Here is a 56,071-nt window from a genome sequence, read left to right as displayed (position 1 = left end):
ATCGGCCGGATTCACCTTGCGGTACGAGGGCAGCTGCGTGAGCTCTTGCGGCAGCTGGCGCTGGGCGCGCAGCAGCGCGGCCTGCACGTCAACGGCGGCGGCGTCGATGTCGCGGCTGCTCACGAACTCGAGCGTGAGCGAGGTCACGCCCTGCGTGTTCACCGAGCTGATGGTCTGCAGGCCCGGGATGGTCGAGAACTGCTTTTCGAGCGGCAGCGCCACCGACGATGCCATGGTGTCCGGGCTCGCGCCCGGCAGTTGCGCGTTGACGTTGATGACCGGCGTGTTGTAGCTGGGCAGCGCGGCCACGGGGATGCTGAAGTACGCAAAGATGCCGATGACCACCACGGCCGCAGACAGCAGCACCGTCATCGCAGGACGACGGATGCAGAGCTCCGAAATGTTCATGCGCGTTCCTGCTTCGGCGGCTTGATGTCGGCGCCGTCGGAAGACGCTGCACTGCCCGGCGTGACGCCGGTAGTGCCGTTGGCGGGCGCTGCAGGCTCGGCGGGCGCACCCGGCGCCTTGACGTCAACGCGAACCTTGCCGCCCGGGCGCACGTTCTGGCTGCCTTCGATCACCACCTGCTCGCCTGGCTCCACGCCGCTGACCGCGACCTTGGTGCCGAAGGTGTGCAGCGTCTTCACCTTGCGGCGCGTGGCGGTCTTGCCCTCGTCAACCACATAGAGCGAAGTGCCCTCGGACAGCATCATCAGCGCCGCGGCCGGCACAACGGTGACGCCATTGAGCGTGCGCACCGTGATGCGCGTGCCGACGAACTGGCCCGGCCACAGGCTCTGGTCGGCGTTGGCGAACACGGCCTTGGCGCGCACAGTGCCGATCTGAGGATCGACGGTGTTGTCGACGAAGTCGAGCGTGCCGCTCAGCGGCGCCTTGCCGCCGGTGACGACGGCTTCGACCTTCGAACGCGAGCGCGCGGCCTCCAGCAGGTCTTGCAGGTTGCCTTCGGGCACCGGGAAGCTCACGGCGATCGGGTCGAGCTGCGTGATGGTGACCAGCGACAGCGTCGGCTGCACCAGCGTGCCCGGATAGATGTTGACGGCGCCGATACGCCCCGCAATGGGCGCGCGCAGCGTGGCATAGCCCAGCGCCACCTGCGCCGACTGCACGGCCGCGCGGTCGGCGGCCACGGCGGCGCGCTGTGCCTCGAGCTGCGAGAGCGTGGCGTCGGCAGCGCTCTTAGCGATGAAGTTCTGCGCCACCAGGTCCTGGCTGCGCTTGTACTGGCGCTCGAGGTCGGCCATGGTGGCCTCGTCTTTTTGCTGCTGTGCGCGGGCGCGCGCGAGATTGGCCTGGTCGTTGCGGTCGTCGAGCGTGAACAGCAGCTGGCCGGACTTGACGAACTGGCCTTCCTTCACGTGCACCGCGCTCACCGTGTTGGTCACCTGCGGGCGCAGGTCGACGCTGTTGAGGGACACCACGCTGCCGTTGACCTGCACGGTCACCGGCACGTCCTGCTTCTGCGCCGTGGCCAGCGTCACGAGCGCAGGAGCACCGCCGCCGGAAGCTGCGCCGCCGTTGGCTGTCGGGGCCTTGGCACTCTTTGTGGCGGACTTGTCGCCGGACATGCTCCACCACCCGCCTGCGACGGCTACGATCAACACGCCCGCAAGGGCGACCGCGACATTTTTCTTCATGGGTTCTTTGTGCACTTTGGGCTGACAGCGACTATTGGAGCAGCGGCTGACTCTCGGTGTTCATGGGGCCTGTAAAGAAATGTAAAGCAGGTCAACCCAAAGCCCCGCATAACTGACTGTGGCCGGTGCGAGAGAACCACACCCCCTCGCTAAAATCGCCGCTCCACAGCCTCTGGATAAACCCCATGAACCGCTGCAAGACAATCACGAATGCTCTCACTTTCATAGCAGTTTGCACAGCAGCCATTGCTGCTGCAGGCCTTTTCCCGCTCACCGCCAGCGCCCAGGACGAAGTGCCCCGGCCGCAGACCCAGAACGAATCGCTCGTTGGAGGTCGCACTTTCCCTATCGGCACTTTGCGCGGCAAATTCATGGTCACCAACGCGCCCGAGGTCGAACTCGACGGCAAGTCCGACCGCCTGGGCGCCGGCGCGCGCATCCGCAGCGGCCAGAACATGCTGGTGATGCCCGGTGCCATCGTCGGCCAGAAGTACCTCGTCAACTACACGCGCGACGCCGCCGGACTGCTGCGCGAGGTGTGGATCCTCACGCCCGACGAAGCCATGGCCAGCCGCGAGTCGCTGGACAAGCCGCTCCTGAACATCTGGCCGTTCACCTCGAACGACACCGTCAACACGCAATAACGCAGCGGCGCGCCGCGCGCACCTGCAGCCCTCCACCCTCGGAGGGCAGAGAGAGTTCCCCATGAAAAAAGTATTCATCAAGACCTTCGGCTGCCAAATGAACGAGTACGACTCGGACAAGATGGCCGACGTGCTCAACGCAGCCCAGGGCTACGAGCCCACGCAGAACGTGGACGAGGCCGACCTCATCCTGTTCAACACCTGCTCGGTGCGCGAGAAGGCGCAGGAGAAGGTGTTCTCCGACCTCGGCCGCGTGAAGCACCTGAAGGCCAAGGGCGTGAAGATCGGCGTGGGGGGCTGCGTGGCGAGCCAGGAGGGCGAGGCCATCATCGCGCGCGCTCCCTACGTCGACATCGTGTTCGGACCGCAGACGCTGCACCGCCTGCCCGAGATGCTGAACGACCGCGAGCGCCTGAACCGCCCGCAGGTGGACATCAGCTTCCCCGAGATCGAGAAGTTCGACCACCTTCCGCCCGCGCGCGTCGAGGGCGCGACGGCCTTCGTGTCGATCATGGAAGGCTGCTCCAAGTACTGCAGCTACTGCGTGGTGCCCTACACCCGCGGCGAGGAAGTGAACCGCCCCCTCGACGACGTGCTGGTCGAGATCGCCGGCCTGGCCGACCAGGGCGTGCGCGAGATCACGCTGCTGGGCCAGAACGTGAATGCCTACCGCGGCAAGATGGGCGACACCGCCGAAATTGCCGACTTCGCGCTGCTGATCGAATACGTCGCAGAAATTCCCGGCATCGAGCGCATCCGCTACACCACGAGCCACCCGAACGAGTTCACGCCGCGGCTGATCGAGGCCTACGCGAAGGTGCCCCAGCTCGTGAGCCACCTGCACCTGCCGGTGCAGCACGGCAGCGACCGCATCCTGATGGCAATGAAGCGCGGCTACACCGCCATGGAATACAAGAGCACGGTGCGCAAGCTGCGCGCCATCCGCCCCGAGCTCGCATTGAGCAGCGACTTCATCGTCGGCTTCCCCGGCGAGACCGACGACGACTTCAACAAGATGATGAAGCTGATCGACGACTGCCAGTTCGACGCCAGCTTCAGCTTCATCTTCAGCCCGCGCCCCGGCACGCCCGCCGCCGCGCTGCATGACGACACGCCGCACGAGGTGAAGCTCGCGCGCCTGCACACGCTGCAGGCCGTGATCGACACCAACGTGAAGCGCTTCGGCCAGGCGCTGGTCGGCACCACGCAGCGCGTGCTGGTGGAAGGCGCCTCGCGCAAGGACGCGAACGAGCTCATGGGCCGCACCGCCTGCAATCGAGTCGTCAACTTCGAGGGCGACGCAAGGCTCGTTGGCCAGATGACCGATCTGCGCATCACCCGCTCGCTGGCCTACACGCTGCGCGGCGAGGTGGTCACGAGCGAATCGTCGATGCCGGCGCTCGCCCACTGATGGCGAAGCGACCTTCCATACGGGGCTCGTTCCAGCAGCTCCTGCTGTTCGCCTTTTTGCTGATCACCGCGCTGCTGGTTGGCGTGGCGCTGCGCTCGGTGCTGCAGTACGACGTACTGATGACGCAAAGCCGCGACGCGGCCGCGCGTGCGCTGCGCCTGTCGGGCGCGTCCCAGTCGCTGGCCGAACGCAGCGCGGCCATGGAGCGCGCGGGGCGCCAGTCGCTGGTGCTCAACGACGCGGTGCTGCGCCGCCGTTTCGACGACGCGGCGCGCGAGGCGCACCAGGTGCTGGAGCGGCTGGAAAAGAACGGCCTCGCACCCGCCGGCATCGAGATGTGGCGCACCCAGCTCGGCGTGATCGAGGGCCTGATGAGCGGCAACGCCGACAGCGCCCTCGCCCGCGAAAGCACGATGGCCATGCAGTTCCGCGAGCTCGACGCGCTCAACACCAACCTCGCGCAGCAGGCGCAGTTCTTGATCGAAACGCAGAACGACGCGCTGGCCAAGCGCATCGAGAACGCGCGCCGCCGGCTGATGCGCGAAGTGGTGGCCGCCAGCGTGCTGGCCGTGTCGCTGGCGCTGGCCTTCGGCATCTGGCTGGCGCGGCCGTTCAAGCGGCTGGAGCACGCCATCGTCGGCCTCGGCCAGAACCGGCTCGACGAGCCCATCGACATCCGCGGCCCGGCCGACGTGCGGCGCGTGTCGCAGCAGCTCGAATGGCTGCGGCTGCGCCTGACCGAGCTCGACGCCGACAAGGCGCGCTTCCTGCGCCACGTATCGCACGAGCTGAAGACGCCGCTGGCCGCGCTGCGCGAGGGCGTCTCGCTGCTCGAAGACGGCGTGACCGGGCCGCTGAACCCGGCGCAGCTCGAAGTCGCGCAGATCCTGCAGCAGAACACCGTGGCGCTGCAGGGCCAGATCGAGGCGCTGCTGCGCTTCAACGCCGCCGCCTTCGAGGCGCGCGAATTGCGCCGCGAACGCACCGAGCTGCTGCCGCTGATCGAGGAACAGATCGAGGCGCAGCGCCTGCAGTGGCAGTCGCACGGACTGCGCGTGCGCGCCGAGGGCGAGCCCATCGCAATGACGGTCGACCGCACCAAGCTCGGCACCGCAATCGCCAATCTGTTGAGCAACGCCATTCGCTTTTCGGTAACGGGCGGTGTCATCACCCTGGCGGTGTCGGGGACGCCCGAGGCGGTGCACATCGACGTGAACGACGCCGGGCCCGGCATTGCCGAGGGCGACCGCGACCGGATCTTCGAACCCTTCTTTCGCGGCGAACGCCAGCCCGAGCACACTGTGAAAGGTACGGGCATCGGACTTTCCATCGTGCAGGAGTACATTGCAGCCCACGGGGGCCGCATCACTCTGCAGCCCGGCGGTCCCGGTGCTCGCTTTCGCATCGAACTGCCGCGCACGGCCTGACCACCCCGGCTTCCCCTCTCCAACACTGCCTGACCGCCTCGCGTCCTTTCTTCGACCCATGTCTTTTTCGTTCGTCCGCCGTTCCTCCTTCGCCGGGGCGATGACCGTGCCTTTCGTCCTGCTGCTGGCCGCCTGCGCCACGCAGCCCAAGCCGCCCGCGGAGGCCGATGCGCTGCCGCCGCCCCCGGTCGTGCCGCGCGTGATGCCGGTCGAGGCCGAGCCCAAGGCCCCGGCCACGCAGCCGGCCTCGTCGCTCTTCACATTGATGACGCAGGGGCCGCAGGCGGCCATGCTGTCGTATGCCGACAGGGTGCGCCCGCTGAACGGCGCCGACCTGAACACGGAAATCACGCGCATCGGCGACCCCGGCGATGCGCCCACGGCGCAGATGCAACTGGCGCTGCTGCTCTCGCAAACCCGCGTGCCAGCCGACCTGGCGCGCGCGCTGGGCCTGCTGCAACGCGTGATCGCCAACCCCGCGCCCGAGGCGCAGGCCCTGCATCCGCTGGCACGCGCCCTGGCCGCGCGCTATGTAGAGCAGCGCCGCGTGGAAGACGACCGTGACAGGCAGGTGCAGCAGCTGCGCGACAGCCAGCGCCGCATCGACCAGCTGAACGACCGCATCGAAGCCCTGCGCGCCATCGAGCGCAGCTTTGCGCGGCCCAACACCACCCCGGCCGCAGCCACACCTGCGGCGCCGCCTACCGGAAGCAAGCCGAACCAATGAGCACCTCTGGCGCCCGTCTTCTCGTGGTCGACGACGACCCGGACATGCTGCGGCTGCTCTCGATGCGGCTGAGCTCGGCGGGCTACCAGGTCACGGCCGTCACCTCTGCAGAGACGGCGCTCACGCAGCTCGAGATCGAACATCCGCAGCTCGTGCTGAGCGACGTGCGCCTGCCCGGGCGCGACGGCCTCCAGCTGTTCGACGAGATCCGCAAGCGCCACCCTTCGCTGCCGGTGATTCTGCTCACCGCGCACGGCACCATTCCCGACGCGGTCGAGGCTACGGCGCGGGGCGTGTTCACCTACCTCACCAAGCCCTACGACGGCCGCGAGCTGCTCGACAAGATCGCGCAGGCACTGGCGCTCGGCGCCCCCGCCACCACGCCGAGCAAGGCCGGCGACGACAGCTGGCGCGCCGAGATCGTGAGCCGCAGCAACCGCATGGCCGAGCTGCTGGCCGAGGCGCGCATGGTCGCCAAGTCAGATGCTTCCGTGCTGCTGCGCGGCGACTCCGGCGCCGGCAAGGAGCTGCTGGCGCGCGCCATCCACAAGGCCAGCGCGCGCGCCGACAAGCCCTTCGTGGCCGTCAATTGCGGCGCCATTCCGGAAGCGCTGCTCGAGTCGGAACTGTTCGGCCACATGAAGGGCGCCTTCACCGACGCCCACGCGAATCACAAGGGCCTGTTCCAGCAGGCCGACGGCGGCACGCTGCTGCTCGACGAAATCGGGGACATGCCGCCTGCCCTGCAGGTCAAACTGCTGCGCGTGCTGCAGGAGCGCGCGGTGCGGCCACTGGGCGCGAGCCAGTCGATCGAGGTCGACGTGCGCATCGTCTCGGCCACCCACCGCGACCTCGACGCCGCGATGGAAGCCGGCCAGTTCCGCGAAGACCTGTATTACCGCCTGAACGTGGTGACGCTCACGCTGCCGCCGCTGTCGGCACGGCGCGAAGACATTCCGCTTTTGGCCAATCACTTCCTGCAGCGCCTGTCGACCAAGTACGGCAAGCGGCTGTCGGGCTTTGCGCCCGAGGCGCTGAAGGCGCTGACAACGGCAGCCTGGCCGGGCAATGTGCGCCAGCTGTTCAACGTGGTCGAGCAGGTCTGTGCGCTGTCGAGCTCGCCGCTGATTCCGCTGGCGCTGGTGCAGCGGGCGCTGCGTGTGCCGACGGTCGAGGTCCAGACCTACGCCGAAGCCAAGCAGCGTTTCGAGCGCGATTACCTCGTCGGCCTGCTGAAACTGACGGACGGCAACGTGGCCGACGCGGCCCGCCTGGCCGACCGCAACCGCACGGAGTTCTACCGGCTTTTGCAGAAGCACGAACTCACGCCGGGCCACTTCAAGGCCGACGCTGTCGCTCCGGGTGGGGACCCTGTCGCCGAGTAGCGACGCACCTAAGTCGTTGATTTATATGGCCTATCCCCACCAGCCCAGAAGGCTTGTCGGGATTCGGCGACAAAAACAGGGGTTTTGAGGCCTTCCAGCAGCCTCTTCCCGCGAAAAACACCGTCAGATCGCTCCAAGTCGTTGATCTGAAAGCGTTTTTCCAGCCTGGCACAGGGTTTGCCCCTGTACAGGCATGACAGCACTCACCAGCCCATCTTTCGCACTGCGTCAGCAGCGCGACGGCCTGCGTCAAAAGCAGTTTTCCCCCTCGCGGCCCCGTGCCGCGGGTCATTCGCTGGCCGCGCTCGCAAGCGCTGGCGGCGCTGAGCCGGATTGCGTGATCAAGCGCTTTCCTGCCATTGGCGACACCCCTTCCCTCGACAAGCAACGTTGGTAAATCACATGAAGCCGAACGACTTCTCCCAACTGAATGTGCTGGCCGATACCGATTTTTCGCACCGCAGCCCGGTTCGCGAAGAACGCCATCCCAACTCGGTCACCGCTCCCCCCGTCAACCGCGGTTCCATGGCACCCCGCCCCTGGCGCGGTTTCTGGAACAGCCTCGGCACCGCCGCGCTGGTCAAGCTCGGCGCGGGCCGTGACGCCGAAGCCGGCGTCCACGACGCCCGGCAGGCCAAGCAACCCTGGCAGCGCGCCGCCGCACAGCGCCGCTTCGCTTTCATGATGCTCACGCTGCTGAGCACCGTGATCGCGTCGTCGCTGTTCGCCAGCGTGCAACCCGACTACGACAACCTCTGGCTCGAATACGGCCAGATCGGTCTCTACGGCCTGCTTTCGGGCTGGGTCGTGACCGGCTTCGTGACCGCGCTCATGGGCTTCTACGTTTCCGTGCGCGGTGACAAGCACGCCCTCTCGGCGAAACAGGTGGTCAACCACCCGATGAATCCCGAGGCACGCACCGCGATCATCATGCCGATCTGCAACGAGGACGTGGCCACGGTGTTCGCCGGCCTGCGCGCCACCTGCGAATCGGTCGCGGCCACCGGCCACGCCAAGCAATTCGACGTGTTCGTGCTGTCCGACAGCTACAACCCCGAGACCGCCGCCGCCGAGCGCGCCGCCTGGGAAGACCTGCGCGCCGCCCTGGCCGAGAGCCCGAACCAGCCGCAGGTCGAGGTGTACTACCGCCTGCGCACCCGCCGCACGCACCGCAAGGCCGGCAACGTGGCCGACTTCTGCCGCCGCTGGGGCAAGGACTACCGCTACATGGTCGTGCTCGACGCCGACTCGGTGATGAGCGGCGACTGCCTGACCTCGATGGTCAAGCTGATGGAAGCCAACCCCACCGCCGGCATCATCCAGACCGCGACGCAGGCCATCGGCCACGTCACGCTGCACGCCCGCGCACAGCAATTCGCTTCCCGCGTGACGGGCCGCCTGTTCACGCTGGGCATGCAGTTCTGGCAACTGGGCGAATCGCATTACTGGGGCCACAACGCCATCATCCGCGTCGAACCCTTCATGAAGCATTGCGCGCTGGCCCCGATCAAGGGCACCGGCGGCATGTCGGGCGGCATCATGTCGCACGACTTCGTCGAAGCTGCGCTGATGCGCCGTGCCGGCTACAACGTATGGCTGGTGTCCGACCTGGTCGGCAGCTACGAACAACAACCGCCGGACCTGCTGGCCGAACTGCAGCGTGACCGCCGCTGGTGCCAGGGCAACCTGCAGAACGCCCGCCTGATGGCCGAGCCCGGCATCCACCCGGTGCACCGCGCGATGTTCGTGACCGGCACCATGGCCTATGTCTCGGCTCCGCTGTGGCTCGCGTTCCTGACGCTGGGCACCGCCCTGTGGCTGAGCGGCTCGAGCCTCGTGTCGAGCTGGAGCGTGCTGCCCGCCGAACTGGCCGGCCTGTGGGTCTGGACCCTGTGCCTGCTGTTCCTGCCGCGCGTGCTGGGCATCGCTGCCGTGCTGATGCGCGGTGAGCAACGCCAGTACGGCGGTGCGTGGGGCCTGGTGAAGAGCTCGGTGATGGAAAGCGGCCTTGCCATCGTGCAAGCCCCGGTCCGCATGCTGGCCCACTCGCTGTTCGTGCTGGTCGCCCTCACCGGCATCAAGCTCGACTGGAAGTCGCCCCCGCGTGAAGCCGCTGCCGTGCCGTGGAAGGTCGCTGCCTCGCAGCTGGCCCCCATGACGCTGGTGATCGCCATGCTGGCCGTCGGCGTCGCGATGATCGACCCGAGCGCTCTGATCTGGCTCATGCCCGTTGGCCTGCCGCTGCTGCTGGCGATCCCGCTGACCGTGCTGACCAGCCAGATCGCGCTGGGCACCACGCTGCGTGACCGCGGCTACCTGCTGATTCCCGAGGAATCGCGCTCGCCGGCCGTGCTGCGCCGCGCATGGATGCATGCAGTGCGCCTGGCGCGCCCCGCACTGGCAACCGCCTGATGCGCTGAAGACACAGCACCTCGAAAAGCCGGCCTCAGGGTCGGCTTTTTTCATGGCGCGTGGCTAGAATCGCGCCTTCCTTTTTTCAACCCACGGATCCCTCGATCCCCTGGAGCGCCAAGTGCCCCGATTCGCCGTCATCACCCTCTGACGCCGACACAACGCCACTTCATTGCTGGTCAAGTCGGGCGCCTGGCTGCGCTTTCCGCTGACCGCACTCTTTACAGCTTCGCTCCCGCACGTTGTCGGTTCTTCCTGATTTCCATCTGGAGAACAACGTGTTCCCTCTCTCTTCTTCTCTTTCATCGATTCCGCTGCTCAAGTACCCGCGTACTGCGCATCTGGAAGGCTCGCGCCTGCAGGCCGGCGACAGCGACGACGGCCAGACGCCGCTGTCGGCGCTGCATGGCCAGCACGTGGTCATCGAGGAAAAACTCGATGGCGCCAATGCGGCCGTTTCATTCACGTCGGCAGGCGAACTGCTGCTGCAATCGCGCGGCCACTACCTCGCAGGCGGCGCCGGCGAGCGGCAGTTCAACCTGTTCAAGCACTGGGCCGCCGCCCATGAAGCAGCGCTGCTGGAGCGACTCGAAGACCGCTACGTGATGTACGGCGAATGGTGCTTTGCCAAGCACAGCTGCTGGTACGACCGGCTGCCGGCCTTCTTCCTGGAGTTCGACATCTACGATCGGCAGGCGCAGCGCTTTCTCTCGACACCGGCGCGGCATGCGTTGCTCGCGGGCAGCCCCGTGCTGCCGGTGCCCGTGCTCTACGAAGGCGAGATGCCGCGCCATGCCAAAGCACTGCGAGCGCTCGTGCGGCCTTCGCTGGCGCGCAGCGCGGACTGGAAGACGGCCTTCGAGGACGCGGTGGCGAACGAAGGCCAGCCGCTCGATCGCGTGCGCCAGCAGACCGACCTGTCCGATCTGGCCGAGGGCCTGTACCTCAAGACCGAATCGGATGGGCAGGTGACGGGCCGCTACAAGTGGGTGCGCCCGGACTTCGTCCAGACCATCCTCGACTCGGGCTCGCACCACAGCCGCCGGCCGGTGCTGCCCAACCGGCTCGCGCCCGGCGTAGACCTCTACGCACCGACGCCGCCGGTCACCTGGCAAGACCTGGGGCTGCGCACCTTGCGCGACCCCGCCGAACTCGCAACCCAAGGGAGGCCGCGATGACATACGACGATCTGCGCGCCCTGGTGCCCGCGCCCGACAAAGGCACCGACTGGGCGCAATGCTGCGACCTGCTGCCGGCCTTGCTGCGCCTCGAAGAGACGCCGCAAGACCCGTACTACCACGCCGAAGGCAACGTCGGCATCCACACACGCATGGTGCTCGACGCGCTGATGCAGGACGCGCACTACCAGCGTGCCGATGCCGACGGCCGCTTCGTGCTGTTCATGGCCTGCCTGCTGCACGACATCGCCAAGCCCGACACCACGGTGATCGACGAAGCCAACGGCCGCATCGGCCAGCCCGGCCACTCGCGCCGCGGCGCGGTCGACGTGCGGGTGCTGATGTGGAAGGCCCGCGTGCCTTTCGCGCTGCGCGAGGCCGTCTGCCGGATCATCGCCGTGCACCAGGTGCCGTTCCACGCCTTCGCCTCGCGCAAGGGCGTGCGGCCGGAGTGGCTGGTGCACAAGCTCTCCTGGGAGTTGAGCCTGCCCGACCTGTGTTGCGTGGCGCGCTGCGACATGCTCGGCCGCCACTACGAGAAGCGCGCGGACAGCATGGCCGACATCGCGCTCTTCGAGGAGCTGGCACAGGAAGAAGGCTGCTGGGAAGGCCCTCGCCAGATGGTCGACGCCCACACGCGCCTGGCCTACTTCCGCGGAGCCGACACCAGCCCCGACTACCCGCTGTTCCAGACGCCGGGCTCACGGGTAACGGTGATGTGCGGCCTGCCGGCCAGCGGCAAGAACCACTGGGTGGCACGGCACCGCAAGGGCTGGCCGGTTGTGTCCTTCGACGATGCGCGCGCCGAGCTGGGCCTGAAGCACGGCGAGAACGACGGGCTCGCGGCACATCACGCGGTCGATCAGGCGAAGGCGTTGCTGCGCAAGCAGCAGCGCTTCGTCTGGAACGCCACGCACCTGAGCCAGCAGATGCGCACCAAGACGCTCGACCTGCTATGGGCCTACCACGCGCAGATCGAGCTGGTGTACCTGGAAGCGCCGCACGCAGAGCTGATGCGCCGCAACCGCGAGCGCGACACGACGCTGTCGAACGCGGGCATCGAGCGGATGCTGCACCGCTGGGAGTTGCCTGCGCCAACCGAGGCGCACGAAACGGTCTACGAAGTGCAGACCTGAAGACAGAAGGCCCGCCAGTGCGAACCGGCGGGCCTTCTTATATATATGGAGGGGCGAAGCGTTCGCCTAGAACGGCAGCTTCGGGCCGCCGGGCCCACCCATTCCGCCCATGCCCTTCATGCCGCCCATCTTCTTCATCATCTTCATGAGGCCGGCGCCCTTCATCTTCTTCATCATCCCCTGCATCTGCTCGAACTCGTTGAGCAGGCGGTTCACTTCCTGAACCTGCACGCCGGCACCGGCCGCGATGCGGCGCTTGCGCGTGGCCTTCAGCAGTTCGGGCTTGCGGCGCTCCAGCGGCGTCATGCTGTTGATGATGCCTTCCTTGCGGCGGATGTCGCGCTCGGCGCGGGTCATGTCGGCTTCGGTGGCCTTGGCGGCCATCTGCGCGGGCAGCTTGTCCATCAGGCTGGAGAGGCCGCCCATCTGCTTCATCTGCTGCAGCTGGCCGAGGAAGTCGTTGAGGTCGAAGCCCGCGCCGCTCTTGACCTTGGCCGCGAGCTTCTGCGCCGCCGCCACGTCGACACCGGCCGTGACCTGCTCGACCAGCGCGACGATGTCGCCCATGCCCAGGATGCGGCCCGCATGGCGCTCGGCGTCGAACACTTCCAGGCCGTCGATCTTCTCGCTGGTGCCCGCGAACTTGATCGGCACGCCCGTGACCTGGCGCACCGACAGCGCCGCGCCGCCGCGCGAGTCGCCATCGGTCTTGGTCAGGATGATGCCGGTGAGCGGCAGCGCTTCCTTGAAGGCCTTGGCGGTGTTGATCGCGTCCTGGCCCTGCATGGCATCGACCACGAACAGGGTTTCGACCGGGTCGAGCGCCGCATGCAGCTGCTTGATTTCGGTCATCAGCACTTCGTCGATGGCAAGGCGGCCGGCCGTGTCGACCAGCAGCACGTCGAAGTAATGGCGCTTGGCGTGGTCGAGCGCGGCGCGCGCGATGTCCAGCGGCTTCTGGTCGGGCGTGCTCGGGAACCACTCGGCGCCGGCCTGCTTGGTAACGGTCTTGAGCTGCTCGATGGCGGCAGGGCGATACACGTCGCCCGACACGGTGAGCACCTTCTTCTTGCGCTTCTCGATCAGGTGCTTGGCGAGCTTGGCGGTGGTGGTGGTCTTGCCGGCGCCTTGCAGGCCGGCCATCAGGATCACTGCCGGCGGCTGGGCCGCGAGGTTGATGTCGGACACGCCCTCGCCCATGGTTGCGGCGAGTTCCCGATTGACGATGCCGACCAGCGCCTGGCCCGGCTTGAGCGAGCCCAGCACTTCCTGGCCGAGCGACTTCTCTTTCACGCGGGCGACGAAGTCGCGCACCACGGGCAGCGCCACGTCGGCCTCCAGCAGCGCCATGCGCACTTCGCGCAGCATGTCCTGCACGTTGCTTTCGGTGATGCGGGCCTGGCCGCTCATCGTCTTGACGAGGCGGGAGAACTTTTCTGTGAGGGCGGTGGCCATGAGCGGAATGCCTTGCTGCCCGCTGCTGCGGGCCGGATGGAAAGTCTTGGAGACGAGGAGAGAACTTGAAGTCGGGCGCGGGGAACGCAAGGGCGAGCCGGTACACTCCGGCCGATGATTTTAGCGATCCCCTCCCCGCTCGGCGTGGCGCTGGGCATCGCCACTGCGGTTGCCTACGGTTTCGTTGCCGGTGCCGGTGCCAAACTGAGCCGTCAATCGACCCAGTGGGCCCTCGGAATTGCGTGGATTCTGCATGCCGCCGTGCTGGCCCACGGCCTCATCGGCAGCGAGCCGCGCTTCGGTTTCGCACCCGCCCTGTCGGTCACCGCCTGGCTGGTGCTCACCGTCTACGCGGTCGAAAGCCGCATGTATCCCCAATTGAAGGTGCGGCGTGCGCTCGCCTGGCTGGGCGCGGCCGCGGTGCTGCTGGCCATCCTGTTTCCCGGCACGCCGCTGCACGTCACGGCTTCGCCGTGGCTGCCGCTGCATCTGGCGCTGGGCATTGCCTCGTACGGCCTGTTCGGCGCCGCTGTCGTGCACGCCTGGCTGATCACCCGTGCCGAAAAGCAGATCCGCCTGGCCACCGCCGAGCCGCAGGGCGGCGTGCCGCTGCTCACGCTCGAACGGCTCACCTTCCGATTCGTCACCGCCGGCTTCGTGCTGCTGTCGGCCACGCTGCTGGCCGGCCTGCTGTTCAGCGAGCAGCTGTACGGCGCCGCCGGCCGCGTCTGGAAGTGGGACCACAAGACCATCTTCTCGGTGCTCGCCTGGATCACCTTCGCGATCCTTTTGATCGGCCGGGCCCGCTTCGGCTGGCGCGGCCGCACTGCGCGCCGCGTGCTGTACGCCGGCTCGGCCCTGTTGCTGCTGGCCTACGTGGGTTCACGCTTCGTGCTCGAAGTGGTGCTTGCGCGTCCTCCCGTCTGAAATGAAATACCTCCTCGTCCTCGCGGTGCTCTGGGTCGCGATCTGGCTCTGGCGCAAGAACCGCCGCGAAGAAATGCGCGACGCCATGCGCGAGCGCGCGGCCAAGGCGCAGCAGCGCCCCGCCGCACCAGCCGGCCCGCCGCAGGCCATGGTGCGCTGCGCCCATTGCGGCCTGCACCTGCCGGCGACCGATGCCATCGCCGGCCCCGGCGGCGCGGTCTATTGCAGCACCGCGCACCGCGAAGCCGCAACGCCCCAATGAGCGCCCCCCTCTGGTCGCGCGGCGAGCCGGTCACCGACTGGGACGTGCTCGACCAGGGCACGGGCGAAAGCTCGGCGCTGATCCGGCTCTGGCGTGGCTTCATGGCCGCGCGCTGCTTCATCGCGCTGGTGCTGATGCTGCTGCAGGGCGTGGCCTTTGTCATCGGGCAGACGATGCAGCCGGTGGCCATCACCATCTCGGCGCTCTACCTCGCCGCGACCTGGCTGGGCATGCGCTACACGCGCGTGCAGCCGCCGATCCGCGGTTTTGCCGCGCTCTGGCTGCTGACCATCGGCATCGATCTGGCCGCCTTCACCGCCTTGCAGGTGCTGCAGGGCGGCAACGTCAACTACACGCCGCTGTTCGCGCTGCCGGTGCTCATGAGCGCGGTGCTGGGCACCATGATCGTGAGCCTGGGCACCACCGCCACGGTCACGCTGCTGCTGCTGGCCGACGCGGGCTGGCACTGGCTGCAGCAGCCGGGCGATTCTTCGCCGCGCTTCGTGCAGGCGGCGCTCACCGGCACGGGTCTCTTCGTGGTGGCGCTGCTCGCGCACGAAATGGCCCGCCGGCTGGCGCGCGAGGAAGCCGTGGCGCAGCGCAGCCGCAGCAGCGCGCAGATGCAGGCGCAGGTCAACGACCTGGTGATCGAGACGCTGAGCGAAGGCGTGCTGGTGATCGACGCCGAAGGCCTGGTACATGCGGCCAACCCAGCAGCCGATGCCATCCTCGGCCAGGGCCTGGCGAAGCTGACGCTGCCGTTCCCGCTGCATGCCCAGCCTGCCTGGCATGCGCTGGCCGCGCTGGCGCGCCAGACCTTCGCGCGGCGGGCGCCGCAGACGGAAGAAATCCCGGTGGCGCAGGTGCGCGGCGCGGCGCGCGAGGTGCGCGTGCGCACGCGGCTCACACCCACCAGCGAAAAACGCATCGACAGCCTGTGCGTGATGTTCCTGCAGGACCTGCGCGAGCTCGAAGCCCGCATCCGCACCGAGAAGCTGGCCGCAATGGGCCGCATGTCGGCGGCCGTGGCGCATGAAATCCGCAACCCGCTGGCCGCCATCACCCAGGCCAGCGCGCTGCTCAACGAAGACCTGACAGACCCGGCGCACCGTAAGCTCACGAGCATGGTGCAGCACAACGCGCAGCGGCTCGCGCGCATCGTGGACGACGTGCTCGACGTCTCGCGCGCCCGCCAGCAGCGCGTGCTGTCGCTCGGCGAGCAGGTCGTGCTCGACCCTGCGGTGCAGGTGCTGGCCGAGGAATGGGTGCGCCAGACCCAGCGCAAGGGCGTGCTGGTGTCGCTCGATGCGCCCAGCAGCGAGGTGCGCTTCGACGCCGAGCACCTGCGCCGCCTGATCGTGAACCTGCTGGACAACGCCTCGCGCTACGCCGGCAAGCGCGAAGACTCGATCCAGGTGCTGACCGCGCTGCAGCGCAGCGGCACCAACCGCCCCAGCCTGATGGTGTGGAGCGACGGCGCGCCGCTGGAGCCGGCGGTGCAGCGGCACCTGTTCGAGCCTTTCTTTTCTTCCGAGAGCCGCTCCAGCGGGCTCGGCCTGTTCCTGTGCCGCGAGCTGTGCCGGCGGCATGGCGCCACCATCGGCTACGAGCGGCGCGCGCTGGTGCCGGGCGGGCCCGAGGGCAACGAATTCTTCGTCAGCTTCGCCCCCAGCGAAAACCGGCTGACACAATAGCGCCGTGAGCACTCCCCCCCCTTCCGCCCAACGACCGGCGCAGATCCTGGTCATCGACGACGAACCCGACCTGCGCACGCTCTATGAATTGACGCTGCTGCGCGAGGGCTATCGCGTCGAGGCCGCGGGCAGCGTGTCGGAAGCCTGGCAGCACCTGGAGGCCGGCCGCTTCGACGCCGTGATCACCGACATGCGGCTGCCCGACGGGCAGGGCATGGAGATCATCCACCGCATCCAGAAGGCCCAGCGCAGCGAGCGCTGCGTGGTGATGACGGCCTACGGTTCGGCCGAGAACGCGGTGGAAGCGCTGAAGGCCGGCGCCTTCGACTACCTCACGAAGCCGGTCGACCTGAAGCAGTTCCGCGCCGTCGTGGCTTCCGCCGTGCAGGCGCGGCTGGCGCCGCAGCCGGTGGCCAAGCCCGTGCAAGCGGTACCCGCGAGCAACAACAGCGCCGACGCAACGGTGGTCACCTCCGGCACCGGCATCGCCGCGCTCGACCGTCTCGTGGGCGAATCGGAGCCCATGCGCCTCGTCAAGTCGCGCATCGCCAAGGTGGCGCGCGGCATGGCGCCGGTGCTGGTGCGTGGCGAATCGGGCACCGGCAAGGAGCTGGTTGCGCGCGCGGTGCATGCCTGCAGCCAGCGCAGCGAAGGCCCATTCGTCGCAGTGAACTGCGGCGCGATTCCCGAGAACCTGCTCGAAGCCGAGTTCTTCGGCGCGCGCAAGGGCTCGTACACCGGCTCCTCGCAAGACCGTGACGGCTACTTCCAGGCCGCGCGCGGCGGCACGCTGTTTCTCGACGAGATCGGCGACCTGCCGCTGGCCATGCAGTCGAAGCTGCTGCGCGCGATCCAGGAGCGCAGCGTGCGCTCGATCGGCTCGACCCAGGAAGAAGCTGTCGACGTGCGCATCGTCAGCGCCACCCACAAAGACCTGCATGCCGAAGTGCAGGCCGGCCGCTTCCGCCAGGATCTTTTCTACCGCCTCAACGTGATCGAGATCGCCGTGCCCGCACTGCGCGACCGGCGCGAGGACCTGCCCGCGCTGTGCGCCGCGCTGCTCTCGCGCATCGCACAGGACGGCGGCCTGCCCGTGCCGCATCTGTCGAACGAACTGCTGCGCCGCCTCGCGCAGCATCCGCTGAACGGCAACGTGCGCGAGCTCGAAAACCTGTTGCACCGCGCAGTGGCGCTGAACGATGGCGACGAACTTCATCTCGACCTGATGGGCGGCTTCACTGCTGCGGCCGAAGCCGCGGCGTCCGCGCCGGCCCCGCTGTCGCCCGTCACCGACGCGCCTGTCGCGCTGGCTCCGCTTCCGAGCGTGCCGGTGGCGCCGCCCAAGGTCGCGCCGCCGCCGCTGCCCTCCGACCTGCAGGCCTATCTCGATCAGCAGGAGCGCGAGATCCTCGTGCGTGCGCTGCACGAGAGCGGCTTCAACCGCACCGCGGCCGCCGCGCGGCTCGGCATGAGCCTGCGCCAGATCCGCTACCGCATCGCGCGGCTGGGTATCACCACGCCCAACGGCGACGATGGCGCGAGCAGCCATGTCGACGACTGAAGCCAACGACAGCGGGCTCTGGCAAGCCGGCTGGTATCGCTTCGCGAAGGCGCTGCGCTCGCCGAACTTCGGGCCCCGCCCCACGGGCGCGCAGACCGACCTCATCGTGCTGCATTCAATCAGCCTGCCGCCCGGCGAATATGGCGGCGACGCGGTGCAGCAACTGTTCACCAACCAGCTCGACTGGGACGCACACCCCTACTTCCAGTCGATCCGCGGCCTCGAGGTGTCTTCGCATTTCTACGTGCGCCGCAACGGCGAACTCTGGCAGTTCGTGAGCTGCGACGACCGTGCCTGGCATGCCGGCGTGTCGTCGTGGCGCGGCCGCGGCAACTGCAACGACGACTCAGTCGGCATCGAGCTCGAAGGCCTCGAAGGCCAGCCCTTCGAAGAGCCGCAATACGAGACGCTCGCGAGCCTGTGCGCCGCCATCGCGCAGCACTACGCGATCGCGCACATCGCCGGCCACGAGCACATCGCGCCGGGCCGCAAACAGGATCCGGGCGCGGGCTTCGACTGGCGCCTGCTGCGCGAACAGCTCGGCTGGAATCCACAGATGTTTCCGCCGCAGGTGGTGTAGCGCTAATTTTTTCAATCGTGCGGCGTCTCGTGATGCGTCGTTCTTGCAGCGCAGCAATGCGAAAATAGCAACCGCGCGATTCAGCAACCATGCGGCCTGCAGGCCCAAATCGGCTTGCAAGCCAAGCCCCATGCGGGTTGAGAGACCATAGGCCAGTATTCAAGCGGCATCGCTGGCCGTGTCCTATGGCGGAAGTAATACCGGCAATCCTTGTATCCATAGGAAAACGCTACATCTAGTGGGTTGTACACCCCCCGCACCCTAGATATAGTGTCCCCTGTCCGGTCATCCACACCGGCGCAGCGCCCGGCCCAGGCGCCGCCATCCAACAAGAATTGCCAACCGAGAGGAAGCGAATGCAAACTGCCCTGAACCCCCAATCGACCCCGCGTGCCGTTCCCTCGACGCCACCGCAGCAGCAGCGAGACACTGCTGGCTCCCCCACCGGCCAGAACCTGGCCCACTACCAGATCATCCGCCGCAACGGCGCTGTCGTGCCCTTCGAGCCGAACAAGATCGCCATCGCGATGATGAAAGCCTTCCTGGCCGTGCACGGCACCCAGGGCGCGGCTTCGGCCAGCGTGCGCGAAACGGTCGACGTGCTCACTCAGGGCGTGATCCGCGCGCTGGTGCGCTCGCGTCCGGGCGGCGGCACCTTCCACATCGAAGACGTGCAAGACCAGGTCGAACTCGGCCTGATGCGCGGCGGCCATCACGAAATTGCCCGCGCCTACGTGCTGTACCGCGAACGCCGCACGCAGGAGCGCTCGAAGCAGGGCGAGCAAGACGTGCCGGCCACGCCTGCACTGCACGTGCTGGACAACGGCGAGCTCGTCACCCTTGACCTGAACGAACTCAAAGGCCTGATCGAGTCGGCCTGCGAAAACCTGGGCGACAGCATCACGTCCGCACCGATCGTCGCCGAGACGATGCGCAACCTGTACGACGGCGTGCCGCTCGACGAGGTCTACAAGGCTTCGATCCTGGCGGCCCGCACGCTGATCGAGAAAGACCCCGACTACACCTTCGCCACCGCGCGCCTGCTGCTGCACACGATCTTCAAGGAGATCATCGGCCGCGAAGTGATGCCGGCCGAGCGCGCCACTGCCTACGCCGACTACTTCCCGCAGTTCATCAAGAAGGGCGTGGACAACGACCTGCTCGACGAAAAGCTGCTGCAGTACGACCTGCCCCGCCTGGGCGCGGCGCTGAAGGCCGAGCGTGACAACCAGTTCGACTACCTCGGCCTGCAGACCCTGTACGACCGCTACTTCCTGCACGTGCGCAAGACCCGCATCGAGCTGCCGCAGGCCTTCTTCATGCGCGTGGCCATGGGCCTGTCGCTGAACGAAATCGACCGCGAAGCCCGCGCCATCGAGTTCTACGAAGTGCTGTCGTCGTTCGACTTCATGTCGAGCACGCCCACGCTGTTCAACGCCGGCACGCTGCGCTCGCAGCTGTCGAGCTGCTACCTGACCACGGTGCCCGACGACCTCGACGGCATCTACGAGTCGATCAAGGAAAACGCGCTGCTGTCGAAGTTCGCCGGCGGCCTGGGCAACGACTGGACCCGCGTGCGCGCGCTCGGCAGCCACATCAAGGGCACGAACGGCGAATCGCAGGGCGTGGTGCCGTTCCTGAAGGTGGTGAACGACACGGCAGTGGCCGTGAACCAGGGCGGCAAGCGCAAGGGCGCTGTCTGCACGTACCTCGAAACCTGGCACCTCGACATCGAGGAGTTCCTGGAGCTGCGCAAGAACACCGGCGACGACCGCCGCCGCACGCACGACATGAACACCGCCAACTGGATCCCCGACCTGTTCATGCGCCGCGTGATGGAAAAGGGCACCTGGACGCTGTTCTCGCCCTCCAACGTGCCCGACCTGCACGACCTGTTCGGCGCCGACTTCGAGAAGGCCTACGTGGCCTACGAAGAGAAGGCTGCCCGCGGCGACATCAAGCCCGCGCGCACCATCCAGGCGACCGACCTGTGGCGCAAGATGCTCACGATGCTGTTCGAGACCGGCCACCCCTGGATCACGTTCAAGGACGCCTGCAACGTGCGCTCGCCGCAGCAGCACGCCGGCGTGGTGCACTCGTCGAACCTCTGCACCGAGATCACGCTGAACACCAGCGACACCGAAACCGCCGTCTGCAACCTGGGTTCCGTGAACCTGCTGCAGCACCTGAAGGACGGCAAGGTCGACCAGGAAAAGCTGAAGAAGACGATCTCCACGGCGATGCGCATGCTCGACAACGTGATCGACATCAACTACTACGCCGTGAAGAAGGCGCGCGACTCGAACCTGCGCCACCGTCCAGTCGGCCTGGGCCTGATGGGCTTCCAGGACGCGCTGTACGAACTGCGCATTCCGTACGCATCACAAGAAGCCGTGCAGTTCGCCGACGAGTCGATGGAAGCCATCTGCTACCACGCCTACTGGGCCTCGACCGACCTGGCGCGCGAACGCGGCAAGTACTCGAGCTACAAGGGCTCGCTGTGGGACAAGGGCATCCTGCCGATCGACTCGCTCGACCTGCTGGAAAAGGCACGCGGCGGCTACGTCGAAGTCGACCGCTCGGCCACCCTCGACTGGGACGCGCTGCGCTCGAAGATCAAGGCCGACGGCATGCGCAATTCGAACTGCGTGGCCATCGCACCGACCGCGACCATCTCGAACATCATCGGCGTGGACGCTTCGATCGAACCCTGCTTCGGCAACCTGTCGGTCAAGTCGAACCTGTCGGGCGAATTCACCGTGATCAACCACTACCTGGTGCGCGACCTGAAGCGCCTGGGCCTGTGGGACGACGTGATGGTGATGGACCTGAAGCACTTCGACGGTTCGCTGCGTCCCATCGACCGCGTGCCGCAGGATGTGAAGGCGCTCTACGCCACCGCGTTCGAAGTCGAAACCACGTGGCTGGTCGAAGCCGCTGCGCGTCGCCAGAAGTGGATCGACCAGGCGCAGTCGCTGAACATCTACATGGCCGGTGCATCGGGCAAGAAGCTCGACGACACCTACAAGCTCGCATGGCTGCGCGGCCTGAAGACCACGTACTACCTGCGTACGCAGAGCGCGACGCACGCCGAGAAGTCGACGGTGCAATCGGGCCGTCTCAACGCGGTGTCGTCGGGCAACGATGCACCCTCGGGCATGAGCGCACTCGAAGCCGCCGCTGCTGCAGCGAAGGCACAGATGAGCGCAATGCCCGCCACCGACATCGCGTTCTGCGGTGTGGACGATCCGACCTGTGAAGCGTGCCAATAACGCGTCGATGCTCGCGACAGTGAGTCAGTGAGGTGCATGCAAAAAATCGCGCGACGTTCACTCAACGAAGGCATTGACTGACATCGCGCGATGCATGCGAGCAACATAACAACCACATAAATGGCGTGCGATGTGAACGAGCACTTTGCAACTCACATCGTTACTCCGATAATTTGAGCATTGGATTTTTCTATGTTGACCTGGGACGAAGAAGTCAAGCCCTCCTTACCAAAGGATATGCAACAAGGATTGCAGCACCACAACGCATCGACCAGCGGCTTGCCCGCAGGCCGTTCGGTGGACGCTCCGACTTCGTCGATTGCGCAACCCGCGCTCCGCGCGCTCGATGACGGCGCGGTCGTGCGTCCAGTTGCCGCCGCCGCAGTAGCAACGCCTGCTGCCACCCAACGCGTCAAGGCTTCCGACAAGCGCATCATCAACGGCCAGACCGACGTCAACCAGTTGGTGCCGTTCAAGTACAAATGGGCGTGGGAAAAGTACCTCGCCACCTGCGCCAACCACTGGATGCCGCAGGAAGTGAACATGACGCGCGACATCGCGCTCTGGAAAGACCCGAACGGCCTGACCGAAGACGAGCGCCGCATCGTCAAGCGCAACCTCGGCTTCTTCGTGACCGCCGATTCGCTGGCCGCCAACAACATCGTGCTGGGCACCTATCGCCACATCACGGCCCCCGAATGCCGCCAGTTCCTGCTGCGCCAGGCCTTCGAGGAAGCGATCCACACGCACGCGTACCAGTACATCGTCGAGTCACTCGGCCTGGACGAGAGCGAGATCTTCAACGCCTACAACGAAGTGCCGTCGATCCGCGAGAAGGACCAGTTCCTGATCCCGTTCATCGACGCCATCAGCGACCCGAACTTCAAGACCGGCACCCACGAGACCGACCAGACGCTGCTCAAGTCGCTCATCGTGTTCGCCTGCCTGATGGAAGGCCTGTTTTTCTACGTCGGCTTCACGCAGATCCTCGCGCTGGGCCGCCAGAACAAGATGACCGGCGCCGCCGAGCAGTACCAGTACATCCTGCGTGACGAGTCGATGCACTGCAACTTCGGCATCGACCTGATCAACCAGCTCAAGCTCGAGAACCCCGGCCTCTGGACCTCCGAGTTCAAGGCCGAGATCAAGGCGCTCTTCATGCGCGCCGTCGAGCTCGAATACAAATACGCCGAAGACACCATGCCACGTGGCGTGCTCGGCATGAACGCCTCCATGTTCAAGGGCTACCTGCGCTACATCGCCAACCGGCGTGCACAGCAGATCGGCCTCGAAACGCTCTTCCCGAACGAAGAAAATCCGTTCCCCTGGATGAGCGAAATGATTGACCTGAAGAAAGAGCGCAACTTTTTCGAAACCCGCGTGATCGAGTACCAGTCGGGTGGTGCGCTCTCCTGGGATTGAATCTTTCGACAAGAATTAATGAATTCAAGAATTGCCCTTGCCACCGATCGCGCCAAAGAGCGCGGCATGGACTGGGGCTCAGGTGTTCATGGTGCTGGGGCTCAGATCTCAACGCCATGAATCGCTTCACGCTACCCAACGTGCGTGGAGTGCTTCAATAGGTTGATTTTTTCAACTTGATCAAGGAGAAATAGAAATGGCAACTGCAAAGAAAGCGCCGGCTAAGAAAGCCGCTGCAAAGAAGGCTCCGGCAAAGAAGGCTGTGGCCGCTAAGAAGGCTCCGGCAAAGAAGGTAGCCGCCAAGAAGGCACCGGCCAAGAAGGTCGCTGCCAAGAAGGCTCCTGCGAAGAAGGTAGCCGCCAAGAAGGCAGCACCGGCCAAGAAGGCCGCTGCCAAGAAGGCTCCGGCGAAGAAGGCCGTAGCGAAGAAGGCGCCTGCGAAGAAGGCTGCTGCCAAGAAGGCCCCGGCAAAGAAGGCCGCCGCCAAGAAGGCGCCTGCGAAGAAGGCTGCTGCCAAGAAGGCGCCTGCGAAAAAGGCTGCGGCCAAGAAAGCCGCGAAAAAGCCTGCTGCCAAAAAGCCTGCTGCGAAGAAGGCTCCCAAGGCCGCTGCGCCCGCCAAGGCTGCAGCCGTAGCGCCTGCCCCTGCGGCGCAAACGACGCTGAATCCCCAGGCAGCCTGGCCGTTCCCCACGGCCAGCAAGCCCTGAGTTTCTCAGCGGCCTTGAAGGCGCAAAGCCCGGCACCTCGCGGTGTCGGGCTTTTTTATTGGCGCTTCTGCGGGAAGAAGATCAGAGACCCAGGGCCTTGCGATCGATCTCGTAGTTCTGCGGGCCACGCTGCGCGATCTTGATCGCGCCGACCTTGTTGCCCAGCGCTGCGCACTGCGCCAGCGGCCAACCCTTTTCCAGACCGAACAGCAGCGCGCCACGCCATGCGTCGCCGCAGCCCGTGGGCTCGACCACTTCGGTGGCCACCACGCCCGGCACGTGCTCGCGCTCGCCGTCGGTCCAGATCTCGCAGCCCTCGGCCGCCAGCGTGACCACCAGGCCGCGCACGCGCTTCGAGATCTCGGCCAGGCTCCAGCCGGTGCGCTGCGACAGCATCTTCCCTTCGTAGTCGTTCACGACCACCCAGCTCGCGAGATCGACGAAATGACGCAGCGCCTCGCCGTCGAACATCGGCAAGCCCTGACCCGGATCGAACACGAACGGAATGCCGGCGGCAGCGAACTGCTCCGCGTGCTGCAGCATGGCGTCACGGCCATCGGGCGCGATGATGCCGAGCTTGATGTCGTCGCGTGCGGCCACCTTCGTGATGTGCGCCTGCTGCATCGCGCCGGGGTGGAAGGCGGTGATCTGGTTGTTGTCGACGTCGCTCATGATCATCGCCTGCGCGGTGAAGGTGTCGTCGAGCTGGCGCACGAACTCGGTGTCGATGCCCAGCGAGCGCATGCGCTCGAGGTACGAGGCGCCGTCGCTGCCGAGCGTGGCCATCGGTAGCGCAGTGCCGCCCAGTGCATTGAGGCTGTAGGCGATGTTGCCGGCACAGCCGCCGAAGTCGCGCCGTAGCGTCGGCACCAGGAACGACACATTGAGGATGTGCAGCTGGTCCGGAAGAATCTGGTCGGCGAACCGGCCCTCGAAAGTCATGATGGTGTCGAACGCGAGGGACCCGCAAATCACTGCTGCCATGGTTGAGCCGTTGGTTGAATGGTGGATGGAAGAGAAAAGGACGCGTGCAGGCAGGCGCCCCGCTCAGGGATAGAAAGCTTCGACGCGGTAACCCGCGATCGGCGGTAGCGCTGCGGCTTCCGAAGCGGACAAGGTCAATGGCAGCGAGGCTGCGCGATCGGCTCGGGCCTGCAGCACCGTCGGTGCACCGTAGTCCGCCGGCGACAGCACGCGGCGCACCACGGCGCGCTCCTGCGTGTCGAGCAGCGAGAGTTCGACGGCGGGCATCGCGAGCGGCACGGTGGCGCCATTGCGCAGGGTGAAGCTCAGGCGGTAGTCGTTGCCGCCGCTCTTCTCGCGCGCGAAGGCCGCGCCTTCGATCACGATGTCGCCGATCTGGCGCAGAGCCGCGAGTTCACAGCCTGTGTACTGGCACAGCGCGGCGAGGGCTGGCCGCAGATTGGGCTGGCGCGCGGCAATGCCGTCGCGCTCGTGGCGGATGACCTGCAGGATGAGCAGCAGCACGGCAATCACCGCCAGCAGGACCAGCACGATGCGCACGCCCTTGCGCTGCCAGAAGCCGGTTGCCCTCTCGAAGGACTCGTCGTCGTCCGCGAAGGGATGCCCTATTGGCAGTTCGAAATCCGGGGAGAGCGCAAGGTCGGACTCGCTTTCAGCCTGCACCACAACAGGCGAAGCCTTCGCAGCCGCACGCTCCTCACGCGCCTTGGCGCTCGCGATCTTGGCCGACTTGATGCGGGCGCGGCGCAGCGCCTTCTGCATCTGCACCTGGTCGTGGTCTTTTTCTTCCTGCTCGCGCTCCCCTTCAGCGCCGTCGTCGCTCGCTCGCTCGATCATCAGCCCGCGCATTGCCTTGATGCGCGGGGCGACGGGCAACGGCGGCGCCGGGGGTGGCGGCGCGGGCGGCGGCGACGCGAGATTCAGGTCGATGTTCGGGAACGGCGGCAGCGTGCTCGGTGGAGGCTTCCACGCGGGTTCGCTGACGTCGAGGTCGGACCATGGCTCGTCGGCGACGATGCCGTGTTCGGGCAATGACAGCGAGAACTCAAGCGCTGCTGGAGGTGGTGGTGGCGACGCCGGTGTCGGTGCAGGCGCTGGAGCCTCCGGGGGCAGCGCATGCCGAGGTTGCTGCTCGGGCTCGTCGTCGAAGAAGTCCGCATCTTCGGTCGGCGACGAGGGCTCCAACTCGAGCGGCGGCGGTGGCGCAGGAGGTTCGGGTGCGACCTTGGGCTCCGAGGCGGACTCGACCAGCCCCGGCATGTAGCCACCGCCCTGCACCGGCGGCGCTGCACCATCGGGCGCCTCGTGCAGATCGAGCGTGGCGTCGAACACATGGCTGCATCGGCCGCAGCGCACCCAGCCATCAGAGATGCGAAGCTGGTCGCGCACCACCTTGAAGGTGGTGGTGCAGGCGGGGCAGCGCGTGACGAGACTCATGACCGGGCGATTGTAGGGTCGAGCCCCCGCCACGGGAGGGGCGCAAGGCGGCTCAGCAGCGCGCGGTCATGAGGATCCAGCCGTCCTCGGTGTCGCTGACTTCGAGCGTTGCGTACGGCGCGTAGGCCTCTTTCAATTCATCGGCCTGGCGCTCGAGGATGCCGGCCATCACCAGCGATCCGCCCGCCTTCACATGGCTGCGCAGCAACGGCGCGAGCACCTTGAGCGGCGTGGCCAGGATGTTGGCGAGCACGGTGTCGTAGTGGCCCTTAGCCGCTTCGGGCAGGCCCGCGTTCAGCCGGACGCCGTTGGCCTCGGCATTGAGCCGGGTCGACGAAACCGCGGCTTCGTCGATGTCGACAGCGTCGATGTCGGTGGCGCCGAACTTCGCCGCACCGATCGCAAGAATGCCGGAGCCGCAGCCGTAGTCGAGCACGCGTTGGTTAGCCAGCACGCCGTCGCCCTGCGTCGCAATCCACCGCAGGCACATGCGCGTGGTGGGATGCGTGCCGGTACCGAAGGCCAGGCCCGGATCGAGCCGAATCACCTGCTTTGCCTGCTCGGGCGGCTCGTGCCACGTCGGCACGATCCAGAACTCGGGCGTGATCTCGACGGGAGCGAACTGCGATTGCGTCAGGCGCACCCAGTCCTGCTCGGGCACCGGCGCAATGCCGAGCACCTCGCAGCCTTCGAAGAAGTCTTGCAGCGCGAGCACCGACGCGGCCTCTTTGGCGAGCGCCTCGTCGGGGAACAGCGCGATCACGCGCGAACGCTGCCAGCCCTCCTTCGGCGGCGGCATGCCCGGCTCGCCGAAAAGCGCCTGCTCTGCGTCGGTCTGCGCGTCGGCGTCTTCCACCGACACGCTCAATGCATCGAGTGCATCGAGCGCTTCACCGAGCGTTTCGACCCGGTCTTCCGGCGCCATCAGGCGGAGTTCGAACATCGCGGCGTCCCGGGTCAGCGCTTGTGCGCAGCCAGCCACTCTTCGAGGTAGTGGATGTTGGTGCCGCCGGTCATGAACTTGGAATCGACCATCAGCTCGCGGTGCAGCGGGATATTGGTCTGGATGCCTTCGATCACGGTTTCGTTGAGCGCCGTGCGCATGCGGGCCATGGCCTGCTCGCGCGTGTCGCCGTAGACGATGATCTTGCCGATCATGGAGTCGTAGTTCGGCGGCACGAAGTAGTTGGTGTACGCGTGCGAGTCGACGCGAACGCCCGGACCACCTGGCGGGTGCCACATCGTGATACGGCCCGGCGACGGCGTGAACTTCCACGCGTCTTCGGCATTGATGCGGCATTCGATGGCGTGGCCGTGCATCTGGATCTGGCGCTGCGTGAACGGCAGCTTTTCGCCGGCCGCCACCATGATCTGCGTCTTGACGATGTCGATGCCGGTGGTGAACTCGGTCACCGGGTGCTCCACCTGCACGCGCGTGTTCATTTCAATGAAATAGAACTCACCGTTCTCGTAGAGAAACTCGAAGGTGCCGGCACCGCGGTAGTTGATCTTCTTGCAGGCGGCCGCACAGCGCTCGCCGATCTTCTCGATCAGCTTGCGCGGAATGCCCGGCGCGGGCGATTCCTCGATCACCTTCTGGTGGCGGCGCTGCATGGAGCAGTCGCGCTCGCCCAGGTAAACCGCGTTCTTGTGCTTGTCCGCGAGGATCTGGATTTCGATGTGGCGCGGGTTCTGGAGAAACTTCTCCATGTACACGGCCGGATTGTTGAAGGCCGCGCCGGCTTCCGCCTTGGTCATCTGGATCGCGTTGACCAGAGCCGCCTCGGTGTGCACCACGCGCATGCCGCGACCACCGCCGCCGCCCGCCGCCTTGATGATGACCGGGTAGCCGATGGCACGCGCGATGCGCTTGTTGGTGGCGGCGTCGTCCGAGAGCTCACCCTCGGAGCCGGGCACGCAAGGCACGCCGGCCTTGATCATGGCCTGCTTGGCCGACACCTTGTCGCCCATCGTGCGGATGTTGTCAGGCGTCGGGCCGATGAACTGGAAACCGCTCTGCTCCACGCGTTCGGCGAAGTTCGCGTTCTCGCTCAGGAAGCCGTAGCCGGGGTGAATCGCTTCGGCATCGGTCACTTCGGCCGCCGAAATGATCGCCGGCATGTTGAGATAGCTCTGCGCCGAAGGGGCCGGGCCGATGCACACGGCTTCTTCGGCGAGCTTGATGTACTTCGCGTCGCGGTCGGCTTCGGAATACACCATCACGGCCTTGATGCCGAGCTCGCTGCAGGCACGCTGAATCCGGAGGGCAATCTCCCCCCGGTTTGCAACCAGGATCTTCTTGAACATGGTCACTCGATGATGAACAGCGGCTGTCCGTATTCGACCGCCTGGCCGTTTTCGCCGAGGATCTGGGTGATCGTGCCGGACTTGTCGGCCTCGATTTCATTGAGGATCTTCATCGCTTCGATGATGCAGATGGTGTCACCTTCGTTGACTTTGCTGCCAACCTCGACGAACGCAGCAGCGCCCGGGCTGGACGAACGATAGAAGGTGCCGACCATGGGCGACTTCACGGCATGGCCGGCCGGAGCGGCTTCGGCCGCCGGTGCGCTGGCCACGGCGGGTGCCGCGGGAGCGCCGGCTGCGGCCGGTGCGGCAGCCGCCTGAGGCGCCGCCAGGGTTTGCACATACTGCACCGGAGCGGCGCCGCCGCCCTTAACGATGCGAACCTTGCCTTCGGTTTCGGTGATTTCCAGCTCGGAAATATTCGATTCGGACACCAGATCGATCAGTGTCTTGAGTTTGCGCAGATCCATGGGACTCCAGTGCCGGCTGAGCCGGTCTTCAGGACATAACTTGTTCGAAAATCGGTGATTTTCGGCGTTCGGCGTCTAACGCCAGCGTAAGGAACTGATTCTAACCATGAACCAGTTCGCGTCGCCAAGTGTCCAGGTCGGTGGTCTCGAGCTTGCCCATTTTACGGGCGGCCACGGAGCCGTTCGCATTCAGGACCAGCGTGAAAGGCAACCCGCCACCCGTATTGCCCAGATTCTTGACCAGCTCCGTACCCTGAAGGCCGGCCAGGCCGGTTGGGTAGGTGACGGGCGTGCGTTGCAGGAACTTGCGCACGGCGCTGGGTTGATCGATGGCCAATCCAACCACTTGCCAGCCGTTGGCGCCATTTGCACGGAAGAAAGCGTCGATCATCGGCATTTCTTCAACGCAGGGCGGGCACCACGTCGCCCAGAAGTTGAGCAGCAGCGGCTTGCCGCGCAGGCTCGACAGGACGAGGTCACCGCCCTCCGGGCGCTCGAAGCTCTGAGCCCAGAAGGCCGCGTCGAGCATCTCCCCGCCCGCAGCGCTGCTGCTGCTGCGCTCCTTCCACCATGCGCCGCCGAGCCCGGCGGCCGCAGCCGCTGCCGCCACGCCGGCATAGAGCATGCCGCGTCGGGTGGGCGAAGAAGTCATTCACTTGTCCTTTTCTCGTTCAATCAGTCGGCGCAATGCGAGCAGATCGCCACGGGGCACGCGCCCCTGCGCGTCGGGCTTCAAGGCCCCGCGCAGGTCGTCGAGGTCGTAGACCAGCAGGTGCACGCCGATTTCCTCGCCGAGCGCACGGCTCGGGGCGTGCACGCTCAGGGCCTCGACCTGCTCGCCATGAAAGCCGGTCACCATGCGCGGCTCGTAGTCCACGTGGTGATCGATCAGGGCGATTTCGGCCGATTTGGAATCATCGCAAAACAACTGAATATAAATGTCTGACAGCCGGGTGGCCGTTCCGTGCCACACGGCGCCGCCCACATGAGGGCGGAAGACGGCCATGCGCTCCATCCATTCGAGCGCGAGAAGCCGCAATGCATGCAATTCCTGCGGCTGGGTATCGGCGCAGAAAAGCTCGATGTACTCGCGCACCTCGGCCTCGACCTCGTCGTTGTTGGGCAGCGCGGTGCGCGCCGAAAGGCCCAGATCACGCAGGGCCCGGCGCTTGGCCGGACCATATTCCAGTCCCTCCTCGACGACGAGGCGGGCTGCAGTGGCGGCAATTTCACGCTTGGACGTGTCCATCGGGGCATTTTGCCCGCAGTACGCGCCCCACACAGCAACATCAGTACGAAGCGCGGGACAAACACGTGGCCCAGGCACGGGCGCGGCACATCGCTTCCCTAGAATCGACCGATGCACATTCATATTCTGGGTATCTGCGGCACGTTCATGGGTGGCGTGGCCGCCCTGGCGCGCGAGGCAGGCCACCGGGTCACGGGCTGCGACGCCGGCGTGTACCCCCCGATGAGCGATCAGTTGCGCGCCCTCGGCATCGACCTGATCGAGGGCTTCGGTGCCGACCAGCTCTCCCTGGCGCCCGACATGTTCGTGGTCGGCAACGTGGTGTCCCGCGCGCGGCTGCCCGACGGAAGCCCCAAGTTCCCGCTGATGGAAGCCATCCTCGACGCCGGCAAGCCCTACACCAGCGGTCCGCAGTGGCTGGCCGAGCATGTGCTGCTCGGCCGCCACGTGCTGGCCGTGGCCGGCACGCACGGCAAGACGACGACCACCTCGATGCTGGCCTGGGTGCTGGAAAAGGGCGGCAAGGCGCCCGGCTTCCTGGTGGGTGGCGTGCCGCTGGACTTCGGCGTCTCGGCCCGGCTGGGCGACGGCCCGGCCTTCGTGATCGAGGCCGACGAGTACGACACGGCCTTCTTCGACAAGCGCAGCAAGTTCGTGCACTACCGGCCGCGCACCGCCGTGCTGAACAACCTCGAGTTCGATCACGCGGACATCTTCGATGATCTTGCAGCTATCGAGCGCCAGTTTCATCATCTCGTGCGTACTGTGCCGAGCACGGGGCGGCTGGTCGTGAACGCCACCGAAGAAAGCCTGCAGCGTGTGCTGGCCCAAGGCTGCTGGAGCGAACTCGCGCGCTTCGGCACAGGCGGTGAATGGCAGGCGCGCGGCACGCACGACGCCTTCGACGTGCTGCAGCGGGGCGAAGTGGTGGGCCGAGTCGAATGGGAACTCTCGGGCCTGCACAACCAGATGAACGCGCTGGCCGCCATCGCCGCGGCCGAACACGTGGGCGTGGCGCCGGCCGAGGCAGCCCGTGCGCTGGGCAGCTTCCGCAACGTGCGCCGGCGCATGGAGCTGCGCGGCACGGTCGAGCAAGGCGGCGGCGCAATCACGGTCTACGACGACTTCGCCCACCACCCGACAGCCATTCGCACCACACTCGACGGCTTGCGCAAGAAACTGGATGCTGCTGGCAAGCAAAGTGAGCGCATCCTCGCGGCCTTCGAGCCACGCAGCAACACGATGAAGCTGGGCGTCATGGCGGCGCAGCTGCCCTGGAGCCTGGAGGCGGCCGACCTGTCTTTCTGCCACACGGCCGGCCTCGACTGGGACGCCGCAGCAGCGCTCGCGCCGATGGGCGACCGCGCACAGGTAGCCGGGGCCATCGAGCCGCTGGTGAAACAGATCGTCACCGCGGCCCGGCCGGGCGATCACATCGTCTGCATGAGCAACGGCGGCTTCGGCGGCGTGCACGACAAACTGCTTGCGGCGCTGCGCACGGCGACGGCATCATGACCGCCATGCCGCTCGCACGCGCCCACGAACTGATCGAGACCCTGAAGCTGCAGCCCCACCCCGAGGGCGGCTGGTACGGCGAGGTGTTCCGCTCAGCATCGAGCGTCACGCCCACCGACGGTCGCGCGCCGCGCAGCGCGCTTACCAGCATCTACTTTTTGCTCGAAGCGAGCCAGCATTCGCGCTGGCACCGGGTGCTGTCCGACGAAGTCTGGGTGCATCTGGAAGGCGTACCGCTCACACTGTGGACCTGCGACGCCGCAATGCGCACGGCGCCGGCCCATGTGCGGCTGGGCCCGGTCGATGCGCACGGCACGCGTCCCCAGCATGTGGTGCCCGCCGGCCAATGGCAAGCGGCCCGGCCGATCCAGGGCCACAGTTCAGGCGACTACGCACTGGTCGCCTGCATGGTCGGGCCGGGCTTCGACTTCGCCGACTTTTCGATGGTGCCGCCCGACAGCGACGAAGCTGCATCGATGCGGCACCATTGGCCTGACCTGGCCAGGATGCTCTAACCCGGGCTTCAGCCCCGGCGCTGCTTGACCGCCTTCGAGAGCGTGTCGAGCACCTGTACCGAATCGTCCCATCCCAGGCAAGCGTCGGTGATGCTCTTGCCGTATTCGAGGCCCGACAGCTGGTCCTTGCCCGGCGTGAACTTCTGGGCGCCCGGCTGCAGGTGGCTTTCGACCATCACGCCGAACACGCGGTTCGAGCCGCCGGCAATCTGCGCAGCGATGTCCTTCGCCACGTCGATCTGCTTCTGGTGCTGCTTGGAGCTGTTGGCATGGCTGCAATCGACCATCAGCGTGGGCGGCAGCTTGGCGGCCTCGAGGTCCTTGCAGGCGGCTTCGACGCTGGCGGCGTCGTAGTTCGGCGCCTTGCCGCCGCGCAGGATCACGTGGCAGTCGCGATTGCCGTTGGTCTGCACGATCGCGACCTGGCCGTTCTTGTGCACCGACAGGAAGTGATGGCCGCGCGCCGCCGCCTGGATGGCATCGGTGGCGATGCGGATGTTGCCGTCGGTGCCGTTCTTGAAGCCGATGGGCGCCGATAGGCCTGAAGCCAGTTCGCGATGCACCTGGCTTTCGGTGGTGCGTGCACCGATGGCGCCCCAGGAGATCAGGTCGCCGATGTACTGCGGCGAGATCACGTCGAGGAACTCGCTGCCCGCCGGAAGGCCGATGCGGTTGATGTCGATCAGCAGCTGGCGCGCGATGCGCAGGCCTTCGTCGATGCGGAAGCTTTCGTCGAGGTACGGATCGTTGATGAGCCCCTTCCAGCCGACAGTCGTGCGCGGCTTCTCGAAGTACACGCGCATCACGATTTCCAGCGTGCCGGCGTATTTCTCGCGCTCGACCTTGAGGCGGCGGGCATATTCGAGCGCGGCAGCCGGGTCGTGGATCGAGCAGGGACCCATGATCACCAGCAGCCGGTCGTCCTTGCCGGCCATGATGTTGTGGATGTTGCGGCGGGTGCCTTCGATCAGTGTTTCAACGGGCGTGCCGCGGATCGGGAAAAAGCGGATCAGATGTTCGGGAGGGGGCAGCACGTTGATGTCCTTGATGCGTTCGTCGTCGGTCTTGCTGGTTTTTTCGACGCTCGCATACCAGCTGTCGCTGGCGGGGGCAGTGTTCGTGCTCATGGTTGCTTCCTTGTCTGTCGGGTTTGAGTGGATATCGCAGGGGCAAAAAAAAACCGCCGGGGCTCAGGGCACCGGCGGTTTTGGGAGGGTGTTCGTTTGCTTTACGCGCTCGCCTCTCGTCCGCCGGAAACCGGGAACCAAAAGTAGGCAAAGAAATAAGCGCGGAGGGCGGACATGTGCGCGAAATGTAGCACGGAAAGCAAAAACCCGATCAAACGGCCGGGCGCGGCGTTGTTTACCGGTAGCCCGACTCGTTGGCGTTGTGGATGATCCAGATCAGGTTGCCGCTGGTGTATTCGCCCATGCCGCCACCGGCGAAGACCAACCGGCCCTGGCCTTTGTAGGTCATCTCGAAACGGTGGCGATCGCTGCCGAAATAGAACGGAATGAAGGCCTTGCCCGTCACGTACGCGCCTTGGTCCGTCGGCGGACCCGCGAGGTCGGTGACCTGCCTGGCGCTCATGCCGATCTGCAGGCGCGCGAACTTGCTGTTTCGCGCCGGGTTGCCGGTGATTTCGCCTTCGTAGCCGTTCAGGCCCTTGACGGTGCGGCCGCTGCCGGCTTCGACCTTCGACGAGTCGACCACGTTGCCCTGGGCATCCATGCCGGCCTTCGCGCCGCCGCGCGCCGGTGCCGCGGGGGCGGCTGCAGGTGCCGGCGCAGCCGCGGGCTGGCTGCCGCCGGAGCCGCCGCGCGACGCGCAACCTGCGCTTGCCAGCACCACCACGGCAGTCACGGCCCACAGAGCCGCGGACGAATTGATCCTGATCCTCATCGAACGCTCCTTGTTGTGAAAGGAGCGCAGCTTAACAAGCCCTCAGGCCGTACCGCCTACGGTCAAACCATCGATGCGCAACGTCGGCTGGCCGACGCCCACGGGCACGCTCTGGCCTTCCTTGCCGCAGGTGCCGACGCCCGAGTCGAGCGCCATGTCGTTGCCGATCATGGTCACGCGGGTGAGCGCGTCGGGGCCGTTGCCCACGATGGTCGCGCCCTTCACCGGGTACTGGATCTTGCCGTTCTCGACCCAGTAGGCCTCGCTGGCCGAGAACACGAACTTGCCGCTCGTGATGTCGACCTGCCCGCCACCGAAGTTGGTGGCGTAGAGGCCCTTTTTGATGCTCGCGACGATTTCCTTCGGATCCTTGTCGCCGCCGAGCATGTAGGTGTTGGTCATGCGCGGCATCGGCACGTGTGCGTAGCTTTCGCGCCGGCCGTTGCCGGTGGGCTTGACCTTCATGAGGCGCGCATTGAGCGCGTCCTGGATGTAGCCCTTGAGGATGCCGTCCTCGATCAGTACGTTGCGCTGGCTGGCGTTGCCCTCGTCGTCGACGTTGAGCGAGCCGCGGCGATCGGCGATCGTGCCGTCATCGAGCACCGTGACGCCCTTGGCCGCCACGCGCTGGCCGATGCGGCCCGAGAACGCGCTCGAGCCCTTGCGGTTGAAGTCGCCCTCCAGGCCGTGGCCGATGGCTTCGTGCAGCAGGATGCCGGGCCAGCCGGAGCCGAGCACCACGGTCATTTCGCCGGCCGGTGCCGGGCGTGCGTCGAGGTTGGTCAGGGCGGCCTTCACGGCATGGTCGACGTACTCGGCGATCTGTTCGTCGGTGAAATAGGCCAGGCCGAAACGCCCGCCACCGCCGCCGGAGCCGATTTCGCGGCGGCCATTCTGCTCGGCGATCACCGTGACCGACAGGCGCACCAGCGGGCGAACGTCGGCGGCCAGCGTGCCGTCGGCACGGGCCACGAGCACCACGTCGTACTCGCTCGCCAGGCCCGCCATGACCTGCGCCACGCGCGGATCGCGCGAGCGGGCCAGCTTTTCGACCTTTTCGAGCAGCTTCACCTTGGTGGTGCTGTCGAGCGTGGAAATGGGGTCGATACCGTCGTAGAGCGAGCGGCTCGATGCGATCTTGCGGGCCGGCGTCTTCACGCGGCCCGTGCGGCCTGCGGAGGAAATGGAGCGCACCGTGCGCGCCGCGTCGAGCAGCGAGGCCTCGGAAATGTCGTCCGAATAGGCAAAAGCGGTTTTCTCGCCACTGACCGCGCGCACGCCGACGCCCTGGTCGATGCTGAAGCTGCCGGTCTTGACGATGCCCTCTTCGAGGCTCCAGCCCTCGCTGCGCGTGTACTGGAAGTACAGGTCGGCGTCGTCCACCCGGTGCGCGGTGATCTCGGCCAAGGCCTTGCTCAGGTGCGATTCGTCGAGGCCGAACGGCGTGAGAAGGAGCTGTTGCGCCGTGGCGAGGCGCTCGATGGTGGGTTCGCGAGAGATCATCGCGACATTCTAGGCAGCCGCCCTCTTCCGCGCTGCCCCAAAGGGCACTCGGGCGCTACTAGTTCTGCGCCAGCTTCCTTGCCCGGGCGATCGACATCAGGATCCCCAGCCCCAGCCCCAGCGTCACCATGGCCGTGCCGCCATAGCTGATGAACGGCAGCGGCACCCCCACCACCGGCAGGATGCCGCTCACCATGCCCATGTTCACGAAGGCATAGGTGAAGAAAATCATGGTGACCGCCCCCGCCAGCAGGCGCGAGAACAAGGTCGCCGCATTGGTCGCGATCACCAGCCCCCGGAAGATCAGCAGGATGAAGGCCGAAATCAGCGCCAGGTTGCCCATCAGCCCGAATTCCTCGGAATAGGCGGCAAAGATGAAGTCGGTGGTCCGCTCGGGAATGAATTCGAGGTGCGTCTGCGTACCCTGCATGAAGCCCTTGCCGCCCACCCCGCCCGAACCGATGGCGATCATCCCCTGGATGATGTGGAAGCCCTTGCCCAGCGGGTCCTTGCTCGGGTCGAGCAGCGTGCACACGCGCTGCTTCTGGTAGTCGTGCAGCACGCGCCAGTCGACCCCGTCGGCGCACAGCCTCGACTCGAAGCCCACGATCAGCGTCACGGCCACCGCGCCAATCAGCACCGGCGGCACGATCAACTTCCACGGCAGCCCGGCAAAGAAGATCACCGCCAGCCCGGCGGCCAGAACCAGCAGCGAGGTGCCCAGGTCGGGCTGTTTCATGATGAGCCCGACCGGCACCGCCAGCAGCACCGTCGCCACCACGAAGTCGAGCGGCCGCAACTGGCCTTCTCGTCGCTGGAACCACCAGGCCAGCATCAGCGGCATCGCGATCTTCAGGATTTCGCTGGGCTGGATCACCACGCCCACGTTGATCCAGCGCTGCGCGCCCTTCTTGGTGATGCCGAACAGCGCCACCGCCACCAGCAGCGCCACGCCCATCGTGTAGAGCGGCACGGCAGCCAGCATCAGCCGCTGCGGCGGCACCTGCGCCACCACGAACATGATGAAGCCGGCCAGCAGCATGTTGCGGCCATGGTCGACGAAGCGCGAGCCATGGTCGTAGCCCGAGGAATACATGGTCAGCAGCCCGGCGAACGCGAGCAGCAGCACGGCGAAGGCCAGAAAGCCGTCGAAGCCCTGGAAGATGGGCGCAATACGACGCGCCAGGGAGGGCTGATTGAACACGGCAGACATGGGGGCGGATTATCCCCGCCCTGCCTGCGACCTCAATCGAATTCGAGTTGAACGACCGTGCGCCCAGGTCGGCTTTCAACCGTCAGCCGGGCCCCGATGGCCCCCGAACGCTCCGCCAGCGACCGCGGCCGATGCTTCACGGCGTCGAAGCCCTTGCCGTTGTCGATCACCCGCAGTTGCACCGTCGTGCCCTGCATCCCGGCCTCGAATCGCAGCACGGTGGCCTGGGCGTGCTGCAGCACGTTGGAGATCGCCTCGAACAGCAGGAACTGCAACTGCCGCATGCCTTGCGCGCCGAGCCGCTCTACCGGCTCCACCTCGTCCACCGCCCATTCGAACTCGATGCCCGAAGACGCCAGGCGGGGTTCCAGCCGGTAGCGCGCCGCCGCCAGCAGCGCACCCACGTCGCCCGGCGGCAAGTGGATCGAATCGATCTGCAGCTTGAGCTGGTCCAGCGAATCGCGCAGCGTGCGCAGCAGGTCCCCCGAGCTGGTCTGGCCCGACTGCAGCTGCCGGATCGCCGAAGTGATGTGCGAGCCCATGCCGTCGTGCATTTCGCGCAGGATGCGTTCGCGCTCGTGGGTGCGCGCCTGGTCACGCGCCGCGGCCTCGAGTTCGGCATACGTGGCCGCCAGCTCGCGTTCGCGCTGGGCCACCCGCTCGGCCAGGGCCGCGACCGATCCGCGCGCCAGCACGCTCGCCGCACGAAAGCGCCGCAGCACGATCAGCAGCAGCGCCACGCCGAAGAACACCGACGAATAGCGCACCCAGGTGGTCTCGCCATAGGCATCGCTGAGGCGGATCACCAGCCAGTCGCGCACGCCGAACATCACTGTCACCAGAGCGGCGCCGGCCACCAGCAAACGCTCGGCGCTCGGTTTGCGCAGGGTGTCGACGGCGAAGGCGCTGACGAAGGCCAGGACGAACACGATCTGGACGGCAAGCCAGCCGGTGAGCCACATCGGCTCCTCGCGCTGCAGCGACAGCGCGCTGAACAGCACCGTAGCGACCACGATGCCGGCAATAGGCCAGCGCACCCACTGGTAGCGGCGGTCGCGCCCCCACCCCGCGAGGTGGTAGACGAACATCATGGAAGAGGCAGCCCAGCCCGCATAGCAGGCGGCCATCAGCACGCCCCAGGGCCCCCAGGACAGGGGAGGCTCGGCGATCACGCCGTCGGCCACCCGCACCGCCCAGCAGAACTCCGCCAGCGCGGCCCAGAAGTAGATGCCGTCACGCCGCTGGGCGCCCTTGGCATCGGCGTCGACCTGCGTCAGCCACAGCGCCAGCGCGATGCCGCCGACGATCAGGCTGAATGCCATCAGCAGCACCGAGCCGGTGAAGCGCCATGCATAGGCTCTCTCGAAGAGTTCGGTGCGAACCGGCGCGGCCGGCCCGATGACCACTTGAGACAGCCCCGCGCGCCGGGCGGTGTCGGCGTGCAGACGGATCTGCAGGAGGTTGTCACCCTTTCGCAACAGGCGCCCGGGCACCGGCACGTAGATGGGCGCCTTGGCGTAGTCGGCGTCGTTGCTGCGGTCCAGGTCGCCGTAGACCTGCAGCAGCGCGTCGTTCAACTGCACCTCGAAGACGTTGCCGACGCGCGGAATGAAGATGCCCCACGGCGTCTCGGGCTCGGCCTCGAGCGTGAACGGCAGGTCGAAGCTCGCCATGCCCGGGCGGCCGTTGTGCTGGCGGTCCCAGTGGTAGGACAGCTCGACCGGCTCGGTGCGCGTGACGCCGCCGACCGTGGTCGTCACGGTACCCTGGCGCAGTTCGATCGGCGCCTCGGACGCGGCCGTGGCCGCGCTGGAGACTCCGGCAATACCCGCGAGGAGCATCGCCAGCCATAGCATCAGCAGCGACGCCCATTTTGGTCGCATCTGTGCTCAGCCCGGATGAGACAACAGGCCGAGCCGCGTCGCTTCGAAAACGGCCTCGCTCTTGGAATGCACGGCGAGCTTTCCGTAGAGATTCTTGATGTGGGTCTGCACGGTGTGCACGCTCAGGCCCTTGAGCCGCGCGATCTCCGCGTACGAGAAGCCACGCGCGATCAGCGTCAGCACCTCGTGTTCGCGAGCCGACAGCAGGCCGCGGTCGGATTCGTCCGCGGCTGCTTCGGGCGCCGCACCCGGCGGCGCGCCGGGAACGGCCGCCGATTGCAGGCTGCGGTACTTCGCGAGCACGCGCCGCGCGATCATGGGCGAGATCGGCGAGGCACCTGCCTTCATCTCCACGATGGTCTGCGCGATGTCCTCCGGCGCGGCGTCCTTGTGGATGTAGCCCACGGCACCCGCCTCGATGCTGGCGAGCACGTTCTCTTCGTCGCCGAAAACAGACACTACCAGCGGCTCGCAGCCTGGAAAGCGCGCCACGGCGTCGCGGATCACGTCGAGCCCGGTGCCGTCGGGCATGCCGAGATCGACCAGAAGCACGTCGGGAATGGTGGTGGTGCGGGACAGCCAACCCAGCGCTTCCTGCACCGTCCCCGCACTGCCGAGCCAGAAAAGGCGCGGGCTGCGCTGCACGCTGGCCTCGAAAAAGGCACGCGCGCGGCTATCGTCTTCGACGACCAGCACACCCCAGCGGCGTAGCGTCGCGTCGTCCTGAGCCTCAGTGTTCATGGGCATGAGCATAAGCCCCGGCGCGCACCGGGAATCCATACACGCCTCCCCCGTTCATGGGATGCCCACGATGAAGCATCGCCGCGAAACTTTCGCCGCTTTTTTGCAGGGCATATCCCCCTTCCCATGCAAATGAAGTAACCCGAACGTAGGCCATTCATGCCGCAGTGGTCAAGGCCTTAGTACTTTTGAATTCCCGACGCACGGCACACCCCGAACCGGGGCACGCGAAATGCCGGCGCGCCTCGGGCTCTCAGTAAGCTATGGCCTTACCGAAGAACCTCGTCCGGCGGGTTTTTTGTATGTTGGAAGCGGCCTCGCGAGAACAGACCTCATGCAGAATTACCCGTTCCCGGCAAGCGAGGTGCGACGCCCGCACCTCCCGTCTTTTCCTCGCATGGATCCGCAAACCACACACCTGCTTTACCTGCACGGTTTCCGTTCTTCGCCTCGTTCGACCAAGGCCCGGATCGTCGCGGAGCGCGTGGCGCGGCAGCATCCGAATCTGCAGTGGTGGTGCCCGCAATTGCCACCGTCGCCGCACGATGCCATCGACATGGTGATGAAGGGCATCGCGCACTGGCCGCGCAAGTCGATGGCGGTGGTGGGCTCGTCGCTCGGCGGCTACTACGCCACCTACGTGGCCGGCATGACGCGTTGCCGCGCGGTGCTGCTCAACCCGGCCGTGCATCCCGCGCGCGACCTCACCCGCTACATCGGCGACCAGACCGTCTGGCACGACCCCGCCGAGCATTTCTACTTTCGTCCCGAATACATCCACGAGCTTCGTGCGATGGAAGTCGGCCCGCTCACGCGGCCCGAACGCGTGTTCGCGATCATCGCCAAGGGTGACGAGGCGCTCGACTGGCACGAAATGTCCGCGCGCTACCCCGACAGCAACATCAAGCTGCTCGAGGGCAGCGACCATGCCCTGTCGGATTTCGAAAAGGCCCACCTGGACGACGTGATGGCCTTCATCAACCCGGTCTGAGCACAGCCGGGCCGAGCGGGCCCATCCTGCATGGGACAATCCGCGCCATGTTTGTATTGTTTGAAGAAGCCGGCAAGTACCTCGGCGGCCGCGTGCTGTCGGAGGCCGAAGCATCGGCACAAGTCGAGCTCGAAACCGGCAAGCGCGTCAAGGTCAAGGGCGCCAACATCGTGCTGCGTTTCGAGAAGCCGTCGCCCGCCGATCTGATCGCCGAGGCGCGCTCGCTCGCCGCCGCCCTCGATCTCGACCTCGCCTGGGAATTCGCGCCCGAGGGCGAATTCGCCTTTGCCGAGCTGGCCGCCGAATATTTCAGCGAAAAGCCCTCGCTCGCCCAGCAGGCGGCCGCCCTGTTCGCGCTGTTCGAGGCGCCGCACTACTTCCGCCGCGCAGGCAAGGGGCGCTTCAAGAAGGCGCCGGCCGAGATCGTGCAGCAGGCGCTGGCCGCCATCGAGAAGAAGAAGGTCATCCAGGCGCAGATCGCCGAGTGGGCCGCGCAGCTGGCCGAGGGCATTTGCCCCGCGCCCGTGCGCGAGCAGCTCTACAAGATCCTGTTTCGCCCCGACAAGAACGCCCCCGAATACAAGGCCGTGGTCGACGCCGCGCGCGCCACGCAGCGTCCGCCTCTCGACCTGCTGGAGCGCGCCGGCGCCATCGATTCGCCCTACCAGTTCCACTGGCGGCGCTTCCTGTTCGAGAACTTCCCCAAGGGCACCGGCTTCCCTGCGCTCGCGGCGCCCGCCATCGTGGACGACCTGCCCGTGGCCTCCGAGGTGCAGGCCTTCTCGATCGACGATTCGCAGACCACCGAGATCGACGACGCCCTCTCCGTGCAGGGCCTCGGCACCGGCACCGTCACCGTCGGCATCCACATTGCCGCGCCGGCCCTGGCGCTCACGCCGGGCAGCGCCATCGACAACGTGGCGCGTGCGCGCATGTCGACGGTCTACATGCCGGGCTACAAGATCACGATGCTGCCCGACGAGGTGGTCAACACCTACACGCTGCTCGAAGGCGGAGACCGCCCGGCCGTGTCGCTGTACGCGCGCTTCGACGAAGCCACGCTGGAGCTGCAAGGCACCGAAACGAAGCTGGAGCGCGTGCCCATCGTGGCCAACCTGCGCCACGACCAGCTCGACACCGTCGTCACGCAGCCATGGCTCGAAGACGCGTCCTTCCAGAGCGACAACACTCCGGAAGCCGCCGCCAAACTGCGCGCCCCGCTCTCGTTCCTGTTCCGCCTTGCCAAGCAACTGAAGGCGCAGCGCGAAGTGGTGCGCGGCAAGCCCGAGAACTTCAACCGGCCCGACTACAACTTCCGCCTCGTCGGCAACGAGGGCGAGCCCACCGGCAGCGAGCAGGTGCAGATCAGCACGCGCCAGCGCGGCGCGCCGCTCGACCTGATCGTGTCCGAAGCGATGATCCTGGCCAACAGCAGCTGGGGCGGCTGGCTCGGCGAGCTGGGCGTGCCCGGGCTCTACCGCAGCCAGGCCAGCCTCGCGCCCGGCATCAAGGTGCGCATGGGCACACGCGCACTGCCGCACGCGGGCCTTGGCGTGAAGAGCTACGCCTGGAGCACCTCGCCGCTGCGCCGCTACACCGACCTCGTGAACCAGTGGCAGATCATCGCGGCCGCGCGCCACGGCAAGACCGCTGCGCTGGCCGCGCCCTTCAAGCCGAAGGACGCCGACCTGTTCTCCATCCTCTCTGGCTTCGACGCGGCCTATGCCACGTACAACGCCTACCAGGGCGGCATGGAACGCTTCTGGACGCTGAAGTACCTGCAGCAGCAGGGCATCACCGAGCTCGAAGCCACCGTCATCAAAGACCTGCCGAACGGCGCGCTGGTGCGGGCCGAAACGCTGCCGCTGGTATTCCCCGTGGCCGGCCAGCAGGAACGCGGCGCCCGCCTGCGCGTGAAGCTCGGCGAGATCGATGAGATCGCCCTCGACGTGAGCGGCACGGTGCTCGAACGCCTCGACACGCCGAAGGCCGATGCGGCCCTCGCAGACGAAAGCGATGAGGGCGACGAAGAAGAAGTGGTCGCAGGCCCGATCGCCATTGCCGTCGACCTGAGCGACAGCGAGGCTGCTGCGCCCGAAAACACACCCGCATGAGTTTCGGCGGATCGTCCGAAGAAATGCGGCCCCTGGAGGAGTTTCGAGAATGAACTTCAAGGACCTCAGCACGCTGCAGATTGCACTGGGCGTGTCGGTCATTGCGCACGCCGCACTGCTCGCGGTGCGCTTCGTCGATCCCGAATCGTTCAACAAGGTCTTCAGCGACACACCGCTCGAAGTGATCCTGGTCAACAGCAAGACCAACGACAAGCCCGACCCCAGCGCCCGGCTGCGGGCCCAGACCTCGCTTGCGGGCGGCGGCGACCTCGACAAGGGCCGCGCAACCAGCCCGCTGCCGCCGTCGAGCTTCACCACCGTCGGCGATTCGTTCGAAGATGCGCAACGCAAGGTCGACGCGATGCAGACCGAGCAGATGCAGATGCTCACCCAGCTCAAGCGCGACCTCGCCGCAATGCCCGCGCCCGACCCGCGCAACCCCGGGGACCCGACCGAGGCCACGGCGCAGGAAGAAAAGCGCCGCCAGATGATCAATCTGCTGGCCGAGATCGAGCGGCGCGTGAACGAAGAAAACGCACGCCCGAAGAAGCGCTTCCTGAGCCCCTTCACGCGCGAAGCGGCCTTCGCCACCTACGTCGATTCGCTGCGCCGCCGGGTGGAAGCGCAGGGCACCGCCAACTTTCCGACGCTCGCCGGCAAGAAGCTCTACGGCGAGCTGACGATGACCATCACGGTCAACTTCGACGGTCGCCTGCTCTCGACGGTGGTCGACGAAAGCTCGGGCATTGCGTTGCTGGACAAGCGCGCCCAGGCCATCGTTGCCAGCGTCGGCAACTTCGGCACCTTCACCGACGCGATGCGCAAGGAGCACGCCGACCAGATCGTGATCCGGCCGCACTTCCGGTTCGCGCACGACGGGTCGGTCGAACTCTCCTCGCAGTAGAAGCAGACGCAACAAAAGAAGGCAGACGCCATGGACCTGTACTGCGTCATGGGCAACCCCGTCGAGCACAGCCGCTCGCCGCGCATCCACGCACGTTTTGCCGAGCTCTGCGGCCAGCAGATGGACTACGGCCGGCGGCTGATTCCGCTCGGCGCGTTTGCCGAAGGCATCGCGGCCTTTCGCGGCGAAGCCGCCGAACGCGGCGACACCGCGCGCGGCTGCAACATCACCGTGCCCTTCAAGTTCGAGGCCGCTGCGCTCGCGCAGCACACCAGCGAACGCGCCCTGCTCGCGCAGGCGGTCAACACGCTGCGCTTCGACGCCGACGGCAGCATCCATGCGGACAACACCGACGGCATCGGCCTGGTCAACGACATCGTTCGCAACGCGGCCGTGCCGCTACAAGGCAAGGCGCTGCTGCTGATCGGCGCGGGCGGTGCGGCGGCCGGCGTGCTCGGCCCGCTGCTCGACGCGGGCGCTTCGCGCGTCGTGGTGGCCAATCGCACCGTGGGCAAGGCCGTCGAGCTGGTTCGCCGCCATGCGGCCATTGCGCTGCGCCACGGCGCATCGCTCGAAGCCTGGGCGCTCGACGAAGTGCCGGGCGCCTTCGACGTGGTGGTCAACGCCACTGCTTCCAGTCTCGCGGGCGATGCAGTGCCTGTGAAGGCCAGCGTGCTGCGCGCCGGCGGACTCGCGGTCGACATGATGTACGGCCCTGCGGCGGCGGGCTTCATGGCCTGGGCCGAGGCGCATGGCGCGGTCGCGCGCGACGGACTCGGCATGCTGGTCGAGCAGGCTGCCGAGTCCTTCGAGATCTGGCGCGGCGTGCGGCCTCCTTCCGCGCAAGTGCTGGCTGAAGTTCGAGCCGAGCTGAAATGAGGGCAGTGCTGCGCCTGATCGCCTGCCTCGTGGTGGCGGGCGTGGCACTCGAGCTGTTCTTCGTGGTGCGCATCGCGGCGATGACCGTGCTCGATCCCCAGAGCACCGCGTTCCAGCGCTCCGAGGCTTTTCAGATCGCCATCCACCAAGGCAGCGGAGCCGGCTGGCGGCAGGAGTGGGTGCCCTATGCGCAGATCAACGACACGCTCAAGCGCGCCGTCATCGCGAGCGAAGACGCCGGCTTCGTCGACCACAACGGCGTGGAGTGGGAAGCCATCGAGCGCGCCCGCCAGCGCAACGCCAGGGCCGAAGAACTCGCCGCCAAGCGCGCAGCGCGCGCGGTGGCGCGCGGCAAGCCGGTACAGCCTGTGCGCCTGCGCGGCGGCTCCACCATCACGCAGCAGCTCGCGAAGAACCTGCTGCTGTCCGGCGAGCGCACCTTGCTGCGCAAGGGCCAGGAGCTGGTGCTCGCCACGCTGCTCGAAGTGCTGCTCGACAAGCGGCGCATCCTCGAGATCTATCTCAACAACGTCGAGTGGGGCGAAGGCGTGTTCGGTGCCGAGGCGGCGTCGCAGTACTACTTCCGCAAGCCGGCCTCGCGCCTGAGCACCAACGAGGCCGCGCGCCTCGCGGTGATGCTGCCGAGCCCCAAGTTCTTCGAGCGCCGGATCGGCTCGCCCTACCTGAGCGGGCGGGCGTCGACGGTCATGGCGCGGATGCCTGCGGCCGAGCTGCCCTGACGACCGCATCGCGCAGGCCCTCGATGGCCAGCACGGCAGCAAAGCCGATCACGTAGGCCAGCACGTCCCACCAGTCAGCCGTGCTGCCGAGCACGATCCGCAAGGCGCGGTTCGGAATGTGCAAGTGCCACGCCGCCGCAAGGTACTGCCCGAGCTCGACCGCAAGGCCCACGCCCAGCGCAGCCAACGCCATGGGCAGCACGCGCGCGCCAATCACCGTCCTGAAGACGAAGTAGACCCACACCACGGCCAGCACGTCGCCGAAGAAGCTGCGCAGCCAGCCCCAGCGTGCGCCGACGGTGGCCAGCAGCACGAGAACGAGAAACAGGGCCACCGCCCACACGAGTGAAAGAGGATCGAAACGCCATCGCATGGCCCGTATCATCGCGCCCATATGCTGGCAAAGCTCACGGGTTGGTTGTTGTTGGGAATCGTCCGGTTGCTCACTGGCGCGCAGGCGCGCTGGTATGGCTGTCCGCCGAAAGCCGAGCAGCGCATCTATTTCGCCAATCACCAGAGCCACGCTGACCTCGTGATGATCTGGGCGGCGCTGCCCGAAGAGTTGCGCAGCATCACGCGGCCCATCGCGGCGCGTGACTACTGGGCCAACACGCCGGTCAAGCGCTGGATCACGACGGAGGTGTTCAACGCGGTGTACGTGGAGCGACAGGCGACGCCCCCTGCCGCAGCGGCGGCACCTCCCGTACCCGAACCGGTGGTGGCCGAAGCCCCGCCACCGCAACGCCCGCCGATGCCTGCCGAGCGCATCGAGCCCTCGATGGAACCTCTGCTGCCCTTGACGCCGCCGGCACCGCCCGCAGAGACCGCGCCCGAAGCACAGGGCCGGCTCGACCTTCCCGAGCCGCCCGCTCCACCGCCTCCTCCAGAGCCGCCACCGCCCGCGGCGCCCGAAGAAGTCCCGGTCGCTGCACCGGCCCCAGCCGTCGATCCACTCGCCCCCCTCGTCGAAGCCCTGCGCAGCGGCGACTCCATCATCATCTTCCCCGAAGGCACGCGCGGCCACACGGGCGAGCCGCAGAAGTTCAAGTCGGGCCTCTACACGCTCGCCACCATGTTCCCCGAGGTGGTGCTGGTGCCTGCATGGATCGACAACGTGCAGCGTGTGATGCCCAAGGGCGAGATCGTGCCGGTGCCCATCCTCTGCTCCGTCACCTTCGGCGCGCCGATCCGCGTCGAAGAAGACGAAGAACGCCGGCCCTTCCTCGACCGGGCGCGCGCCGCGGTGATCGCCTTGCGCGACGTCTGACGACATGAACCAGTTCCTGCGCAACCTCACCCCGACCCAGCAAGTCGCGGCGCTCTTCCTCATCATCTTCGGCGTGCTCGTGATCGTGAGCACCACCGCCTTCTTCCTGAGCTTCAGGGAAAAGCGCAACCCCGTGCACGACGCCACCTGGCAGGCCGAGCTCGCGCACTTTCGCGCGCTGCTGGGCACCACCTGGTTCATGGTCATCATTTTCTGGATCGGCTGGGCGCTGGGCGAAACCGTGGCCACCGTGCTGTTCGCGCTGATCTCCTTCTTCGCGCTGCGCGAGTTCATCACGCTCTCGCCCACGCGGCGCGGCGACCACCGCAGCCTGATCCTCGCCTTCTTCGTGGTGCTGCCGATCCAGTTCTGGCTGGTGGCCACGGCGCGCTTCGACCTGTTCACCGTGTTCATCCCGGTGTACGTGTTCCTCGCGATACCGGTGGCGAGCGCGCTGGCCAACGACCCGAGCCACTTCCTGGAGCGCAACGCCAAGCTGCAGTGGGGCATCATGGTCTGCGTCTACGGCATGAGCCACGTGCCGGCGCTGCTGCTGCTGAGCTTTCCGGGCTACGAGGGCAAGAGCGCGTTCCTCGTGTTCTTCCTGGTGTTCGTGGTGCAGACCTCGGTGCTGGTGCAGCACCTGATATCGCGCCGCACCCAGCGCGCGCCCTTCGCGCCCAACGTGAGCCGCAGCTTCAACTGGACCAGCTGGGGCATCGGCATCGTTGTGGCGAGCCTGGTGGGAGCGCTGTTCTCGTTCATCACGCCGTTCAAGTTCGGGCAGGCGCTCGCGGTGTCGGTCATTGCCTGCATCGCGGGGTCGATGGGGCACCTGGTAATGAAGGCGCTCAAGCGCGACCGGGGCATTCCGAACTGGGGCCAGAAGGGCGTTGGCGTGACGGGGGCCAACGGTCTGCTGGACCGCGTCGATGCCCTGTGCTTCGCCGCCCCAATCTTCTTTCACTCCATCCGCTGGTACTTCAACGCCTGAACTTGGCACACCCCCAGGCTGCGCGCACTTCGTGTCGCTTCGCCACCCCCCTTGCAGGGGGCAATACCTACGGCCCGGCAGAGCCGGTTCCGCGGTATTCCTGGAAGAACCCCTCGGGCAGTTCGGGCCGCAGAGCGGCGTGAACTGCTCAAGCCTTGCGGCGCACCACGCGGTCGAAGGCCTGCTTCGCCGCGCGTCCGAAGGCCTTGGCCTTCAGCGCCTGCAATTCGCGCGTCAGCCGCGTGCGCTGCTCGGCCGACAACGCCGTGCCGAAACGGCCCAGCGCGGCTTCGAGTGCCGCGCGCTGCGCCTCCACACGACCTTGCCGGCCCTCGGCCTCGGCCAGCCATTCGCAGGCATTGGCGACGCGTTCGCGCAGCGCGGCATCGCCTGTATCGCCGAAGCGCGCAATGAGCGCGCGATAAGCCTTGGCCTGCCCCACGGGATCGCCGAGCTTGTCGAGCGCCTTGGCCTTGTTGATCATCGACTTGGCGGCCCACAGCTGCAGCGTGCCTTCCCTCGCGCCGGTGGTGCGCGCGACGGCTTCGTCGTAGCAGGCCACGGCCGCCTTGAGCTGGCCGGTCTGGCGCAGCGTGGCGCCCTTGCGAAACAGCGCGCCGACCACGCGCCCGCGCAGGTCCGGCAGCTCGGAGTTGCCCCAGCGCGCGACGATCTCGTCGTGCACCCGCATCTCGTCGTCGTGCAGGCCGAGGCGGTCGAGCGCGGTGCTCTTGTACTGCAGGCACAGCGCGACTGTCTCCTGCATCTCCGTCGACGGGTCGGCGCCGTAGCGCGCGTCCATCGCATCGGCGGCGGCTATCACTTCGGCAAAGCGGTCCAGCGCGACCAGGCAGAAGGCCTTGTGGACGAGCGCCCGCGCGCACTGGCGGCGCAGCTCCGGGTGGGGCGATGCGGAATACGCGGCCAGCACTTCGTCGAACAGTGCGATCGCCTCGCGCGACTCGCCCGCATCGCCGTGCTTGCGGCCCTGTTTGACCTTGTCGCGCACCTCGTCGCGCAGCTCGGGTGGCAGCTCCGTATCGGCCTTGCGCAGTCGCTTCAGGCAGGCCTGGCGGCCAGCGTTGGCCTTGGACAGGGTGTCCTGCAGCTCGGGCGTGGGCGTGTCCTTCAGCTGCTTCGCGAGTTGCTCGTACACCGCGAGCGCTTCCTCGGGCCGGTTGAGCCGTTCGAGCAGCACGAAGCCCTTGTTGAGCAGTGCGCTCGCCACGGTGCGCTGCACTGCGGCGTCGTTGTCGGCGCCGAAGGTGGCGAGCAGCCGCTCGCAGGCGGCCAGCGCGACCTCTCCGTCGTCCTGCTCGCGCAACCCCACCGACCAGTCGTAGGCACGGCGCACGGCCATGCGGCGCACCTGCGACGACTCGTCGCGGCCGTAGCGGTCGAGCAGCCAGCCGACCAGCTCGGCGCGGTTCGCGTGCTCGTCGATGCCGAAGCCGTCGAAGAACAGTGTCAGCGCCCGCACGCCTTCGATGCGCAGCTCGGGCGCCGCGTCGGCGAGGCCGGCCTCGATCTGGTCGGCCACTGCCAGGCACATCACCTGGGCCTGCGCGTGCTGCGCCAGTTCGCGCAGGTTCAGCACCGAGGCCAGGCGCGCACGTGCCACGCGCAGCACCACGCCGGGGTCGGTGCTGCTGCCGTCGAAGCGCTCGATCACCGCTTCCAGCGTGGCCAGCGCATCCTGCGGCAGGCCGCGATGGTGTTCGATCTCGGCCTTGAGCAGCCGGGCCTCCACACGCCACGCGTCGAGCGCGGCATCGGGCTGGCTGTCGAGCAGATCGCTCATGGCATCGCAGGCTTCGCAGCGCGCCTCTGGCTCGTCGATCCACCAGGTGCGCTGATACAGCGCATGGGCGATGTGCTCGCGGATCGCGGGCTCGCTACGCTGGCCGTGCGCGGCGATCAGGCGGTCGAGGGTGGCGAGCGCGTCGGCGGGGCGATGCATCTGGCGCAGCATGTGCGCCAGCAGGCGCAGCGCCTGGCAGCAGGGCACGACCACGCCGACGTCGGGCCTGGCTGCGTACTCGTCGAGCAGACGGGTACAGGCGGCCAGTGCCTCGTTGCGGCGGCCCAGGTCGTTGAGCAGTTCGATGCGGCGGAAGCTCGCGGCCGCGCGTTCGGCGGGGTGCTGCTGCAGGCGTTCGATCAAGGCTTGCGCCTCGTCCAGTTGCCGCTGCGCGGAGGACTCGACTACATTCACATTCGCTTCCTTGTGTGGCGCGCCCTGCGGAAAGCGGGGCAGACTGTACGAATCGGCACGGATTCTGCCCGCGATAGCGCTGCTTTCGAGCGATAGTTCGGTCCCTTCTCTCTCCTCTTTGCACTGGCGTAAGCCTTTTCGCTTCCTTTCATGCGCATTCTTGGCATCGACCCCGGCTTGCAGACCACCGGCTTCGGCGTGGTCGACGCGGACGGCCATGCGCTGCGCTACGTGGCCAGCGGCACCATCAGCACCCGGCACCTGGGCACCGGCAACCTGCCGGCGCGCCTGAAGGTGCTGTTCGACGGCATCGCCGAGATCACCGCGCGCTACCAGCCCGATGCGTCGGCGGTCGAAATCATCTTCGTCAACGTCAACCCTCAGTCGACGCTGCTGCTGGGACAGGCGCGCGGCGCCTGCGTGACCGCGCTGGTGAGCAACAACCTTTCTGTGGCCGAGTACACCGCACTGCAGATGAAGAAGGCGGTGGCCGGCCACGGCCAGGCCGCCAAGGCGCAGGTGCAGGAGATGGTGCGGCGGCTGCTCGAGTTGCCAGGCTTGCCGGGCGCCGACGCGGCGGACGCGCTGGGCATTGCCATCACGCATGCGCAGGTGGGGCGGTCGATGGCGCGGCTCGCGGAAGCGGCCGAGCTGTCGAAGACGCATGCCGGCACCTACCGGCAAGGGCGCTCGCGCTGACTCAGCGCACGATGTAGCGCAGTTCGCCGAGGCGCTTGCGGCGCTCTCGCACTTCAGCGGCGACGATGGCCGCATCGCCTGCCAGAGCCCGCGCGATCCAATCGGCCAGCTGTGGCATGTCGTCGGGCGTGAAGCCCAGTCGCACGATCTCCGGCACGCCGAGCCGCAGGCCGTTGATGTCGCCGTCCACGGGTGCGATCGGCAGGCCGATGCCGCAGGCCAGCAGGCCGCCCTGCGCGAGCTTCTTCGCCGCACGCTGCCCGCCACCCCAGCGCGCCGCTTCGACCGCGAGCTGGTGCGACTGGGTGAAGCCGCGTGCCTTCGCGAACACGGGCAGGCCTTGCGCATCGAGCGCACGCGCCAGGGCCTGCGCGGTCTCGCGCATCGCGGCCGCATAGGCAACGCCATGCACCTTCCAGTCGAGCAGCCCGCGAGCCAGCGCGGCGGTGCGGCCTGCATCCGAGTTGGCCGTGAGGCCGGGGTAGGCGATGGCGTCGATGCGCTCCATCAGCGCCGCATCGTTCGACACGATCAGCCCGCCCGCCGGGCCGCCCAGGCTCTTGTAGGTGCTCATGGTGATCGCATGCGCGCCCTGTTCGAGCGGCTGCGGCCACGCCTTGCCGGCCACCATGCCCGAGAGGTGAGCGGCATCGAACAGCAGCTTCGCGCCCACGCTGTCGGCAATCTCGCGGATCGCAGGCACCGGGTGCGGGAACAGGTTCAGGCTGCCGCCGATGGTGATGAGCTTCGGCCTCACCTCGCGCGTCAGCTTCGCCAGCGCAACCACATCGACCGTGTAGCCGTCGGCATCCTCCGGCGCGGAGACAGGCTTCAGGCCATAGAGCCCGGCCGCGCCCGCTGCGTGATGCGTGACGTGGCCACCGATGCTGGGCGGCGGCACGATGATCGTGTCGCCGGGCTGGCAGGTCGCCATGAACACGTAGAGATTCGACAGCGCGCCGGAGCTCACGCGCACTTCGGCGAACTTCGCGCCGAACACCTCGGCTGCGAGCTCGGCCGCGACGACCTCGATGCGCTCGATGGCTTCCAGTCCCATCTCGTACTTGTCGCCGGGATAGCCGAGCGACGGACGCGAGCCGAGCCCGCGCGACAGCAGCGCTTCGGCGGCCGGGTTCATCACGTTGGTGGCGGGGTTGAGGTTCAGTCCCTCGACATCGTGGATGCGGTGGTTGTCGGCCACCAGCCGTTCGATCTCGGCGGCGACGCCCACCGCGTCGCGCGCAGCGGCATCGGCGGCAATGGAAAGCACGTGGTCTTCGCTGGCGGCGGGAACCCAGGGGCGACGTTGCAGGGCGGCTGGCATGCGGTGGATCTCGCTGGAAGTGGTGAATGGCCGCATCGTCGCCTGCCGCCGCCAGTCGGGCAAACCGGATAATCTGGGCCTGGGCCCTAGAAAAACTTGGCCTGAAGGATTGCTCCGATGCCGCTCGCACCGCCCCGCCCCCGCCTGCCGCCGCACACGGCCGTGCGCGCCTTCGAGGCAGCTGCGCGCCACGGCAGCTTCGCGCGCGCAGCCGAAGAACTCTTCGTCACGCCGGCCGCCGTCGCACAGCAGATCAAGACGCTGGAGACATGGGCCGGCGGCGCGCTGTTCGAGCGGCACAGCCAGGGTATTCGCCTCAGCGCGCACGGGCGGCGCGCGCTGCCGGCGCTCAGCGCTGCCGTCGACCAGCTCGGCCTCGCAGTACAGGCGCTGCGCCACGAGACGCAGACCGCAGCGCGCCGCAGTACGCTGCAGGTGGCCGCCCTGCCGGCCGTGGCGCAGCTGTGGCTGTCGCCTCGGCTCTCGAAGCTGAAGGCCGCGCTGCCCGGCGTGCAGGTGTCCGTCACCGCGTTGGAGCAGCCGCCGAACTTCCGCCGCGAGCCTTTCGATCTCGGGTTGTTCTATGCGCGGGCCGGTGAGCACATCGAGGCTGCCGTCGGTGCGCAGGCGATTCCGCTCGTGCGCGACCGGCTGCTGCCGGTATGCAGCCCGCGCCTGCAGCAGCCGTTGCCCAGCGGGCGTCCTCGCTCGCTCGATGACATGGCGGATCTGCTCGCGCGCTGCGGCGGTTTGCACGACACCGTGTGGCGCGACGATTGGCCGCGTTGGCTGCAGGCTGTTCGCCCCGGCTTCACGGCAGTCGAAGCCGAAGCGATGGCCGCCGGGCCGGACTTCTCGCTCTACAGCCTCGCGCTGCAGGCCGCGCTCGATGGCGAAGGAGTGTTGATGGGCCGTGAGCGGCTCGTTGCGCCATTGCTTGCGCAAGGCAAGCTGCATGCGCCTTGGGGACGGCCGAAGGCGGTGGGAGACACGGTCATGCTGCTGGTGCCCGCGCACCGCAAGGGGCCGCTGCTCGCACAGCAAGTGCAGGCCCTGCAGGCACTCGCCGCAGCCTGAGCAGCCCTATCGCCGGAAATCCAATCGCCCGTTGGGCCAGCGGCCGTCGATCCGGCGGTTGTCGACGATCAGGCCCACCCAGGGCTGCGTGATGGCCGGATTGCTCAGGTTGATGTAGCGGCCCACGAGTGTGTCGGGGTCGACATAGCGGACATCGAGCAGGGCCTGCCGCGCGCCGCCATCCCAATCGAACAGCAGGTAGAACCGGCTGCCGGCCACCCGCACGGTGGCCTTGCCCTGCTTCCACGCAGCTTCGGAGTCACCGGGGATCGTCGGATCGGCGCCGCCATTCCAGCGGCTGGACCATGCGCCGACGATCGAGGACGACGCGTCGTTCACCGGTGTGCCCCACGCAGGCGCGTTCGGGTCATCGGGCCCGCCGTGCAGTTCGATATTCTCGGCAAACGCTTCGATATCTACGCCATCCGGGTCGGGCGCATCTTCAACGCCGAATGGATTCCGGCTGGGGGATGTGTTGGTGTTCATGGCGCCATCGTGCGCCGGAGTGCGCTGCCACGCATGCCGTTTCCGGACATGCGAACGAGGACGCGAAGGCTACGCCACGCGCTCGGCTATCAGCACCGCGAAGAAGCCGAACGCCGCCAGCAGCGTCCACTTCAACACGATCCATCCGATGCGCCGGTACTTGGCCTGCCCCGTGCCCGCATAGAACGCAAAGCACACGCCCGCCACCAAAAGAAGCAGCAGGATGGCCCAGCGGAAAAGAAGCATGTGGGACTAAAAGCGGACGTGGCCTACCAGGCCCGGGCGACTTCGCCGAAACCGCGCGGTGCGCGCTTCTCGTCCTCGAAGGTCACGACTTCGTAGGCGTCGCTGTGCGAAAGCAGTTCGCGCAGCAGCTTGTTGTTGAGCGCATGGCCCGAGCGGAACGCGGTGTAGGCCGCCAGCAGCGGCTTGCCGATGATGTACAGGTCGCCCATGGCGTCGAGGATCTTGTGCTTCACGAACTCGTCGTCGTAGCGCAGGCCGCCCGCATTGAGCACCTTGGTGTCGTCCATCACGATGGCGTTGTCGAGACCGCCACCGAGCGCGAGGCCCTTGCTGCGCATGTACTCGACTTCCTTGGTGAAGCCGAAGGTGCGCGCGCGTGCGATGTCGCGGCTGTACGAGTCGGTGCCCAGGTCGAACTCCACGCGCTGGCCGGTGGAATTGACCACGCGGTGGTCGAAGTCGATCTCGAAGCTCAGCTTGTAGCCGTGGTACGGCTCCAGGCTCGCCCACTTCTCGTTGGCGCCCTCGCCTTCGCGCACCTCGACCTTGCGGGTCACGCGGATGAAGCGGCGCGGCGCCTTCTGCAGCGCGATACCCGCGCTTTGCAGCAGGAACACGAAGGACGACGCCGATCCGTCGAGGATCGGCACTTCGTCGGCCGTGATGTCGATATAGAGGTTGTCGATGCCCAGCCCAGCGCAGGCAGACATCAGGTGTTCGACGGTCTGCACCTTGGCGCCGCCGGTGGAAACGGTGGATGCAAGGCGCGTGTCGGTGACCGCCTCGGCGGTCATGCGGATCTCGGCCGGCTCGGGCAGGTCGACGCGGCGGAACACGATGCCCGTGTCGGCAGGAGCCGGTCGCAGGGTCAGCTCCACGCGTTGGCCGCTATGGAGCCCCACGCCCACGGCGCGGCTGATCGACTTGAGGGTTCGTTGTTGCAGCACGGCCGGGATTTTAGGCGCGCGACGGGCATGGCGCCCTATGCCCCTCGCTATGGCACCGATAGACATGGGTTCTATGCAATCCCGCCAAATTGGCGCGAAATGGACGCAAAGGGCACGAGGTGAGCGCAGCGCCTAGAGCCAGCAGACGTCCCTTTCAGGTCGTCCCTGTGCCCCTTGCGAACCCTCGTGCCCTCTGCGTCTGGTCGAGTTCACCCCGCGATGGCCTCCAGCGAGACCATCGAATGGGGTGTCCTCTTAATCAGCCTGGCGGCGCAGGAAGGCCGGGATCTCGAAGTCGTCCATGCCGCCCGAAGACAGCGCGTCCACTTTCGCTGCAGCCATCGTGCGGTTGGTGCGCCACACGCTGGGAACGGCCATGCCGTCGTAGTTGGGCTGGCTGTGGCCGCCACCACTGGCGTGCCCCGTACCACCGAGCGTCGGCACGTTGAACGGGATGTTGTCGGTGCCGGTGCGGATCACTTCCAGCGTAGGTGCCTGGCGGCGGGCATCGGCACGCGACAGGCCGGTGGCCACCACGGTCACGCGCATCTCGTCGCCGAGGCTGTCGTCGTAGGCGGCGCCGTAGATCACGTGCGCGTCCGGCGAAGCGTAGGCGCGGATGGTGTTCATCGCGAGCTTCGATTCGTTCAGCTTCAGCGAGCCCTTCGACGCCGTCACCAGCACCAGCACGCCCTTGGCGCCCGAGAGGTCGATGCCTTCGAGCAGCGGGCAGGCCACGGCCTGCTCGGCTGCGATGCGCGCGCGGTCCGGGCCAGCTGCGGCAGCGGTGCCCATCATGGCCTTGCCGGGTTCGCCCATCACGGTGCGCACGTCTTCGAAGTCGACGTTCACGCCGCCGTACTCGTTGATGATTTCCGAGATGCCGCCCACGGCGTTCTTCAGCACGTCGTTGGCTTGCGCAAAGGCTTCGTCCTGCGTGACGTCTTCGCCCAGCACGTCGAGCAGCTTCTCGTTGAGCACCACGATCAGCGAGTCGACGTTCGCTTCGAGCTCGGCCAGGCCGGCGTCGGCGTTGGTCATGCGGCGACCGCCTTCCCAGTCGAAGGGCTTGGTCACCACACCCACGGTGAGGATGCCCATTTCCTTCGCGACGCGCGCGATGACCGGAGCAGCGCCGGTGCCGGTGCCGCCGCCCATGCCGGCCGTGATGAACAGCATGTGCGCGCCGTCGATGGCCGCGCGGATGTCGTCCACCGCAAGCTCGGCCGCTTCACGGCCCTTGTCGGGCTTGCTGCCTGCACCCAGGCCGCTGGTACCGAGCTGGATGATCTTGTGCGCGCTGCTGCGCTGCAGTGCCTGTGCGTCGGTGTTCGCGCAGACGAACTGAACGCCCTGCACACCGCGCTCCATCATGTGGGCGACCGCATTGCCGCCGCCACCGCCAACACCGATCACCTTGATCTGCGTGCCCTGATTGAACTCTTCGACTTCGATCATTTCGATGGTCATTTTTAACTCCTTGAATCTTGCAGTTGCCGTTGTGTGTCTATGAATAATTCTTGTGCCGTGACGAGATCAACGATGCGTCCGTCACGATGGTGGACCTGTTCGTCGCCATCGCTCGTTGAAATGCAATGGGGGGCTGCCACGC

The 56,071-nt window shown here is 66.9% G+C and carries 51 protein-coding genes (1 of these 51 only partly in view); 28 read left to right on the top strand and 23 right to left on the bottom strand.

Annotated features, from left to right (window positions below):
- A protein-coding gene (locus BMW87_RS22125; protein ID WP_093056167.1) for an efflux RND transporter permease subunit crosses the window boundary here: on the bottom strand, positions 1 to 408 show its 5' portion. It extends 2,757 nt beyond the left edge of the window; 408 of the gene's 3,165 nt are visible here — the first part of the coding sequence; it begins with the start codon at positions 406 to 408; its stop codon lies off the left edge, out of view.
- Positions 405 to 1,589 (bottom strand): efflux RND transporter periplasmic adaptor subunit, encoded by a 1,185-nt coding sequence (locus tag BMW87_RS22120; RefSeq protein WP_093056170.1) that lies wholly within the window; start codon positions 1,587 to 1,589, stop codon positions 405 to 407. The genes BMW87_RS22125 and BMW87_RS22120 overlap by 4 nt, the downstream gene beginning before the upstream one ends.
- A gap of 440 nt (positions 1,590 to 2,029) precedes the next feature.
- On the opposite strand from BMW87_RS22120, the gene BMW87_RS35535 reads away from it, so the two are divergent.
- The 9 genes from BMW87_RS35535 (at position 2,030) to BMW87_RS22075 (ending at position 11,978) form a co-directional block, all read left to right on the top strand.
- Entirely contained in the window at positions 2,030 to 2,302 is a 273-nt protein-coding gene (locus tag BMW87_RS35535; RefSeq protein WP_256216862.1) for a hypothetical protein, read from the top strand.
- Between the two features lie 61 nt (positions 2,303 to 2,363).
- Positions 2,364 to 3,713, top strand: a complete 1,350-nt coding sequence (gene miaB / locus BMW87_RS22110) for a tRNA (N6-isopentenyl adenosine(37)-C2)-methylthiotransferase MiaB (protein ID WP_093078646.1) — start codon at positions 2,364 to 2,366, stop codon at positions 3,711 to 3,713.
- A complete protein-coding gene (locus BMW87_RS22105) occupies positions 3,713 to 5,140 on the top strand; it encodes a sensor histidine kinase (protein ID WP_093056176.1) in 1,428 nt (475 codons plus the stop codon). Before miaB ends, BMW87_RS22105 begins: the two co-directional genes overlap by 1 nt.
- Positions 5,141 to 5,198: 58 nt before the next feature.
- Positions 5,199 to 5,867 carry a hypothetical protein gene (locus BMW87_RS22100; protein WP_093078645.1) on the top strand — a complete coding sequence of 223 codons (669 nt, stop codon included), beginning with the start codon at positions 5,199 to 5,201 and terminating at the stop codon, positions 5,865 to 5,867.
- A complete protein-coding gene (locus BMW87_RS22095; protein ID WP_093056180.1) occupies positions 5,864 to 7,252 on the top strand; it encodes a sigma 54-interacting transcriptional regulator in 1,389 nt (462 codons plus the stop codon). Before BMW87_RS22100 ends, BMW87_RS22095 begins: the two co-directional genes overlap by 4 nt.
- Before the next feature lie 193 nt (positions 7,253 to 7,445).
- Positions 7,446 to 7,649: a hypothetical protein gene (locus BMW87_RS22090; protein ID WP_093056182.1), complete on the top strand. Its 204-nt coding sequence runs from the start codon at positions 7,446 to 7,448 to the stop codon at positions 7,647 to 7,649.
- Between the two features lie 5 nt (positions 7,650 to 7,654).
- On the top strand, positions 7,655 to 9,664 hold the full coding sequence (gene mdoH, locus BMW87_RS22085) for a glucans biosynthesis glucosyltransferase MdoH (protein WP_093078643.1): 2,010 nt from the start codon (positions 7,655 to 7,657) through the stop codon (positions 9,662 to 9,664).
- A 278-nt stretch (positions 9,665 to 9,942) separates the two neighbouring features.
- Entirely contained in the window at positions 9,943 to 10,842 is a 900-nt protein-coding gene (locus BMW87_RS22080; RefSeq protein ID WP_093078642.1) for an RNA ligase family protein, read from the top strand.
- The gene (locus tag BMW87_RS22075; protein ID WP_093078640.1) at positions 10,839 to 11,978 is read left to right on the top strand and encodes an AAA family ATPase; all 1,140 of its coding nucleotides are present in this window, start codon (positions 10,839 to 10,841) and stop codon (positions 11,976 to 11,978) included. Before BMW87_RS22080 ends, BMW87_RS22075 begins: the two co-directional genes overlap by 4 nt.
- A 66-nt stretch (positions 11,979 to 12,044) precedes the next feature.
- Here BMW87_RS22075 and ffh read toward each other — a convergent pair whose 3' ends face one another.
- Entirely contained in the window at positions 12,045 to 13,433 is a 1,389-nt protein-coding gene (gene ffh, locus BMW87_RS22070) for a signal recognition particle protein (RefSeq protein ID WP_093056193.1), read from the bottom strand.
- Between the two features lie 114 nt (positions 13,434 to 13,547).
- On the opposite strand from ffh, the gene BMW87_RS22065 reads away from it, so the two are divergent.
- The 8 genes from BMW87_RS22065 (at position 13,548) to BMW87_RS22030 (ending at position 23,857) form a co-directional block, all read left to right on the top strand.
- Complete coding sequence (locus BMW87_RS22065; protein ID WP_093056195.1) at positions 13,548 to 14,360, top strand: cytochrome C assembly family protein; 813 nt, start codon at positions 13,548 to 13,550, stop codon at positions 14,358 to 14,360.
- 1 nt (position 14,361) lies between these two features.
- Positions 14,362 to 14,622 (top strand): PP0621 family protein, encoded by a 261-nt coding sequence (locus BMW87_RS22060; protein ID WP_093056197.1) that lies wholly within the window; start codon positions 14,362 to 14,364, stop codon positions 14,620 to 14,622.
- The gene (locus tag BMW87_RS22055) at positions 14,619 to 16,316 is read left to right on the top strand and encodes a two-component system sensor histidine kinase NtrB (RefSeq protein WP_093078639.1); all 1,698 of its coding nucleotides are present in this window, start codon (positions 14,619 to 14,621) and stop codon (positions 16,314 to 16,316) included. The genes BMW87_RS22060 and BMW87_RS22055 overlap by 4 nt, the downstream gene beginning before the upstream one ends.
- A gap of 4 nt (positions 16,317 to 16,320) precedes the next feature.
- Positions 16,321 to 17,877, top strand: a complete 1,557-nt coding sequence (locus BMW87_RS22050) for a sigma-54-dependent transcriptional regulator (protein WP_093078637.1) — start codon at positions 16,321 to 16,323, stop codon at positions 17,875 to 17,877.
- Complete coding sequence (gene ampD, locus BMW87_RS22045; protein ID WP_093078636.1) at positions 17,864 to 18,457, top strand: 1,6-anhydro-N-acetylmuramyl-L-alanine amidase AmpD; 594 nt, start codon at positions 17,864 to 17,866, stop codon at positions 18,455 to 18,457. Before BMW87_RS22050 ends, ampD begins: the two co-directional genes overlap by 14 nt.
- 356 nt (positions 18,458 to 18,813) lie before the next feature.
- Positions 18,814 to 21,729, top strand: a complete 2,916-nt coding sequence (locus BMW87_RS22040) for a ribonucleoside-diphosphate reductase subunit alpha (protein WP_093078634.1) — start codon at positions 18,814 to 18,816, stop codon at positions 21,727 to 21,729.
- Between the two features lie 192 nt (positions 21,730 to 21,921).
- Positions 21,922 to 23,151, top strand: a complete 1,230-nt coding sequence (locus BMW87_RS22035; RefSeq protein WP_093078633.1) for a ribonucleotide-diphosphate reductase subunit beta — start codon at positions 21,922 to 21,924, stop codon at positions 23,149 to 23,151.
- A 196-nt stretch (positions 23,152 to 23,347) separates the two neighbouring features.
- Complete coding sequence (locus BMW87_RS22030) at positions 23,348 to 23,857, top strand: histone H1-like DNA-binding protein (protein ID WP_019656794.1); 510 nt, start codon at positions 23,348 to 23,350, stop codon at positions 23,855 to 23,857.
- Between the two features lie 81 nt (positions 23,858 to 23,938).
- Here the strand turns inward: BMW87_RS22030 and BMW87_RS22025 are convergent, their stop codons facing one another.
- From BMW87_RS22025 to BMW87_RS21995, 7 genes are all read right to left on the bottom strand, one after another.
- Positions 23,939 to 24,841, bottom strand: coding sequence for a carbohydrate kinase family protein (locus BMW87_RS22025; RefSeq protein ID WP_093056209.1), 903 nt, complete (start codon positions 24,839 to 24,841; stop codon positions 23,939 to 23,941).
- Between the two features lie 63 nt (positions 24,842 to 24,904).
- Positions 24,905 to 26,278 carry a zinc-ribbon and DUF3426 domain-containing protein gene (locus BMW87_RS22020; protein ID WP_093078631.1) on the bottom strand — a complete coding sequence of 458 codons (1,374 nt, stop codon included), beginning with the start codon at positions 26,276 to 26,278 and terminating at the stop codon, positions 24,905 to 24,907.
- 52 nt (positions 26,279 to 26,330) lie between these two features.
- A complete protein-coding gene (prmA, locus tag BMW87_RS22015; protein ID WP_093078630.1) occupies positions 26,331 to 27,221 on the bottom strand; it encodes a 50S ribosomal protein L11 methyltransferase in 891 nt (296 codons plus the stop codon).
- Positions 27,222 to 27,235: 14 nt separating this feature from the next.
- On the bottom strand, positions 27,236 to 28,585 hold the full coding sequence (gene accC / locus BMW87_RS22010) for an acetyl-CoA carboxylase biotin carboxylase subunit (RefSeq protein ID WP_081270245.1): 1,350 nt from the start codon (positions 28,583 to 28,585) through the stop codon (positions 27,236 to 27,238).
- A gap of 2 nt (positions 28,586 to 28,587) precedes the next feature.
- Entirely contained in the window at positions 28,588 to 29,055 is a 468-nt protein-coding gene (accB, locus tag BMW87_RS22005) for an acetyl-CoA carboxylase biotin carboxyl carrier protein (RefSeq protein ID WP_093056213.1), read from the bottom strand.
- 100 nt (positions 29,056 to 29,155) lie between these two features.
- A complete protein-coding gene (locus BMW87_RS22000) occupies positions 29,156 to 29,707 on the bottom strand; it encodes a TlpA family protein disulfide reductase (RefSeq protein WP_093078628.1) in 552 nt (183 codons plus the stop codon).
- Positions 29,708 to 30,304 carry a hypothetical protein gene (locus BMW87_RS21995; RefSeq protein WP_093078627.1) on the bottom strand — a complete coding sequence of 199 codons (597 nt, stop codon included), beginning with the start codon at positions 30,302 to 30,304 and terminating at the stop codon, positions 29,708 to 29,710.
- Positions 30,305 to 30,415: 111 nt separating this feature from the next.
- Between BMW87_RS21995 and mpl the strand changes: the two genes are divergently transcribed.
- Positions 30,416 to 31,819 carry a UDP-N-acetylmuramate:L-alanyl-gamma-D-glutamyl-meso-diaminopimelate ligase gene (gene mpl, locus BMW87_RS21990; RefSeq protein ID WP_093078625.1) on the top strand — a complete coding sequence of 468 codons (1,404 nt, stop codon included), beginning with the start codon at positions 30,416 to 30,418 and terminating at the stop codon, positions 31,817 to 31,819.
- Positions 31,816 to 32,334, top strand: a complete 519-nt coding sequence (locus tag BMW87_RS21985) for a cupin domain-containing protein (protein WP_093078624.1) — start codon at positions 31,816 to 31,818, stop codon at positions 32,332 to 32,334. Before mpl ends, BMW87_RS21985 begins: the two co-directional genes overlap by 4 nt.
- A gap of 8 nt (positions 32,335 to 32,342) precedes the next feature.
- Here the strand turns inward: BMW87_RS21985 and BMW87_RS21980 are convergent, their stop codons facing one another.
- The 6 genes from BMW87_RS21980 to BMW87_RS21955 all read right to left on the bottom strand — a co-directional run bounded on the left by BMW87_RS21980 (position 32,343) and on the right by BMW87_RS21955 (position 39,588).
- The gene (locus BMW87_RS21980) at positions 32,343 to 33,461 is read right to left on the bottom strand and encodes a 3-deoxy-7-phosphoheptulonate synthase (protein WP_093056223.1); all 1,119 of its coding nucleotides are present in this window, start codon (positions 33,459 to 33,461) and stop codon (positions 32,343 to 32,345) included.
- A gap of 235 nt (positions 33,462 to 33,696) precedes the next feature.
- Positions 33,697 to 34,236 carry a hypothetical protein gene (locus BMW87_RS21975; RefSeq protein WP_093078622.1) on the bottom strand — a complete coding sequence of 180 codons (540 nt, stop codon included), beginning with the start codon at positions 34,234 to 34,236 and terminating at the stop codon, positions 33,697 to 33,699.
- 42 nt (positions 34,237 to 34,278) lie between these two features.
- Complete coding sequence (gene tldD / locus BMW87_RS21970; RefSeq protein WP_093056227.1) at positions 34,279 to 35,739, bottom strand: metalloprotease TldD; 1,461 nt, start codon at positions 35,737 to 35,739, stop codon at positions 34,279 to 34,281.
- A gap of 58 nt (positions 35,740 to 35,797) precedes the next feature.
- Positions 35,798 to 36,952: a rod shape-determining protein RodA gene (gene rodA / locus BMW87_RS21965; protein ID WP_093056229.1), complete on the bottom strand. Its 1,155-nt coding sequence runs from the start codon at positions 36,950 to 36,952 to the stop codon at positions 35,798 to 35,800.
- 32 nt (positions 36,953 to 36,984) lie between these two features.
- The gene (locus BMW87_RS21960; RefSeq protein WP_093078621.1) at positions 36,985 to 38,835 is read right to left on the bottom strand and encodes a sensor histidine kinase; all 1,851 of its coding nucleotides are present in this window, start codon (positions 38,833 to 38,835) and stop codon (positions 36,985 to 36,987) included.
- Positions 38,836 to 38,841: 6 nt separating this feature from the next.
- Positions 38,842 to 39,588, bottom strand: coding sequence for a response regulator transcription factor (locus BMW87_RS21955; RefSeq protein ID WP_093056233.1), 747 nt, complete (start codon positions 39,586 to 39,588; stop codon positions 38,842 to 38,844).
- A 385-nt stretch (positions 39,589 to 39,973) separates the two neighbouring features.
- Between BMW87_RS21955 and BMW87_RS21950 the strand changes: the two genes are divergently transcribed.
- From BMW87_RS21950 to mtgA, 5 genes are read left to right on the top strand one after another with little or no spacing between them, the layout of a single operon-like run.
- A complete protein-coding gene (locus BMW87_RS21950; protein WP_093056235.1) occupies positions 39,974 to 40,567 on the top strand; it encodes a YqiA/YcfP family alpha/beta fold hydrolase in 594 nt (197 codons plus the stop codon).
- 47 nt (positions 40,568 to 40,614) lie between these two features.
- Complete coding sequence (locus BMW87_RS21945) at positions 40,615 to 42,681, top strand: ribonuclease catalytic domain-containing protein (protein ID WP_093078619.1); 2,067 nt, start codon at positions 40,615 to 40,617, stop codon at positions 42,679 to 42,681.
- Between the two features lie 49 nt (positions 42,682 to 42,730).
- Positions 42,731 to 43,585 (top strand): energy transducer TonB, encoded by an 855-nt coding sequence (locus BMW87_RS21940; RefSeq protein ID WP_093056238.1) that lies wholly within the window; start codon positions 42,731 to 42,733, stop codon positions 43,583 to 43,585.
- A 30-nt stretch (positions 43,586 to 43,615) separates the two neighbouring features.
- The gene (gene aroE / locus BMW87_RS21935; protein ID WP_093056240.1) at positions 43,616 to 44,464 is read left to right on the top strand and encodes a shikimate dehydrogenase; all 849 of its coding nucleotides are present in this window, start codon (positions 43,616 to 43,618) and stop codon (positions 44,462 to 44,464) included.
- Positions 44,461 to 45,204 (top strand): monofunctional biosynthetic peptidoglycan transglycosylase, encoded by a 744-nt coding sequence (gene mtgA / locus BMW87_RS21930; RefSeq protein ID WP_093078618.1) that lies wholly within the window; start codon positions 44,461 to 44,463, stop codon positions 45,202 to 45,204. Before aroE ends, mtgA begins: the two co-directional genes overlap by 4 nt.
- Here mtgA and BMW87_RS21925 read toward each other — a convergent pair.
- Positions 45,170 to 45,589, bottom strand: a complete 420-nt coding sequence (locus BMW87_RS21925; RefSeq protein WP_093078702.1) for a ribosomal maturation YjgA family protein — start codon at positions 45,587 to 45,589, stop codon at positions 45,170 to 45,172. The genes mtgA and BMW87_RS21925 overlap by 35 nt on opposite strands.
- Positions 45,590 to 45,598: 9 nt before the next feature.
- On the opposite strand from BMW87_RS21925, the gene BMW87_RS21920 reads away from it, so the two are divergent.
- Together BMW87_RS21920 and BMW87_RS21915 are read left to right on the top strand one after the other, a co-directional pair.
- Positions 45,599 to 46,471 carry a lysophospholipid acyltransferase family protein gene (locus BMW87_RS21920; protein ID WP_093078617.1) on the top strand — a complete coding sequence of 291 codons (873 nt, stop codon included), beginning with the start codon at positions 45,599 to 45,601 and terminating at the stop codon, positions 46,469 to 46,471.
- Positions 46,472 to 46,475: 4 nt separating this feature from the next.
- Entirely contained in the window at positions 46,476 to 47,465 is a 990-nt protein-coding gene (locus BMW87_RS21915; protein WP_093078616.1) for a phosphatidate cytidylyltransferase, read from the top strand.
- Between the two features lie 148 nt (positions 47,466 to 47,613).
- On the opposite strand, the gene BMW87_RS21910 is transcribed toward BMW87_RS21915, so the two are convergent.
- Positions 47,614 to 49,680, bottom strand: a complete 2,067-nt coding sequence (locus BMW87_RS21910; RefSeq protein ID WP_093078615.1) for a tetratricopeptide repeat protein — start codon at positions 49,678 to 49,680, stop codon at positions 47,614 to 47,616.
- Positions 49,681 to 49,830: 150 nt separating this feature from the next.
- On the opposite strand from BMW87_RS21910, the gene ruvC reads away from it, so the two are divergent.
- Positions 49,831 to 50,379 (top strand): crossover junction endodeoxyribonuclease RuvC, encoded by a 549-nt coding sequence (gene ruvC / locus BMW87_RS21905; protein WP_093056250.1) that lies wholly within the window; start codon positions 49,831 to 49,833, stop codon positions 50,377 to 50,379.
- Between the two features lies 1 nt (position 50,380).
- On the opposite strand, the gene glyA is transcribed toward ruvC, so the two are convergent.
- Positions 50,381 to 51,703: a serine hydroxymethyltransferase gene (gene glyA / locus BMW87_RS21900; RefSeq protein ID WP_093078700.1), complete on the bottom strand. Its 1,323-nt coding sequence runs from the start codon at positions 51,701 to 51,703 to the stop codon at positions 50,381 to 50,383.
- Positions 51,704 to 51,820: 117 nt separating this feature from the next.
- Between glyA and BMW87_RS21895 the strand changes: the two genes are divergently transcribed.
- Complete coding sequence (locus BMW87_RS21895) at positions 51,821 to 52,780, top strand: LysR family transcriptional regulator (RefSeq protein ID WP_093078614.1); 960 nt, start codon at positions 51,821 to 51,823, stop codon at positions 52,778 to 52,780.
- Positions 52,781 to 52,786: 6 nt separating this feature from the next.
- On the opposite strand, the gene BMW87_RS21890 is transcribed toward BMW87_RS21895, so the two are convergent.
- The 4 genes from BMW87_RS21890 to ftsZ form a co-directional block, all read right to left on the bottom strand.
- Positions 52,787 to 53,266, bottom strand: coding sequence for a hypothetical protein (locus BMW87_RS21890; RefSeq protein WP_093078613.1), 480 nt, complete (start codon positions 53,264 to 53,266; stop codon positions 52,787 to 52,789).
- A gap of 69 nt (positions 53,267 to 53,335) precedes the next feature.
- Positions 53,336 to 53,512 carry a hypothetical protein gene (locus tag BMW87_RS35140; protein ID WP_164713437.1) on the bottom strand — a complete coding sequence of 59 codons (177 nt, stop codon included), beginning with the start codon at positions 53,510 to 53,512 and terminating at the stop codon, positions 53,336 to 53,338.
- A gap of 23 nt (positions 53,513 to 53,535) precedes the next feature.
- Positions 53,536 to 54,459: a UDP-3-O-acyl-N-acetylglucosamine deacetylase gene (lpxC, locus tag BMW87_RS21885; protein ID WP_176928810.1), complete on the bottom strand. Its 924-nt coding sequence runs from the start codon at positions 54,457 to 54,459 to the stop codon at positions 53,536 to 53,538.
- A 255-nt stretch (positions 54,460 to 54,714) separates the two neighbouring features.
- Positions 54,715 to 55,929, bottom strand: a complete 1,215-nt coding sequence (ftsZ, locus tag BMW87_RS21880; protein WP_093056258.1) for a cell division protein FtsZ — start codon at positions 55,927 to 55,929, stop codon at positions 54,715 to 54,717.
- Between the last annotated feature and the right edge of the window lie 142 nt (positions 55,930 to 56,071).

Origin of the sequence: Variovorax sp. OV084 (assembly GCF_900111625.1) — a bacterium.
Classification (GTDB): domain Bacteria; phylum Pseudomonadota; class Gammaproteobacteria; order Burkholderiales; family Burkholderiaceae_C; genus Variovorax.
The sequence above is the reverse complement of the archived record's forward strand: the minus strand, read 5'-3'. Positions and strand labels throughout refer to the sequence as shown.

What these genes read in the sequence shown, in the direction of transcription:
- BMW87_RS22120 (WP_093056170.1), bottom strand. Translation starts at nt 1,589, where the DNA reads ATGTCCGGCGACAAGTCCGCCACAAAGAGTGCCAAGGCCCCGACAGCC.
- BMW87_RS35535 (WP_256216862.1), top strand. Translation starts at nt 2,030, where the DNA reads ATGGTCACCAACGCGCCCGAGGTCGAACTCGACGGCAAGTCCGACCGC.
- miaB (WP_093078646.1), top strand. Translation starts at nt 2,364, where the DNA reads ATGAAAAAAGTATTCATCAAGACCTTCGGCTGCCAAATGAACGAGTAC.
- BMW87_RS22105 (WP_093056176.1), top strand. Translation starts at nt 3,713, where the DNA reads ATGGCGAAGCGACCTTCCATACGGGGCTCGTTCCAGCAGCTCCTGCTG.
- BMW87_RS22100 (WP_093078645.1), top strand. Translation starts at nt 5,199, where the DNA reads ATGTCTTTTTCGTTCGTCCGCCGTTCCTCCTTCGCCGGGGCGATGACC.
- BMW87_RS22095 (WP_093056180.1), top strand. Translation starts at nt 5,864, where the DNA reads ATGAGCACCTCTGGCGCCCGTCTTCTCGTGGTCGACGACGACCCGGAC.
- BMW87_RS22090 (WP_093056182.1), top strand. Translation starts at nt 7,446, where the DNA reads ATGACAGCACTCACCAGCCCATCTTTCGCACTGCGTCAGCAGCGCGAC.
- mdoH (WP_093078643.1), top strand. Translation starts at nt 7,655, where the DNA reads ATGAAGCCGAACGACTTCTCCCAACTGAATGTGCTGGCCGATACCGAT.
- BMW87_RS22075 (WP_093078640.1), top strand. Translation starts at nt 10,839, where the DNA reads ATGACATACGACGATCTGCGCGCCCTGGTGCCCGCGCCCGACAAAGGC.
- ffh (WP_093056193.1), bottom strand. Translation starts at nt 13,433, where the DNA reads ATGGCCACCGCCCTCACAGAAAAGTTCTCCCGCCTCGTCAAGACGATG.
- BMW87_RS22065 (WP_093056195.1), top strand. Translation starts at nt 13,548, where the DNA reads ATGATTTTAGCGATCCCCTCCCCGCTCGGCGTGGCGCTGGGCATCGCC.
- BMW87_RS22060 (WP_093056197.1), top strand. Translation starts at nt 14,362, where the DNA reads ATGAAATACCTCCTCGTCCTCGCGGTGCTCTGGGTCGCGATCTGGCTC.
- BMW87_RS22055 (WP_093078639.1), top strand. Translation starts at nt 14,619, where the DNA reads ATGAGCGCCCCCCTCTGGTCGCGCGGCGAGCCGGTCACCGACTGGGAC.
- ampD (WP_093078636.1), top strand. Translation starts at nt 17,864, where the DNA reads ATGTCGACGACTGAAGCCAACGACAGCGGGCTCTGGCAAGCCGGCTGG.
- BMW87_RS22040 (WP_093078634.1), top strand. Translation starts at nt 18,814, where the DNA reads ATGCAAACTGCCCTGAACCCCCAATCGACCCCGCGTGCCGTTCCCTCG.
- BMW87_RS22035 (WP_093078633.1), top strand. Translation starts at nt 21,922, where the DNA reads ATGTTGACCTGGGACGAAGAAGTCAAGCCCTCCTTACCAAAGGATATG.
- BMW87_RS22030 (WP_019656794.1), top strand. Translation starts at nt 23,348, where the DNA reads ATGGCAACTGCAAAGAAAGCGCCGGCTAAGAAAGCCGCTGCAAAGAAG.
- BMW87_RS22025 (WP_093056209.1), bottom strand. Translation starts at nt 24,841, where the DNA reads ATGGCAGCAGTGATTTGCGGGTCCCTCGCGTTCGACACCATCATGACT.
- BMW87_RS22020 (WP_093078631.1), bottom strand. Translation starts at nt 26,278, where the DNA reads ATGAGTCTCGTCACGCGCTGCCCCGCCTGCACCACCACCTTCAAGGTG.
- prmA (WP_093078630.1), bottom strand. Translation starts at nt 27,221, where the DNA reads ATGTTCGAACTCCGCCTGATGGCGCCGGAAGACCGGGTCGAAACGCTC.
- accC (WP_081270245.1), bottom strand. Translation starts at nt 28,585, where the DNA reads ATGTTCAAGAAGATCCTGGTTGCAAACCGGGGGGAGATTGCCCTCCGG.
- accB (WP_093056213.1), bottom strand. Translation starts at nt 29,055, where the DNA reads ATGGATCTGCGCAAACTCAAGACACTGATCGATCTGGTGTCCGAATCG.
- BMW87_RS22000 (WP_093078628.1), bottom strand. Translation starts at nt 29,707, where the DNA reads ATGACTTCTTCGCCCACCCGACGCGGCATGCTCTATGCCGGCGTGGCG.
- BMW87_RS21995 (WP_093078627.1), bottom strand. Translation starts at nt 30,304, where the DNA reads ATGGACACGTCCAAGCGTGAAATTGCCGCCACTGCAGCCCGCCTCGTC.
- mpl (WP_093078625.1), top strand. Translation starts at nt 30,416, where the DNA reads ATGCACATTCATATTCTGGGTATCTGCGGCACGTTCATGGGTGGCGTG.
- BMW87_RS21985 (WP_093078624.1), top strand. Translation starts at nt 31,816, where the DNA reads ATGACCGCCATGCCGCTCGCACGCGCCCACGAACTGATCGAGACCCTG.
- BMW87_RS21980 (WP_093056223.1), bottom strand. Translation starts at nt 33,461, where the DNA reads ATGAGCACGAACACTGCCCCCGCCAGCGACAGCTGGTATGCGAGCGTC.
- BMW87_RS21975 (WP_093078622.1), bottom strand. Translation starts at nt 34,236, where the DNA reads ATGAGGATCAGGATCAATTCGTCCGCGGCTCTGTGGGCCGTGACTGCC.
- tldD (WP_093056227.1), bottom strand. Translation starts at nt 35,739, where the DNA reads ATGATCTCTCGCGAACCCACCATCGAGCGCCTCGCCACGGCGCAACAG.
- rodA (WP_093056229.1), bottom strand. Translation starts at nt 36,952, where the DNA reads ATGTCTGCCGTGTTCAATCAGCCCTCCCTGGCGCGTCGTATTGCGCCC.
- BMW87_RS21960 (WP_093078621.1), bottom strand. Translation starts at nt 38,835, where the DNA reads ATGCGACCAAAATGGGCGTCGCTGCTGATGCTATGGCTGGCGATGCTC.
- BMW87_RS21955 (WP_093056233.1), bottom strand. Translation starts at nt 39,588, where the DNA reads ATGCTCATGCCCATGAACACTGAGGCTCAGGACGACGCGACGCTACGC.
- BMW87_RS21950 (WP_093056235.1), top strand. Translation starts at nt 39,974, where the DNA reads ATGGATCCGCAAACCACACACCTGCTTTACCTGCACGGTTTCCGTTCT.
- BMW87_RS21945 (WP_093078619.1), top strand. Translation starts at nt 40,615, where the DNA reads ATGTTTGTATTGTTTGAAGAAGCCGGCAAGTACCTCGGCGGCCGCGTG.
- BMW87_RS21940 (WP_093056238.1), top strand. Translation starts at nt 42,731, where the DNA reads ATGAACTTCAAGGACCTCAGCACGCTGCAGATTGCACTGGGCGTGTCG.
- aroE (WP_093056240.1), top strand. Translation starts at nt 43,616, where the DNA reads ATGGACCTGTACTGCGTCATGGGCAACCCCGTCGAGCACAGCCGCTCG.
- mtgA (WP_093078618.1), top strand. Translation starts at nt 44,461, where the DNA reads ATGAGGGCAGTGCTGCGCCTGATCGCCTGCCTCGTGGTGGCGGGCGTG.
- BMW87_RS21925 (WP_093078702.1), bottom strand. Translation starts at nt 45,589, where the DNA reads ATGATACGGGCCATGCGATGGCGTTTCGATCCTCTTTCACTCGTGTGG.
- BMW87_RS21920 (WP_093078617.1), top strand. Translation starts at nt 45,599, where the DNA reads ATGCTGGCAAAGCTCACGGGTTGGTTGTTGTTGGGAATCGTCCGGTTG.
- BMW87_RS21915 (WP_093078616.1), top strand. Translation starts at nt 46,476, where the DNA reads ATGAACCAGTTCCTGCGCAACCTCACCCCGACCCAGCAAGTCGCGGCG.
- ruvC (WP_093056250.1), top strand. Translation starts at nt 49,831, where the DNA reads ATGCGCATTCTTGGCATCGACCCCGGCTTGCAGACCACCGGCTTCGGC.
- glyA (WP_093078700.1), bottom strand. Translation starts at nt 51,703, where the DNA reads ATGCCAGCCGCCCTGCAACGTCGCCCCTGGGTTCCCGCCGCCAGCGAA.
- BMW87_RS21895 (WP_093078614.1), top strand. Translation starts at nt 51,821, where the DNA reads ATGCCGCTCGCACCGCCCCGCCCCCGCCTGCCGCCGCACACGGCCGTG.
- BMW87_RS21890 (WP_093078613.1), bottom strand. Translation starts at nt 53,266, where the DNA reads ATGAACACCAACACATCCCCCAGCCGGAATCCATTCGGCGTTGAAGAT.
- BMW87_RS35140 (WP_164713437.1), bottom strand. Translation starts at nt 53,512, where the DNA reads ATGCTTCTTTTCCGCTGGGCCATCCTGCTGCTTCTTTTGGTGGCGGGC.
- ftsZ (WP_093056258.1), bottom strand. Translation starts at nt 55,929, where the DNA reads ATGACCATCGAAATGATCGAAGTCGAAGAGTTCAATCAGGGCACGCAG.